Below are 57671 nucleotides of genomic sequence, written 5' to 3'. Positions count from 1 at the left end.
GCTCGCCGACTTCGAGGACGCCTCGGCTCCCACCTGGGAGAACGTGGTCCTCGGCCAGCTCAACCTCATCGACGCCTACGAGCGCCGCATCGACTTCACGGACGAGCGCACCGGCAAGGCCTACGCCCTCAGGCCCGCCGAGGAGCTCGCCACGGTGGTCATGCGCCCGCGCGGCTGGCACCTGGACGAGCGCCACCTCCGCTTCGAGGGCAGCCCCACCTCCGGCTCCCTCGTGGACTTCGGCCTCTACTTCTTCCACAACGCCCGGCGCCTGATCGACCTCGGCAAGGGCCCCTACTTCTACCTCCCGAAGACGGAGTCGCACCTGGAGGCCCGCCTCTGGAACGACATCTTCGTCTTCGCCCAGGACTACGTCGGCATCCCGCAGGGCACCGTCCGCGCGACCGTCCTGATCGAGACCATCACCGCGGCCTACGAGATGGAGGAGATCCTCTTCGAGCTCAAGGACCACGCGGCGGGCCTCAACGCGGGCCGCTGGGACTACCTGTTCTCCATCGTCAAGAACTTCCGCGACGGCGGCGAGAAGTTCGTCCTGCCGGACCGCAACGCGGTGACCATGACGGCGCCCTTCATGCGCGCCTACACCGAACTGCTCGTCCGCACCTGCCACAAGCGCGGCGCGCACGCCATCGGCGGCATGGCGGCCTTCATCCCCTCCCGCAAGGACGCCGAGGCCAACCGGATCGCGTTCGAGAAGGTCCGCGCCGACAAGGACCGCGAGGCGGCCGACGGCTTCGACGGCTCCTGGGTCGCCCACCCCGACCTGGTCCCGATCGCGATGGCCTCCTTCGACGCCGTCCTGGGCGAGAAGCCCCACCAGAAGGACCGCCTCCGCGAGGACGTCGCCGTCGCCCCCGGCGACCTGATCGCGATCGACTCCCTGGACGCCCGGCCCACCTACGAGGGCCTGCGCAACGCCGTCCAGGTCGGCATCCGCTACATCGAGGCCTGGCTGCGCGGCCTGGGCGCCGTCGGCATCTTCGGCCTCATGGAGGACGCCGCCACCGCCGAGATCTCGCGCTCCCAGATCTGGCAGTGGATCAACGCCGGAGTCGTCTTCGAGAACGGCGAGCGCGCCACCGCCGAACTGACCCGCACCTTCGCCGCCGAGGAACTCGCCGCGATCCGCGCCGAGGCCGGCGAGGAGGCCTTCGCGGCCGGGAAGTGGCAGCAGGCGCACGACCTCTTCCTCAAGGTCTCCCTGGACGCCGACTACGCGGACTTCCTGACCCTCCCCGCATACGACCAGCTGGTCGGCTGACACCCCTTCTTCGGCTGAATCGCACAGCAGCCGAAACCCACCCCGGCCCCCGCCGCCCCTCCGGGCAGCGGGGGCCGGGGCGTTCCCGGACGCGCGGCCGTTCACCGAGGGCCCCGATCCGTATACGCACCTGCGAAGCCCCGCGAGCCCCGCCGGACGGCGGGGCCGCGCCCGGACCGGCCCCGGAGAGCCTCCCGGCGCCCGACCGACCGGTCGGGCGTTACGTCATCGTAATCCGACTGTACCTAGCGGTAACAAGTGGGCCCGTGCCACCTTTCCGATGCCACCGGCGCCGGCGGTACCCCCACTTTCCAAGCCACGCACCGAAGTTGTCGGCAACTTCGGCGTGGCCGACCGCAGGAGTTCCGCAGTGATCGGATTCCGCAAGGCCGGCAAGGACCGGGCCGCCCGAGGCCGTGTGCGACGACTGGCCGGAGCCGGGATGGTCGTGCCGCTCGCCGCCGGCGCGCTGCTCGTCGGCGGAGCCGGGCCGGCGGCGGCCGGGCCCGGGACGGGCCCCACCGCCGTCGTCTCGATGGGCGACAGCTACATCTCCGGCGAGGCAGGACGCTGGAAGGGCAACAGCCTGACCAACAGCGGGAGCAGGAACGGCACTGACCGGGCGTGGGTCAGCGGCAGCACCTACGACCCCGCCAAGGTCTACGGCACCACGGCGGGCGGCTGCGACCGCTCGGACTCGGCCGAGGTGCTGAGCGCGGGCGCCGTCGCCGAGACGGCCGTGAACCTGGCCTGCTCCGGGGCGACGTCGGAGAACGTCTTCCGCGCCTCCAACGGGGGCGTGTCCTACAAGGGCGAGGCCCCGCAGGCCGACCAGCTGGCGGCCGTGGCCGCGAGCCGTGACGTGAAGGTCATCGCGCTGTCCGTCGGCGGCAACGACCTGGGCTTCGCCGACATCATCAAGGAGTGCGCGCTCGACTTCGTGCTCTGGAACTCGTACTGCTACGACGACCAGCAGGCGGGCGTCGACGCGAAGATCGACGGGGTGATGGCGAACGTCGGCAAGTCCGTCGACGAGATCCGGGCCGTGATGCGCCAGGCCGGGTACACGGACTCCTCGTACCGCATCGTGCTCCAGTCCTACCCCTCGCCGATCCCCCGGGGCGCCGAGAACCGGTACACCCAGAGCGACTGGAGCCGGCTCAACAGCGGCGGCTGCCCGTTCTGGAACCGCGACTCGGACTGGGCCCGGGACTCCCTGGTGCCGCAGCTGGCGAACCGCCTCAAGCAGGTCGCGGCGGCCAAGGGCACCCAGTTCCTGGACCTGCGCGACATGATGCAGGGGCGCGAGGTCTGCGCCAAGGCCAGCAAGCAGGTCACCTCGACGGTCCCCGCGTCGGCGAAGACCAGCGAGTGGGCCCGCTGGATCGACAACAACGAGACCCAGGGCATCATCCAGGAGTCCATGCACCCGAACTACTTCGGCCAGCTGGCCGTCGGGCGCTGCCTGGCCCTGGCCGTGGCCCAGCCCGCGGACTCGGCCTCCAGCTGCAAGAACACCGCCGGGGGCGACCAGAGCGGGATGTACCTGACGTCCGCTCCGTAAAGCGGTCGGGAACCGAGGGGGCGGGCTGTCATGATCAGACCAGGACCGCCCGCCCCCTCGGGGAAACCCTTACCGCCGAAGGAAGTTGACCGGACATGGCCGTCATCCACCGCACCACCATGAAGCCCGGCAAGCGCGAGCTGCTCACCGGCTGGCTCCCCACCCGGCCCTGGTACGCCGGCGTGTCCGCCGCGCCCGAGCTGGCGGGATCCGGCGGGTTCCGTCTCGACGACCCCGAGGGCGAGGTGGGCATCGAGTTCATGGTGGTCACCGACGTCTCGGACGCGGAGCCCGTCACCTACCTCGTCCCCCTGACCTACCGCGGGGCACCGCTCGAAGGCGCCGAGGAGGGACTCGTCGGCACCTCCGAGCACGGGGTGCTCGGCACCCGCTGGATCTACGACGGGGCCCACGACCCGGTGCTCACCGAGCGGCTGCTCGCCCTGCTGAGGGGCGCCGCCGAGCCGCAGCACCAGAGCGTGACCGGCGCCCCCGACCCGACCGTCGTCCCCGAGGCCGCCGGGGGCGCCCTTCCGGCCGGGGCGGCCGCGGTGGCCGTCGAGGACGGGCCGGAGGGCACCCGCCTCGCGGTGGAGGCCGGCGGGCGCCGCCTCGCCCTGGAGCTGGTCCGCGTCCTGGAGGCCGGCCGGACCGACCCCGGCGCCCTCGGCCGCGTCACCGCCGGCTGGGAGCTGCCGGACGGCACGCGACCGCGCGGGCCCCTCGCCGTCCTGCGCGAGGGCTGATCCGGGCCCGCGGGGAGCCACTCGGGGCCCGCGGGGAGCCCGCTCGGGGCCCTCGGGGACCCCGCCCAGGGCCCGCGAGGAGCCCGCCCCTCGCCGTCCTGCGCGGGGCTGATCCGGGCCCGCGGGGAGCCGCTCGGGGCCCGCGGGGAGCGGCCCGGGGCCCGCGAAGAGCCCGCTCGGGGCCCGCGAGGAGCCCGCTCGGGGCCCTCGGGGACCCCGCCCAGGGCCCGCGAGGAGCCCGCCTGGGGCCCTCGGGGAGACGCTGGGGCCCGCGAGGAGCTCGCCTGGGGCCCGCGCCCTACGCCGCCCGGTCCGGGCCGGTGAGCGCCTCCATCGCCGAGGTGAAGGCCGCCCGGCAGCGCAGCCAGTCCGGGTCCGGGGCCGGGGAGTGCAGGTCGACGAGCTTGGGCAGCAGGTCCGCGGAGAAGGCTCGGGCAGCCTCCGCCGGGAGCAGCGAGGGCAGGTTGTCGATGGCTATCACGTCGACCGGCCGGGAGCCGCCGCGCAGCCTCCGGGCCGGGACCGTCCAGTCGGTGAGGCGGTCGTAGACCGGCAGCAGGTGCAGTTCCGATCCGGTGTCACAGGTGATGTCGGCGATCACCGACAGCCGGCCGGCCCGGCCCTCCAGATCGGCCGGGGTCAGGAAGGGCGGCACGGGCCGGGTGGTGAGCACCGCGTTGACCAGGATGTCGTGGTCCAGCAGTGCGGCCCGGTCCGGTCGGCGGGTCGCCTCCCGACCCCAGCGGGTGACCGCGATCCCGGCGGTGGTGAGGGCGTCGCAGGCGCCGCGCCCGCTGCGGCCGCCCGCGCCGATCACCAGGGCCCGTAACCCGTCGGCCGGCGCGTCCCGCAGGCGGGCGTCCAGCTCCGGGCGGGGTGTCGGGACCAGGGGGGCGGCCAGCCGTCCCCGTGCGTGCAGGGCGGCCAGGGCGGCGCCCGCGTAGCCGGCCCAGTAGCCGAAGGCGGCCAGCCGGCGGCCCTGCGCGTCGGCCAGGTACTCCAGGTCGAGCAGGGTCCCGCCGCCCGCGGCGAACCGCCGCAGCAGCCCGGGGGCCTGGGGCTGGCCCTTGTAGGCGTGCCCGAAGTAGACGTGCCGGTGGTGCAGGGCCTCGGGCGCCTGCGGGAGCTCCTTGAGGCCGAGGACGTACGCCGGCCCGGGGGCGGCCTGCGCCCAGGATCCGGCGGGCGCGGTGCGGCAGCCGGCGGCGGCGTACGCGTCGAGCGGGAAGACGCGGTGGCCGGAGTCCTCCACGGTGATCCGCACGCCCCGGCGGACGAGGAGCCCGGCGTCGTCGGGTGTCAGCGGCGCGCGCCGTTCGGTGGGTCGGGTCTCGCTGCGCATCCACAGCTGCGGGGTTTCGGCCATCGCTGTACCACCTGTCCGGTCAGAGGGGTGGGGCGAGCCAGCGCTCAAGCGATGTCTTTCCGCGTCCTTTACGCCGTACGCCGGATCGGGGCGGCAACTCCGGGCCCCCTGGCACCCCGTGCCCCGCCGGCCCTCCCCGGCCCCAGGCCCGGCCGCCCCCGGCCCCCGGGCGGATCCGGCGCGGCCTCCCGGCGGGGCCTCCCCGGGCGACACGGCCCGGTCCCGTCCGGCCCCGCGAAGGGGTCCCCCGGCCCGGCACGCCCGGCTCGGCCGGCGTCCCGGGCCGGGCCGGGCTCACAGCTCCGGCAGGAGTTCCCGCAGAGGGGTCCGGGTGCCCTCCTCGTAGGCCGTCCGCAGGGCCTCGGGGGTCAGCTTCAGCCGCAGGACCCGTTCCGCCCGCGGGGCGCAGGCGGACGCCGGGCGGTACCCGGAGACCGCGCCGAGCAGCCGGGCGGACAGCTCGTAGCGGCCCAGGTCCGCCTCCAGCTGGGCCAGCAGCTCCACCGAGAGGGCCTGGCCGAGCCGGTCGCCCAGGGCGAACTGGGTCTTCAGCGAGCGCAGCAGCCAGGTGCGGGCCAGCGCGGGGCGGCCGTCGCGGCGCTGGAGGACGGCCTGCGCGTAGCCGGTCCAGGAGCGGGCCCACAGGTCGGGGCCGTCGGGCGCGCCCGCGGCGAAGAGGTGCGCGGCCGGGTCGGCGCGCGCGAGGGCCACCTCCAGCGCGGCTTCCAGCACCTGCCGTCCGGGACCGAACTCGGGTTCCTCCGGGAGCATTTCGAGGGCTTCGCGGTACTCGCCGACGGCCTCGGCCGGCCGGTCCCGCCACAGGGCGACGGTGCCCCGGACGTGCGCGAGGTAGGCCAGGACGGCGTCCTCCCCCTCCTGCACGGCCGTGGTCCAGGCCTCCACCATCAGCGGATCGGCCGCCCGCGCCTGGCCGAAGCTCGCGACCAGCCAGGCCGCCAGCCACAGCGCCCGGGCCGGGCGGGGCGCCGGGTGGAGCGCCAGGGCCCGCTCCAGGTGCCCGCGCCCCTCCTCCGCCAGCCCGCAGGCCGACCAGAGGAACCACAGCGACACGGCGACCTCCAGCGCGGCGGCCGGGCCGGCCGGCGCGTGCGGGTCCAACGCCAGCCGCAGCTCCGGCAGCTCCCGCAGGGCCAGGGCACGGGCCTCCAGCTGCGCCCCCGACCGCCACAGCTGCGCGGCACGTTCGGCGGTGATGCGGCAGCGCTCGTGGTGGCGGCGGACCGCGGTGGCCCCGTCGCCGTGCGGGTCGCCGGCCAGCCGCCGGGCCGCGTAGGCCCGTACGGTCAGCGGCAGCCGGTAGCGGCCGGCGTGCCCGGGCTCCGCCAGCAGGGCGGGGGCCAGCCGCCGCAGGGTCCGGACGGCGTCATCCGGGCCGAGCGCGCCGAACCCGCACACCTCGGCGACGGCGGCCTCGTCGAAGGAGCCCGCGAAGACCGACAGCCGCTCCCACAACAGCCTCTCCCCGGGCGGGGCCAGACGGCACAGGCTCAGCGCGTCGGCGCCGCCGGCCCGGCCCGCACCGCCGGCGAGGAACTCCAGCGGGTCGGCCGTCAGCCGGCGCAGCGCCTCGGCGGGCTCGTGGCGGCGGGTCAGCGCGGCCGCGAGCTCCAGCGCCCCCGGAATCCCGTCCAGCGCCCGGCACAGGGCGGCCACCGCCCCGGCGTTGTGCCCGGTGAGCTCGAAGCGGGAGTCGGCGCCGCGCGCCCGCTCCACGTAGAGCCGTACGGCGGTGGAGCGGGCGACGTCGGCCACCGCGCAGGGTGCGGCGGGGTCCTGCGGTGCGGCGGGGAGCGCCAGCGGGCCGACGGCGAGCAGGGCTTCCCCGGCCACCCCGAGGACCTGCTGCGAAGTGGCCAGAATCCGTACCCCCGGCCAGCGCGCGAGGAGTTCCCCCGCGAGCTCCCCGGCCCGGCCGCCGAGGTACTCGCAGCCGTCCAGGACCAGCAGCGCCTCGCGCCCGGCCAGCCCCGCGCCCAGCTCCCCGGCCGCCCCGCCCCCACGCTCGGACGGCACCCGCGACAGGTCCGCCCACACGACGTCGGCGCCACGGCCGCCGCAGAGCTCGCGGACGGCGCGCACGGCGATCCGGGTCTTGCCCACCCCGGCCGGGCCCGTCAGCGTGACCAGGCGCTCCGTGGCCAGCAGGGCCCGGGTCCGGGCCACTTCGGCGGCCCGCCCGACGAGGCTGGAGAGCTCGACGGGCACCGCTTGACGCACGCTCGAGCCGGGCTCTCCCATACGTCCTCCCGCTGCTGTCCTGGGGCTGCGTCCATCCGTGCCGTCCAGCACCGTTCCGATGCGGCGGTTCGGCGCACGAAGAGAGATGATCAGTCGAAAGTCTGGTCAACCGGTCCGGTGCCGGGAAAACCGCCAGGGGTAAGTATGAACTCGGCCATTTCCTCCATTGACGACACCGACCGGGCACTCGTTCACGCCCTCCAGCTCGCGCCCCGCGCCAGCTGGGAGCGGCTGGCCCCGGTGCTCGGGGCCCGCCCGGAGACCCTGGCGCGCCGCTGGGAGCGGATGACGTCCGCCGGGGAGGCCTGGGTCTCGGGGCTGGGGCTGCGCACGGGGACCCAGGCGCCCTGCATGGCGTGGGTGGAGGTGATGTGCGCGGCGGGCACCTCCCCGGCGGTGGGCGCGGCCCTGGCGGGCGACGCGCACACGATGGGGGTCGAGCACACCACCGGCGGCCGCGACCTGCTGGCCTTCGTGGCCCTGCCGGACCTGCACCTGCTGTTCCGCTACCTGTCCTTCCGGGTGCAGCGGATCCCGGGGGTGACCGGCACCCGCTCCTCGATGGTCACGGTGGTCCACTCGGCCCCCGACCGCTGGCGCATGGACCATCTGTCCCCGGCCCAGGCCGCCCTGCTGACGGGGCGTACGCGGCGGGCGCCGGGGACGCCGGGAGCGGCGGCGCCGCCGGTGGCCCCGGTGTCCGGGGAGGACCGGCCGCTGATGATGGCGCTGGCGGCGGACGGGCGGCGCAGCGTGGCCTCGCTGGCCCGGGAGTCGGGGATGAGCGAGTCGACCGTCCGGCGCCGGCTGAGCCGGCTGGAGGCTGGGCAGAGCCTGCGCTACAGCTGTGCGATGGCGTCGGGGCTGTCCGGCTGGCCGGTGTCGGCGACCCTGTGGGCGGAGGTGCGCGAGCACGAGGTCGCCGACTGCGCGGCGGTGGCCGCGGGGCTGCGCGAGACGCGGACCTGCATGTCGGTGAGCGGCACCTGGAACTTCATGATCAGTGCCCGGCTGCGGACCGTGGAGGGGCTGGCCCGCTACAGCGCCGACCTGTCCCGCCGGCTGCCGGGGCTGCGCATCACCGACACGGCGGTGGCGCTGCACGTGCGCAAGTCGGGGGCGCAGGAGCTGGACCAGACGGGGCGGCGGGTACGGACCGTCCGGCCGGACATCTGGGCGGACCCGGCGCCGGGGGCGGCGGACCGGGCCTGATCCGGGGCGCGGAGAGGTGGACCGGACCCGGGGCGCGGGACCGGGCCCGGCCCGGAGGGCGGTGGGAGCACGGCGACGGCGGCCCTGGACGCACACGCGACGGCGCCCCCGGACGGGCGTGCGCGGCGGGTACGCCACACCCGCAGTGGGTGGCGTACGTTACAGCCGCGCGCCCGTCCGGGGGCGGGTGCGCGCGGGCCCCGGGGTCCGCGGGCCCTTCAGTGCGCGAAGGCCGGTTCGGGGGCGGGATCGGCCGCGGTCTTCCCGGCACCGAGGTGGTTGAAGGCCAGGTTGAGCAGGATCGCGACCACACAGCCGGTGCTGATGCCGGAGTCGAGGACGACGAGGAGGTCCTTCGGGAAGGCATGGTAGAAGTCCGGCGCGGCGATCGGGATCAGGCCGATGCCGACCGAGGCGGCGACGATGAGGGCGTTCTCGCCCTTCTCCATGGCCGCACCCGCCAGCGTCTGGATGCCGCTGGCCGCCACCGAGCCGAAGAGCACGATGCCGGCGCCGCCGAGGACGGGCAGCGGGACGACCCCGATGACGGAGGCGGCCACCGGACACAGGCCCAGCAGGACCAGGATGCCGCCGCCCGCGGCGACGACGAAGCGGCTGCGGACCCTGGTCATCGCGACGAGCCCGATGTTCTGTGCGAAGGCACTGCACATGAACCCGTTGAACAGGGGGCTGAGCGCGCTGCCGAGGGTGTCGGCGCGCAGGCCGCCCTCGATGGTCCTCGCGTCCGCCGGACGGCCCACGATCCGGCCGAGGGCCAGGATGTCGGCGGTGGACTCGGTCATGCAGACCAGCATCACGATGCACATCGAGACGATCGCCGCGACCTGGAACTGAGGGGCGCCGAAGTGGAAGGGGGCCGGGAAGCCGACGAGGTCCGCGTTGCGGACGGCGTCGAAGTTCGCCATGCCCAGGGGTATCGCGACGAGGGTGCCCGCGACCAGGCCGAGGAGGATGGAGATCTGCTGGAGGAACCCGCGCAGGAACTTGCGCATCACCAGGACGATCACCAGGGTGAGGGCCGCCATGCCGATGTTCTTCATGGAGCCGTAGTCGGCGGCCGTGCGGTTGCCGCCCTGGGACCAGTTGAAGGCCACGGGGAGCAGCGAGACGCCGATCAGGGTGATGACCGTGCCGGTGACCACGGGCGGGAAGAACCGGACGAGCCGGCCGAAGTAGGGGGCGGCGAGGAAGCCGACCAGTCCGGCAACGATGATCGCGCCGAAGATGACGGGGATGGCGTCGTGCCCCTGGCTCTTGCCGATGGCGATCATCGGGGTGACTCCGGCGAAGGAGACGCCGTTGACGAAGGGGAGTTTGGCGCCGATCTTCCAGAACCCGAGGGTCTGGAGGAGGGTGGCGAGCCCTGCGGTGAAGAGGGAGGCGCCCATCAGGAAGGTCGTCTCGGTCGCCGAGAGGCCCACGGCGGGGCCGACGATCATGGGCGGGGCCACGACGCCCGCGTACATGGCGGCCACGTGCTGGAGGCCGCTGGTGAACATTCTGAGCGGAGGCAGGGTCTCGTCGACCGGGTGCTTCTCCTCCGGTACTGCGACTGCGTCTTTGCGGAACCTGGGCGCATCGGCCACGGCTTCCTCCGGTCGGTTAAACACGTCGGCAGGGACGTGGGTGTCAGGGAGGTGGTGCGAAAACGGTGCTGGTCGAGCCTGTGTGCAGTTGTAGGTGGAGCTGCTTCTCGTCCCAAGGGGTGCGGAATCGATTCGCCCAAAAACCGTTTCCACGTGGTGGATCCAGCCCGGTCAGGGCTGGGGGTGCCGTGGCGGGGGGCGCGGATGGCGCGCCGTGCCGGAAAGGGGTGTCACGCGTCACCGCCCCCGGGGGCGCCGTCGGATCTCTCCTCGGGCGCTTCCCGGGAACGGCTGCCGCGGACCCCGCTCGGGCCCGCGGCGGCCGGCCGGGGGCCGTCCCCCCCGGCCGGACTCCGTGGGGATCAGCCCTGCGCGGAGATCCGCGCCAGGCGCTGGGCCTCCGCGCGGGTGGACACCGCGATGGCGTCCTCGTCCGCGAAGAGCAGCCGGTTGTTCTCGACGATCTGCTTGCCGTTGACGAACGAGGCGGTGACCGGGGCGGCCGCACCGAAGACGAGCGCGGTGACCGGGTCGGCGATCGAGGAGTGCAGGAAGGTGTTCAGGTTCCACAGGACCAGGTCGGCGCACTTGCCGGCCTCGAGCGAACCGATGTTGTCGGCGCGGCCGAGGACCTGGGCGCCGCCGTAGGTGCCCAGGCGCAGCGTCTGGCGGGCGCCCAGCGCGGCCTCGCGGTGCACCGGGTTGAGACGGTTGATCAGCAGCGCGTTGCGCAGCTCGGTGTGGAGCTCGCCGGACTCGTTGGAGGCGGTGCCGTCCACGCCGAGGCCGACCGGGACGCCGGCGGCCAGCATGTCCGGGACGCGGGCGATGCCGGCGGCCAGACGGGCGTTGGAGGACGGGCAGTGCGCGACACCGGTCCTGGTGCGGGCGAACGCGGCGATGTCGGAGTCGTTCATGTGGACGCTGTGCGCCATCCACACGTCCTCGCCGAGCCAGCCGGTCGACTCGAAGTAGTCGGTCGGGCCCATGCCGAAGAGCTCGTGGCAGAACTTCTCCTCCTCGACGGTCTCCGAGCCGTGCGTGTGCATCCGCACACCGAGGCGGCGGGCCAGCTCGGCGCCCTGCTTCAGCAGCTCGGTGGAGACCGAGAAGGGGGAGCACGGGGCGACGGCGACCTGGGTCATGGCGTCGAAGGAGGCGTCGTGGAACTTCCTGATGGTCGCCTCGGTGTCCGCGAGGGCGCCTTCGAGGGTCTCGACCGCGTGGTCCGGCGGCAGGCCGCCGTCCTTCTCGCTGCGGTCCATGGAGCCGCGGGCGAGGGTGAAGCGGACGCCCATCTCGGAGGCGGCGCGGATGATCGCGCCGGAGAGGTCGCCGGAGTCCTTGGGGTAGACGTAGTGGTGGTCCATCGCGGTGGTGACACCGCCGCGGGCCATCGCGGCCAGGGAGCCCTGCGCCGCCGAGTACGCCATCTGCTCGTCGATGCGCGCCCAGGTCGGGTACAGCGCGACGAGCCAGTTGAAGAGGTTGTGGTCGGTGGCCAGGCCACGCGTGATCCACTGGTAGAAGTGGTGGTGCGTGTTGATCAGACCGGGGGTCACGAGGTGCCCGGTGCCGTCGATGCGGCGGACGACGTTCTCGAGGTTCTCGGGGGCCTTGCCCGCGCCGACGAACTCGATCTTGTTGCCTGCGATGACGACGTGACCCGAGGCGTACTCGGTGTCGTTGGCGTCGACGGTCGCGATCGCACAGTTCTCGATGACGATGCGCTCTACCGCGCCGTCATGCGCTGCCGATGCTGCCATGGGACTTCCTCGTGCTTTCAGTGGCGGTGCGGGCACGGCAGAACCCTGGGGATTTGAGTGCCGGAGCCGGGGGCCTGACAGCTGACAGTACTGTCGCCCCGTGTGATGCGTCCGGGTGCCGATTCAGGAAGCTGTGGATGTGTCGCCCCGGGGCCACTGCGGAGCCCCGGGACGCGCGTGCACTGCTCAGAGGTTGGTCATGTCCACGGGGATGCGGGCGTCAGCGCCGTCGCGGAGGACCGTCGCCTCGATCAGACCGTACGGACGGTCCGCGGCGAAGTAGACCTCGTTGTCGTTCTTGAGGCCGAAGGGCTCCAGGTCGACGAGGAAATGGTGCTTGTTCGGGAGCGAGAAGCGGACCTCGTCGATCTCCGAACGGTGGTTGATGATGCGCGAACCCATCTGGTACAGGGTCTGCTGCAGCGACAGGGAGTAGGTCTCCGCGAAGGCCTGGAGCATGTGCTTCCTGGTCTCGGCGTAGGACTTCTCCCAGTTGGGCATCCGCTGCTCGTCGTCCGACCAGTTGAAGCGCCAGCGGCCCGACACCTGGGTGGCCAGGATGCGGTCGTACGCCTCCTGCAGGGTCGTGTACTTGTCCTTCACGTAGCCCCAGAACTCGGAGTTCGTGGAGTTCATGACGATCAGGTCCTTGAGGCCGGAGACGACCTCCCAGCTCTGCCCGTCGTACGTGATCTGGGTGACGCGGGTCTCCATGCCCTTGCGGACGAAGGAGTGGTTGACCTCGTCGGAACCGATGAACTTGGAGTTGGCGTCCGAGGTGGCGATCCGGTCCCAGGCGTACTCCTCGATCCGGATGCGCGCGCGCTGGATCGGCTCCTGGCTGTTGACGAACCAGCGGGCCAGGTGGATGCCGAACTGCTCGGCGGACTCGATGCCGTACTCCTTGGCGAACGCGTACACCGTGTTCTTGGTGGTGTCCGTCGGGAGGACGTTGGCGTTCGAGCCGGAGTAGTGCACGTCGTCCATGTCGCCGGAGAGGGCGACCGAGACGTTCAGGTCCTTGATGTGGTGCGTGTCGCCGTCCCGCGTGATCTTGACGACGCGGTTCTCTGCTTTGCCGTACTGGTTCTGGCCCAGAATCGTGGCCATGCTAGCTCCCTCGGTAAACGGAGTAGCCGAACGGGTTGAGCAGCAGCGGTACGTGGTAGTGCTCGCCCGGGTCCACCGCGAAGGTGATGGTTACCTCGGGGAAGAACGCACCGCTGTCCCTTACGCGGGGGGCGTCCTGCTGCGCCTCGGCTTGCTTCTTTGAGAAGTACGTCTCGGTCTCGAAGTCGAGACGCACGTGTGTGGTGCCCTCCGGCAGGGCCGGCAGGTCCTTGCAGCGCCCGTCGGCGTCGGTGGCGGAACCGCCCAGGGCCGCCCACTCGCCGTCGAGGCCCGCGCGGGCCGACAGGGAGACGGCGACGCCCTCGGCGGGGCGGCCGATGCTGGTGTCCAGAATGTGCGTGGACACCGACGCGGTGGTCTCGGTGCTCATGTTCACTCTCCTCCTGCGAGCTCGACGAGCCGGGTCAGACGGATCCGGTTGATCTTCACGAGCTCGCCGCGCGCGATCTCCCGCTCCTGCTCCGGCGTGTTCTCGATCCGGAGCCTGACCGCGTCCCGCATGAACTCACCGGTGGCGCCGGTGGCGCAGATGAGGAACACGTGGCCGAACTTGTCCTGGTAGGCCAGGTTGAGTTCGAGGAGCTCGTTCCTGAGCTCCTCCGAGGCACCGGCCATGCCACGCTGCTCGCGGGCGGAGGTCGGGTCTCCCGGCTTCGGCCGGCCGATCGGCGCGTGGCCTCCCATCGCCTCGCCCACGTCGTCCGCGGTGAGCTCCGCCATGGCGGCCTCGTTCGCGGCGTACAGGGAGTCGGCGGCGGCGAAGGGGCGCTGGGCGAGCATCTTGCTCCCCCACGCCGAACTGGCGCACACCTCGTGCAGCTCGGCCGTGGCCTCGCTGTCGTCCAAGGCGTTGAACCGGGTCAGACCCGGGGTCGGGCTCGAAGTCACGGTAGGCCTCCGTGGCCTGTTGTTGCTTTGACGGGCTGCGCATAGCTAACGCCCTCGGCAACACGGCGTCAACACTTTGTTGAAATTTCCCGTATGCAAAAGCCGCCGCCCGGGTGAATGGGGCGGCGGCTCGTGACCGCAGGTGGAGCGTCCCTCACTCCTGGCTGTTCTGCTTGGCCGTCTTGCCGGGGTTTTCCCGGTTCAAATAGTTGTAGACCGTGAAACGGCTGACGCCCAGGGCTCCCGCCACCGTTTCCACGCCGTGGCGCACGGAGAAGGCGCCCCGCGCCTCCAGTATGCGCACCACGTCCTGCTTGGACTTCCGGTCGAGCCGGGCCAGCGGCATGCCGTGGCGTCGCTCCAGCGCCGCAAGGATGTGGTCCAGCGAGTCGGACAGCTGCGGGAGCCGCACGGCCACCACCTGCTCGCCCTCCCACGCCAGCACGACGTCGTCGGGCTCGGCCCGGGCGGGGTCCATCAGCTCGCCGCCCATCGCGTCCACCAGCGGCTTGACCGCGGCGACGAACGGGTGGTCGCGGGGCTCGGTCATGCTCCGCCCTCCCCGATCACGTTGACCTGGAGCGAGACGCGCGTGGCGCCGGCGTCCAGCGCGTCGCGCAGCAGCGCGGCCACCGCGCCCAGCACCCGGTCGGAATCGCCCTCGGCGGTGTTGCCGAAGGGACCCACGTCGACCGCGTCCAGCTGGGCCTCCTGAATGACCTCGCGCGCGGCCACGGCGTGGGCGGGGGCCTCTTCCAGGTCGAAGGGCTCGGTCGTGAACTCCACTCTCAATCGCACACCGCCAAGCTACCCAATGGCCGGGGCGGCGCGACAGCGCCTCCATGCGGGGCGGCGGCCGGGGTGACGGGCGGGCGTGAGATTTCGGGAGTCGGCACTTGACAAGCACGACGCCCGGCTTGCAGTCTTCCATCAAGCAGAAAGTAACTTCCGCAATACGGAAGGAGCGCACACCCCTCATGGGATACACCGACCAGCGCTTCGATGTGAACCTTTCGATCCTCTTCACGGAACTCCCGCTCCTGGAGCGCCCCGCGGCCGCCGCCGCGGCGGGCTTCACCGCGGTCGAGCTGTGGTGGCCCTGGATCGAGACGCCCACCCCCGCCCAGGAGGAGCTGGACGCCCTCAAGAAGGCTCTTGAGGACGCCGGCACCCAGCTGGTGGGCCTGAACTTCTACGCCGGCCGGCTCCCGGGCCCGGACCGCGGCGCGGTCTCGGTGCCCGGCGAGGAGTCGGACCGCTTCAACGCCAACATCAACGTCGCGGCGGACTTCGCCGCCTCGGTCGGCTGCAAGGCGCTCAACGCCCTCTACGGCAACCGCGTCGAGGGCGTGGACCCGGCCGTCCAGGACGAACTGGCCCTGAAGAACCTGGTCGTCGCGGCCCAGGCCGCCGACCGCGTGGGTGCGGTCCTCCTGATCGAGACCCTCAACCAGCCCGAGTCGCCGCTCTACCCGCTGGTGAGCGCCCCGGCCGGCATCGAGGTGGTGGACAAGGTGAACGAGGCCACCGGCCTCGGGAACGCCAAGTTCCTCCTGGACCTGTACCACCTGGCGATGAACGACGAGGACCTCTCCGAGGTCATCGAGAAGTACGCCGCCAAGACCGGGCACGTCCAGATCGCGGACAAGCCCGGACGCGGTGCCCCCGGCACCGGCGAGCTGCCCCTCGAGGACCTCCTCGACCAGCTCGGGAAGGCCGGATACCAGGGCTACGTAGGCCTCGAGTACAAGGCGGCCGACGCCGCCGCGTCCTTCGAGTGGCTGCCGGCCGAGGCCCGCGCCGCCCGGTAGGCGGACAAAGTCCGGGCGATCAGCCAGGCACCCCCCGCACTTTTCGTACGAAGCATGAAGAGAAGGACCTCGTCATGAGCAACCCCGCTGCGCTCCCGAAGATTGCCTGGATCGGACTCGGCATCATGGGCTCCCCCATGTCCGAGAACCTGCTGAAGGCCGGCTACCCGGTCACCGGCTTCACCCTCGAGCAGGACAAGCTGGACCGCCTGGCCGCCGCCGGCGGCACCGCCGCCGGCTCGATCGCCGAGGCCGTCGCGGACGCCGACGTCATCATCACGATGGTGCCCGCCTCCCCGCAGGTCGAGGCCATCAACTACGGCCCGAACGGCATCCTGGAGAACGCCAGGTCCGGTGCGCTGATCGTCGACATGTCGTCGATCACCCCGCAGACCTCCGTCGACCTGGCGAAGAACGCCGCCGAGAAGGGCATCCGCGTCATCGACGCCCCGGTGTCCGGCGGCGAGGCCGGCGCCATCGAGGCCGTCCTGTCGATCATGGTGGGCGGCGAGCAGGCCGACTTCGACGCGGCGCTGCCGATCCTCGAGACCCTCGGCAAGGTCATCGTCCTGTGCGGTCCGCACGGCTCCGGCCAGACGGTGAAGGCCGCCAACCAGCTCATCGTCGCGGTGAACATCCAGGCGTGCGCCGAGGCCGTCGTCTTCCTCGAGAAGTCCGGCGTGAACCTCGAGGCCGCCCTCGACGTCCTCAACGGCGGTCTGGCCGGCTCCACGGTCCTGACCCGCAAGAAGGACAACTTCCTGAACCGCGACTTCAAGCCCGGCTTCCGGATCGACCTGCACCACAAGGACATGGGCATCGTCACCGACGCCGCCCGCAACGTCGGCGCCGCCCTGCCCGTCGGCGCGGTCGTCGCCCAGTTGGTCGCCTCCCTGCGCGCCCAGGGCGACGGCGGCCTGGACCACTCCGCCCTGCTGCGCGCGGTCGAGCGCCTCTCCGGCGCCCGGGTCTGACCCCCCTCGCGGCCCGCCCGCCGGGCCGCCCCCCCTCAAGGGGGCCCGAGTTTCCGGATGGTGCCGGTGCTGACACCTGTCCTGTCGCGCCCAAGCGCCGGCGCCGTCCGGATTTCCTCCCCGCTCTTTCTTTCAACAAACTGTTGACGTCGCGTTCACGCCGAAATTAGGCTGTTCCGCATGACGGAATACGCTTTCCGTCAGCAGTCACCCGTACGGAAGGTCACCATGTCGAAGCGCACGCTGACGACCGAGTCCGGCGCCCCGGTCGCCGACAATCAGAACTCCGCCACCGCCGGCGTCGGTGGCCCCCTCCTGATCCAGGACCAGCAGCTCCTCGAGAAGCTCGCCCGCTTCAACCGTGAGCGCATCCCGGAGCGTGTGGTGCACGCCCGCGGCTCGGCCGCGTACGGCTACTTCGAGGTGACCGACGACGTCACCGCCTACACCTCGGCCAGGTTCCTCTCCGAGGTCGGCAAGAAGACCGAGACCTTCCTGCGGTTCTCCACCGTGGCCGACTCCCTCGGTGGCGCGGACGCCGTCCGCGACCCGCGCGGCTTCGCGCTGAAGTTCTACACCGAGGACGGCAACTACGACCTCGTCGGCAACAACACCCCGGTGTTCTTCATCAAGGACCCGATCAAGTTCCCCGACTTCATCCACTCCCAGAAGCGCGACCCGTTCACGGGCAGGCAGGAGCCGGACAACGTCTGGGACTTCTGGGCGCACGCCCCCGAGGCGACGCACCAGATCACCTGGCTGATGGGCGACCGCGGCATCCCCGCGTCCTACCGCCACATGAACGGCTACGGCTCCCACACCTACCAGTGGACCAACGCCCAGGGCGATACCTTCTTCGTCAAGTACCACTTCAAGACGAACCAGGGCATCCGCTGCCTGTCGGCCGAGCAGGCCGCCGAGCTCGTCGGCAAGGACGCGAACTCGCACCAGACCGACCTGCTCCAGGCCATCGAGCGCGGCGTGAACCCGAGCTGGACCCTCTACGTCCAGATCATGCCGGCCGCCGAGGCCGCGGACTACCGCTTCAACCCGTTCGACCTCACCAAGGTGTGGCCGCACGCCGACTACCCGCTCCAGCGCGTGGGCCGCCTTGTCCTCGACCGCAACCCGGACAACGTCTTCGCCGAGGTCGAGCAGTCCGCGTTCTCCCCGAACAACTTCGTCCCGGGCATCACCGCCTCGCCGGACAAGATGCTCCAGGGCCGCCTCTTCGCCTACGCCGACGCCCAGCGCTACCGCCTCGGTGTGAACCACACCCAGCTGCCGGTCAACGCCCCGAAGGCGACAAAGGCCGACAACTACGGCCGCGATGGCGTCATGGCACTGCGCAACGGCTCGCGCCACGACAAGAACTACGAGCCCAACTCGTACCGGGGTCCGGCCGAGACCGGCATAGCCCTGGGCGCCCCGAAGGCCGTCTCCGGCTACACGGGCACCCACGAGGCCCCCGCCCACACCAAGGACGACGACTTCTTCCAGGCCGGCGAGCTCTACCGCCTGATGTCGGAGGCCGAGAAGCAGCGTCTGGTGGCGAACATCGCGGGCGGCCTGTCCCAGGTCACCCTCGAGGACGTCATCGAGAAGAACCTGGCTCACTTCCACGCCGCGGACGCCGACTACGGCAAGCGCGTCGAGGAGGCCGTGCGCGCCCTGCGCGACGCCTGAGCCCCACAGATGTACCGCGGGCCTGACGGGAGGTCAGGCCTACGGTGCTGAGCCCGCACCGCGGACCCGGATGAGGGGTGGTACGCGGTGGGGGCCGGACGAGGACCGTGGCAGGCGAGCGAGCCAGTGCGGTGGTCATGGGTCCCGAGGCCCGTCTCTTGACCTGAGGGAGACGGCGCCGGAGTTCTCGTCGCCCGCCCGCCACGGTCCCAGCCACTCCTCTCTGCAGGGGCCACGCACGGAGTCCCCTGGAGAGAGGAGAAGAACCGACACCTCCCCCACGTCTCCGCCCGGCGGTGCGAACGTCCTGTCGCGCCAGCCTCGCTCCGTCGGGCGGTAACCACCAGAGCGCCGAGTCACGGACGGTCCCGTGACTCGGCGCTTTGCCGTCGTCTCCCCCTACCGGGCGGGTGCGGTGCGCGGCAGGCGTACGGAGAGCAGCAGGGCGACGGCCAGCAGCCCCGCCGTCGCCAGGGCCGTGCCGCCGAGCGCGGCGCCCGGGCTGCTGCCGTGGTCGGCGAAGGCGGACCAGACGGTGACCAGCAGGGCCACGCCCACGGCGTTGGCCAGCTGCTGCACGGCGTTGAGCACCCCGGAGGCGGAACCCACCTCGGACTCGGCCACCCCCGCGAGGATCACGTCGAACAGCGGCGGGATCACCAGGCCCATCCCGAGCCCCGTGACGAAGGTGCCCGGCAGCAGCCGCCAGCCGTCCACCGCCCCGTCGGCGGTGGCGGCCAGCAGGCCCAGACCGAGGGCGGTCAGGACGATGCCCGCCTGGATCACCACCCGGCCGTGCTTCTGTGCGAGCCCTCCCGCCGGGCCGGCGGCGACCGCGATCCCCAGGGCCAGCGGGGCCACGGAGTACCCGGCCCCGGCCGGCGAGAGACCCAGCGGCCCCTGGAGGAACAGGGACAGGACCAGCATCAGGCCCGTGAAGGCGGCGAAGAAGGCGACGGCGACCGCGATCCCGCCCGTGTAGCCGCGGTCGTCCAGCAGGGCCGGGGCCACCAGGGGCGAGGGGCGTCGCCGCTGGAGCCGGGCGAACAGCCAGAAGCCCAGCGGCCCGGCGGCCATCAGGCCGAGGCTCCAGGCGGGCCAGCCCAGCTCCCGCCCCTGCACGAGGGGGTAGACCAGGGCCCCCGAGGCGGCCCCCGCCAGCAGCATGCCCGGCACGTCGAGCCGCGCGCCCCCGTCGGGCACCGTGCGCGGGATCCAGCGGACCGCCCCGGCCAGGGCCGCCAGGCCCAACGGGACGTTCACCAGGAAGACCAGCCGCCAGCCGCTGCCGAACAGGTCGGCCCCGGTGAGCAGGCCGCCCAGGACGGGGCCGCCGACGGCACAGACCCCCATCACGGGCCCGAACAGGCCGAAGGCCCTGGCCTGTTCGGGGCCCTCGAAGACCTCCTTGACGATGCCGAAGCCCTGCGGCAGCAGCAGTGCGCCGAAGGCCCCCTGGGCGGCGCGGGCCGCGATCAGCCAGGCGGGTCCCGGGGCGGCGGCGCACAGGGCGGAGGCGAGGGTGAATCCGGCGGCGCCCAGCAGGAAGAGCCGGCGCCGGCCGAAGCGGTCCCCGAGCCGTCCGGCGGTGATCAGCAGGACGGCGAAGGGCAGGGTGTACGCGGCCTGGAGCCACTGGGTGGTCGACGGGCCGCCGCCCAGATCGGCGGCGATCGCCGGGGCGGCCACCCCGGTGATCGTCGCGTCGAGCAGGTCCATGACCTCGGCGGCCAGCACCACCGCCAGGGCGTGCCGGCGGTAGGGATACGGGTGGTTCACGACAGGGGTCCCCCAGAAGCATCGTTGCGGCAGCACGGACGGCATGAACACCGGAAGCGTCACGAACGGCAGTCGTCACGAACGGCAGTCGACATTACGAACGCCGTTCGTTACGAACAACGTTCGCTACGAACACTGTTCGTTGTCAAGTGCTAGCCTGTCCCCATGCAGACGCCCCCGCCCCGTCGGAGCACCCGCTCCCGCCCCGCCAAGTCCCCGCTCAGCGAGGCCGCCGTCGTCGAAGCGGGCCTGCGGGTCCTGCGGCGCGAGGGGGTGGACGCCGTCACGATGCGCAAGGTCGCGGCCGAGCTCGACACCGGCCCCGCGTCCCTCTACGTGTACGTCTCCCAGCGCGGCGAACTGCTGCGCCTGATGCACGACGCCGTCATCGCGACCGTGCCGCTCCCGGCGATCGATCCGGGCCGCTGGCGCGAACAGCTCACCGCCCTGATCACGGACGTGGTGCGCGCACTGGGCGCCCACCCCGGCATCGGCCGGGTCTCCCTGGGCGACATCCCCACCACCCCGGCCTGGCTCGGCCTCTTCGACCGCGTCCTCGGACTGCTCCTGGCGGGCGGGATCGAGCGGCAGCGCGCGGCCTGGGGCTGCGACCTCATCGCCCTGCACATCGGGGCGGTCACCTACGAGGTGGACTCCGCCGGCCCGGCCGCCGGCGACGGCGAGGAGGCCCTCCAGGGTGCCCTCGACGCCCGCCACGCCCGGGTCGGGATCGAGGAGCGGCTGGCCGGCCTCGACCCCGCCCGGTACCCGCACCTGGCCGCCAGCACGGTCGAACTGGCCGCCGGACCGGCGTCGGCGCGGCTCGCGCTCGGCATCGACGTACTGATCGGCGGCCTGGCCGGCGGGCCGGCCTGAAACGCGGAGCGGCCCCCGCCCCTCCTGGCGGAGGGACGGGGGCCGGCCGGCAGCTGCGGGGTTGATCAGACCCGGAGGGCCTTGATCGCGGTCGGGGCGTGGCCCGGCTCGGTCGCGAGCTCCTCGAACTCGGTGACGTCGCTCATGTCGACCGTCTTGCTCATCGCGATGTTGGTGACGCGCTCCAGGATGGCCTCGACGACGACCGGGACCTGGAACTCCTGCGCCAGCTTCTTGGCCTCCTCGAAGGCCTCGCCCAGCTTGTCCGGGTCGGTGACGCGGATGGCCTTGACGCCCAGGCCCTCGGCGACCTTGACGTGGTCGACGCCGTAGACGCCGATCTCCGGGGTGTTGATGTTCTCGAACTCGAGGTTGACCTCGAAGTTGATGCCGAGGCCGCCCTGCGCCTGGCGGATGAGGCCCAGGTAGGCGTTGTTCACGAGGACGTGGACGTAGGGGACCTTGTGCTGGGCGGCGACCGCCAGCTCCTCGATCATGAACTGGAAGTCGTAGTCGCCGGAGAGCGCGACGACCGGCGTCTCGGGCTGCGCGGTGGCTGCGCCGATGGCCGCCGGGATGGTCCAGCCGAGCGGGCCGGCCTGGCCGCAGTTGACCCAGTGGCGCGGCTTGTAGACGTGCAGGAACTGCGCGGCCGCGATCTGGGAGAGGCCGATGGTGGTGACATAGCGGGTCTCCGGGCCGAACGCCTTGTTCATCTCCTCGTAGACGCGCTGCGGCTTCATGGGGATGTTCTCGAAGTGCGTACGGCGCTGCAGGGTGGCCTTGCGCTCCTGCGCGGAGGCGGCCCAGGCGGAGAAGTCCGGGAGCCTGCCCTCGGCCTTGAGCTCCCTGGCGACCTCGATGAAGAGCTCCAGGGCGGCCTTGGCGTCGGAGGCGATGCCGAAGTCGGGGGCGAAGATCTTGCCCAGCTGGGTGGGCTCGATGTCGACGTGGACGAACTTGCGGCCCTTGGTGTAGGCGTCGAGGTTGTAGCCGGTGTGGCGGTTGGCCCAGCGGTTGCCGATGCCGATGACGGTGTCCGACTCGAGGAACGTCGCGTTGCCGTAGCGGTGGGCGGTCTGGACGCCGACCATGCCGGCTGCCAGCTCATGGTCGTCCGGGATGGTGCCCCAGCCCATCAGGGTGGAGATGACCGGGATGTTCGTCAGCTCGGCGAACTCGACCAGCAGGTCGCAGGCGTCGGCGTTGACGATGCCGCCGCCGGCGACGATCAGCGGGCGCTCGGCCTCCAGCAGGAAGCCCAGGGCCTTCTCGGCCTGGGCGCGGCTGGCCTGCGGCTTGTAGACCGGCAGCGGGGTGTAGGTCTCGGGGTCGAACTCGATCTCGGTCAGCTGGACGTCGATCGGCAGGTCGATGAGGACCGGGCCCGGACGGCCGGAGCGCATCAGGTGGAAGGCCTGCTGGAAGACGCCGGGGACCTGCGCGGCCTCCAGGACCGTGGTGGCGGCCTTGGTGACGGGCTTGGCGATCGTGGCGATGTCGACGGCCTGGAAGTCCTCCTTGTGGAGCTTCGAGACCGGCGCCTGACCCGTGATGCAGAGGATCGGGACGGAGTCCGCGATGGCGGAGTACAGACCGGTGATCATGTCCGTGCCGGCGGGGCCCGAGGTGCCGATGCAGACGCCGATGTTGCCCGCCTCGGCACGGGTGTAGCCCTCGGCCATGTGCGAGGCGCCCTCGACGTGACGGGCCAGCGTGTGCGCGATCCCGCCCACGTTCTTGAGCTCGCGGTAGAACGGGTTGATCGCGGCACCGGGCACACCGAATGCCTGTTCGACACCCTCGAGCTTGAGGATCTCAACGGCGGCAGCGGCGGCTGTCATTCGAGGCATCAGGTTCTCCTGCGGGTCTGGCGGTCAGACTTTTTCCGGCATCCGGAATTTTTGTTCTGCTATACGAAACAAGCTAAGTGGCGGCTTCCCGCACGTCAAGGCGGTGGGCCACCCCCGAACCCACCAAAAGCCGCATCTCTTTCGGTGAGTTGCACAAATGACCGGGCCCGGAGGGTGAATCGGCGGCAATCGGCGGGCTCGCCCGGCGCGGCGGTCGCCGGTGGTGGAGCATGGACCCACGCACAGCTACGGAGGGGGTCCAGGGCTCATGGCGGAAGCGGTACCGGTGCGCTGCCCGGCGTGCCAGCGCGAGAACGGCTACATCTCCCCGGTCTTCCCGTGCGCCTGCGGGAGCCCGGTCGTCCCGCCGCTCGACCTGACGGCGGCGCCCCTGCCCCTGACCCACCGGACCTGGCAGGACAGCTGGGTGGCGGTGCGGTGCGGGTCCTGCGGGCGGGAGAGCGAGTGGCCGCACCCGGAGGTCGGCTGCGGGTCGTGCGGGACGGTGGCGCTGGTGCCCGTACGGCAGCCGGGACGGCCGGACACCGGGCCGGACGCCGGGGCGCAGGCGGGTGCCGGGGCCGGGCCGGACGCCGGGCCGGACCCGGGGGCGGCGTCGGGTGCGCCGGACGGGGCGGGCGCGGGGGACGGCGGACGCCGCGACGGGCCCCCGGCGGGCCGGGCCCCGGCCGGCGGGTCCGCTGCGGCCGCCGCCGCCCCGGCCCGGGGTCCCGTCTCCCGGCCGCCGTTCCGGCCCGTGACCATCCGTACCGCCCGGGACGCGGTGGCGGCGGCCGCCCTGTACCTGCGCTGGCTCGGCTTCCGCGACGTCCGCCGGCCCGACGGGGTGCCGATCCCCTCGGCGGCGGTGGACCTGCGGGCCCCGGGGGTGGTGGCGCAGGTGGACCCGACCACGGCCCCGGCCGGGCTGCGGGCGGTGGAGTGCGTGTGGCTGAACGGTCTGACGGCCTCGGCGACCGCCGTCTACTTCGCCCTGGCGGGCTATACGGAGGAGGCCCGGGGGCGCGCCGACGACCTGGGGATACCGCTGTTCGTCATGGACCTCACGGGCATGCCGCAGCCGGTCAACGACCCGGCGGACGCACTGGTCGGACGGGGGGCCTAGGCTCGGGGGCTGTTCGCACGTGTTGCCCGATCGTTTCGCCCCTGCCTGCCGAGGAGAGCCCGATGAGCCTGTACGACATCCCGCTGACCACCCTGGACGACGAGCCCACCAGCCTGGCGGCCCACCGGGGCAAGGCCATCCTGCTGGTGAACACCGCCTCGCAGTGCGGGCTCACCCCCCAGTACTCGGGTCTCGCCCGGCTCCAGTTCACGTACGAGGACAAGGGCTTCACCGTCGTCGGTGTGCCCTGCAACCAGTTCGGCGGCCAGGAGCCGGGCACCGCGGAGGACATCCAGACCTTCTGCGCGGCCGGCTTCGGCGTGACCTTCCCGATGCTGGAGAAGACCGAGGTGAACGGCGAGAACCGGCACCCGCTGTACCAGGAGCTGGTGAAGACCCCGGACGCCGACGGTGAGGCGGGGGACATCCAGTGGAACTTCGAGAAGTTCCTGATCTCCCCCGCCGGCGAGGTCGTGGCGCGCTTCCGCCCGCGCACCGAGCCGGAGGCCCCCGAGGTCATCGCCGCCATCGAGGCGCAGCTGCCGGCCTGAGCCGCGGCCGTACGGGTGCCCGGCGGCCCGGGCGCCCGCGGGCCGGCGCGTCAGGGGGGCCGGGCATCAGGGGGCCGGGCGTCAGCGGGCCGGGGCGGACCTCATCCCGCCAGATCCGCCTCGTCGTACTCCTGGGTGGAGCCGGCGGCCGTGAGGTCCCGCAGCTCCACCCGGCGGATCTTCCCTGACACGGTCTTGGGGAGCTCGGCGAACTCGATGCGCCGGATCCGCTTGTACGGGGACAGGACCGCGCGGGAGTGCTCGAACAGCAGCCGGGCGGTCTCCTTCCCGGGCTCCCAGCCGGCGGCGAGGGTGATGTAGGCCTTCGGCACGGCCAGCCGCAGCGCGTCCGGGGCCGGTACGACGGCCGCCTCGGCGACCGCCTCGTGCTCCAGCAGGGCGCTCTCCAGCTCGAACGGGCTGATCTTGTAGTCGGAGGCCTTGAAGACGTCGTCGGCCCGGCCGACGTAGGTGAGGTAGCCGTCGGCGTCGCGCGAGGCGATGTCCCCGGTGCGGTAGAGCCCGTCCGCCATGGCCTCGGCGGTGCGCTCGGGGTCGTCGCGGTAGCCGGTCATCACCCCGGCGGGGGCGCGGCGCAGGTCCACGCACAGCTCCCCCTCGTCGGGGGACTCCTTGCCGGTGACGGGGTCCAGCAGCACGATCCCGTACCCGGGCGCGGGGCGGCCCATGGACCCCGGCTTGACCTCGGCGCCGGGGAAGTTGCCCACCTGGAGGGTGGTCTCGGTCTGCCCGAAACCGTCGCGGATGGTGACGCCCCAGGCCTCCTTGACCCGTTCGATGACCTCGGGGTTCAAGGGCTCGCCGGCCGCCACGGCCTCGCGCGGGGGCCGGCGGAGCGCGGTCAGGTCGGACTGGATCAGCATCCGCCAGACGGTCGGCGGGGCGCAGAAGGTGGTGACGCCGCCGCGGTCCATCTCGGCCATGAGCCGCTGGGCGTCGAAGCGGGTGTAGTTGTGGACGAAGACGGTCGCGCCGGCGTTCCAGGGGGCGAAGAGGTTGGACCAGGCGTGCTTGGCCCAGCCGGGCGAAGCGATGTTGAGGTGGACGTCACCGGGGCGCAGGCCGAGCCAGTACATGGTCGAGAGGTGCCCGATGGGGTACGAGGCGTGGGTGTGCTCGACGAGCTTGGGGCGGGCGGTGGTGCCCGAGGTGAAGTAGAGCATCAGCGGGTCGGAGGCGAGGGTGGTCCCGTCGGGGCGGAACCCGCTGTCGGCCCCGTCCATGTCCGCGAGCCGCAGCCAGCCGGCCGGGACCTCGTCCCCGGCGGCGATCCGCGTGTAGTCGCCCGCCACCTCGTCGAACTTCGGGGTGTCCTCGACGCGCGCGATCACATGGCGGACGTTGCCGCGCTCGATCCGGTCGCGCAGGTCGGCGGGGCCGAGCAGCGGGGTGGCGGGGATGACGACGGCGCGCAGTCTCATGGCGCCGAGCATCACCTCCCACAGTTCGCGCTGGTTGCCGAGCATGACCAGGATCCGGTCGCCGGCGGCGACACCCCGCTCACGCAGCCAGGTGGCGGCGGACCCGGACCGCAGCCGCATCTCGTCGAAGGTGACGGCCTCGGTGGTCCCGTCCTCCTCGACGATCCGCAGCGCGTCGGCGCCGTTGCCCTCCGCGATGCGGTCGAACCAGTCGAACGCCCAGTTGAAGCGCTCGGGGCGGGGCCAGGTGAACCCGTCCCGGGCGGCCTCGTACCGCCCTCGGTGGGCGAGCAGGAAGTCCCGTGCGGCCAGGAAGCTTTCGGTGGCGCTGTTCTCCGTCATGGGAGGCATCGTGCCGCGCCGGACTGGCCCTCCACCAGGGCGGCGTCAGCCTCGGATTGACCCGAAGCGCACCTTCCCGGGGCCCTCGCCCATCGCGGCGAGCATCGCCTCGCCCTCGGCGGCGATCTCCTCCTTGACCGCGCCCGTCACCTCGCGGAACAGCTCCACGGTGACCCCTCCCGCCTCGCCGGCCCACACCCCGCCGAGGAACCCGTCGACCATCAGCACGCACCGGCTCTGGTTCCCGTGCGCGTTCAGCCCCTTGAACTCGGGCGGGACGACGCGGGTCCGGTCGGCGTGCGAGAGGAGCAGGTTGTCGAACTCGGGGAGGAAGCGGGGCGGCGCCGGGGTGCCGGGGTCGGGGCGGGGCGCGTCGGGCAGGTCGAACAGCTCGACCCCGTTCTCGTCGCGGAAGGCCACCAGACGCGGGCGCAGCCGCTCGAAGGCCTCGCGGAGCCGGGTGATCCCGGCCCAGGTCTGCATGTCCTTGACGGAGGCGGGCCCGAAGGCGCCGAGGTACCGCAGCACCACCGCGTCGATCCCCTCCGGCTCCTCCCCCGGGGACTGCCCGACCCACGTCTCCAGGGTGGTCAGCCGGACCTGCCCGCTGCGCCCCCACACCCCGCGCGGGGTCACCTGCACGAGCGGCAGCAGGCAGCGCGCGGCCACGGCCAGCGACTGCGGATCGGCGCCGGGCCACTCCCGCAGCAGCTCCTCGCGGATCTCCCCCATGGTGCGGGGCTCCTCCTCGACGAACGCCCGGGCCCGCTCGGCCAGCACCCCGAGATCGACCCCGGCCAGCCCCTTCCGGAAGTACCCCACCTCCCGGTCCCGCGCCGCCTGCACCAAGGGCCTCACCGTGAGGGCGTCGGACACCGTGTGGGTGTGGATGGTCGACCGCATGGTCACCATCCGCACGACCTCCCGCTCCTCCATCAGCCGCCCGAGTTCCCCCGGCCGGAACCCGGCGAGCCGCGCGTACAGCTGGTAGTAGGGCGGCTTGACGTTCTGCGCCTGCAGCCCGAGCAGGTGCGCGACGGCGCCGTGCGCCGACATCGCGGAGCGGCTCAGCAGCGACTGCCGGGCGAGCGTGGCGCGGTTGAGCGCACGGACACCGAGAACGGAACGCGGAGAAGAGGCCATACCCGCAACCTAGACCCCGTTGCGGACAACCACTGTCCGCAGCCACCGAGCAGCGCCGCGAACCGCCCGATGTCCGGCGGGGTCGCGTCCTCCTCGACGGCCTGCGGACGGAAACGCGCCGGACGGCCACCGCTCCGTCCCGCGCGTGACGCCGTTGCGGCTCGCCACGGCAGCCGCGATCCCGGGCACGGGGTGCCTCCCGGCCGCGGTCGCTCACGGCGGCGGGGCGTCGCCGCCGTTGCGGCCGTCCGCGAGGGGCATGAAGCCGATGCACTCCACGTCGATCTGGTCGGCCAGTTCCACCAGGGCGTCGGCCAGGCCGAGGGTCGTGCCCGGGTCGAGGTCCGTCCCGCCGTCGTACACCGACTCCAGCCAGCCGCCCGCGAGGCGCCGCAGCAGGGCGGTGACCTCGTCGGCGGGGATCAGCAGACCTCCGTCCGCCACCGAGACCAGGGGTACGTACGCGTTCATGGCGCCACCTCCTCCGCTCCGCGCTGCGCCGGACGACGCACGTCAGCTGTCGCGCCCGGCCGCCGCGATGGCCGCGAGTGCCGAACCGGGGTCCTGCTCCACTACGAGGTCGCCCAGGCTGAGGACGCCGACGAGTTCGCCTTCGCCGGTCACCACGGGCAGGCGGCGCAGTGCCTTGCGCCGCATGAGGGCGATGGCCTGGTCGACCCCGTCGTCGGGGCGGACCGTGACCGGGTCGGTGCTGCAGACGGCCTGCACGGTCGTCTCGCCGGGGTCCCGGTTGTCGGCCATGGCGCGGACGACGAGGTCCCGGTCGGTCAGGATGCCGCGAAGCCGACCCTCGTCGACGACGAGGACGTCCCCGATGCCGGCGTCCCGCATCACCCGGGCCGCCTCCGCCAGCGAGGTCGCCTTCTCGACGGTCACCGGATTCCCGGTCATCACCTCACGCACACGACGGGCCATGGTTCCTCCCACTGCCGGACGCGGTCCCACCTGGCGGCTACCCGCCCCGGGCCGGGGCAATCCGCCGCCACCCCGGAGGGGTGGGCCCACGGGCGGGCCCACGGGCGGGGGCGCGGGTCGGCATCTCGGGGGCCTCAGGTGCCTCCGGCGTCTCAGGCGGCGGGCAGGACGGCGTCGAGGCGGCGCAGAGCGGCCCGCCGCTGGACCAGGGCCAGACCGGCCACACCCGCGCCGAGCGCCAGCCAGCCCGTCGGCCCCGCGGCCATCACGGCGCCGGTCAGCAGCAGCGGCCCCAGGGCTTTCTGGGCGGACGGAGAGATGCCGGCCACCCCCAGGTACGAGGCCCTGGCCTGCTGCGGTGCGAGGGAGACGGCCAGCTCCCAGGAGCACACCGAGCGCACCAGCTCGGCGGCGGTGACCAGGACCGCCGCGCCGAGCAGGGTGGCGGAGGCGGCCCAGGGGCCGTGGGCGGGGGTGAGCGCGAGGAGCGCGCAGGCGGCGAGCAGGAACAGCCCGTACCAGGCGACGGCGCCGGCCGCCTGGCGCGGGGTGCCCACCTTCGCGGACACGGTGAGCTGGAGGACGACGACGAGGACGGTGTTGACGGCGAGGAAGACCGGGACGACGGCGTGCGGCGCGTCGGTGTGGTGGACGAGCCACAGGGGCAGGCCGACGTTGAGGAGGGAGTCGTCCAGGTTGAGCGGCATGTCCAGCAGGACGAAGCGGAGGTAGGCCCGGTCCCGCCACGGGCTCCTGCGGCCGGACGGGGTCCCCCCGCCGGAGGCGCTCCCCCCGTGCGGGGTGGCGTCCTCCGCCGGCCGCACGGGGGTGACCAGGCGTCCGCGGCCGTGCGGTTCCCGTGTGCGCCACACGAGTGCGGAGGCCACCAGGAAGGACAGCGCGTTGCCGAGGATGAGGACCTCGTAGGCACCCCGGGTCCCCACGGCGAGGCCGACGGCGGCGATGCCCGCGCCCACGGCGTAGCCCGCGTTGGCGGCGCTGCGCGACAGGGCCTGGTAGGTGGCACGGCGCTCGCCCGCCACCCGGGTGGCGAAGAGCATTTCGAGGGTCTTGGCCGCGCGGTCGCCGAGATGGGTGAGGGCGACGATCGCCAGGAGCAGCTCGAAGCGGGTGACGGCGAGCATCGCGCAGAGGGCGGCCAGCCGCAGCAGGTGACAGGCGATCAGGAGGGGGCGGACCGGGAACCGGTCCGCCAGGTGGCCGGCGACGGGCGAGCCCGCGATGCCCGCGATCGCGCCGACGCCGAGCATGAGGCCGAGGCGTCCGGCGTCGAGGCCGACGACGAAGGTGAAGAAGAGGACGGAGGAGGCGGCCCAGACGCCGGTCCCGGTGCGGTCGAGGAGCTGGGCGAGCAGCATGATCCGCGCGTCGCGACCACCGGGCGGCCGCCGCAGCTGCGCGATCAGGCCGCCCGGTGCCGGGCCGCTCACCGGGTCCGGTTCCGGACCCGCGTCGGCCCCCGGGCTCGCGGCCGGCCCCGTGGCCGGGGTCGGACCCGCGAGCGGCTTCGGGCCCGGTCCCGCGCCCGTGCACGCCCCCGCACGCGCACCCGCTTCGGCCGGGCCCGCGGCCGACCCCGGATTCGCCACCGTGGGCGGGGTCGGACCCGCAGCCGGCCTCAGGCCCGGGTCCGCGCCCGCAGCCACACTGCCCGCACCCGCATCGCCCTCCGGGTCCACAGCCGGGTGCGGGCCCCCGCCCTTCCCGGGGCCCCGGCCGGCGGCCCCGCCGGTGCCGGGGCCCGGAGCGGCTTCCTCGCCGCTGCCGGTGTCCTTCCGCTGCCCTGCCGTGCCGCGCCGCCCCATGCCGGGTCTCCGCCTTCCCCCGTCCGAAAGTATCTCGATGTCGAGATACCAGGCGGTAGCCTGCCCTCCCGACTATCTCGACGTCAAGATATTTCCGGCGGTGCGGAACCCCGGGAGGCCCCTGTCCCGCCCCGGCCCGGAGGGCGGGGGCGGGACAGGGGCCTTCGCCTGGCTAGGGCGTCAGGAGCGTGGCGGCCACCCCTGCCGGGACCGGGGCCAGGCCCGCCGGGCGGGTGGTGAAGGTGCCCCGGCCCTGGGTGCGGCCGCGCAGGCGGGACGCGTAGCCGAAGAGTTCGGCCAGCGGCACCGTCGCCGTGACCACCGCGGTCCCCGCCCGGGTGGCCGAGCCCGTGACCCGGCCGCGCCGGGCGGCGAGGTCGCCGAGGACCGCGCCGACGGACTCGTCCGGGACGGTCACGGTGACCTCCGCGACCGGCTCCAGCAGCTCCAGCGTGCTCGCGCGCAGGGCCTCGCGCAGCGCGAACCGGCCGGCCGCGCGGAAGGCGAGCTCTGAGGAGTCCTTGGAGTGGGTCGCCCCGTCGGTGAGGACCACCCGCAGCCCGGTCACCGGGTGCCCGCCGAGGGGGCCCTCGGCGAGGGCGTCCCGGCAGCCGGCCTCCACGGCCCGCGCGTACTCCTGCGGGACCCGGCCCCCGACGACCGTCGAACGGAACGCGAAGCCGGGCTCCCCCAGCGGTTCGACGTCGATCACCACATGGGCGAACTGCCCCGCCCCGCCGTCCTGTTTGACGTGCCGGTGGACCAGCCCGGTGACCCCGTCCACCACGGTCTCCCGGTAGGAGACCCGGGGGCGGCCCACGACGACCTCCACGCCCTGGTCCCGGCGGATCTTCTCCACCGCGACCTCCAGATGGAGCTCGCCCAGCCCCGACAGCACGGTCTGCCCGGTCTCCGCGTCGGTCCGGACCACCAGCGAGGGGTCCTCCTCGGCGATCCGGGCCAGCGCGGCCGCGAGGCGGCCGGTGTCGGTGCTGCGGCCGGCCTCGACCGCCACGGACACCACCGGGTCGGCCACCGTGGGCGGTTCGAGGAGCAGCGGGGTCCCCGGCGCGCACAGGGTGGTGCCGGCCCGGGCCGCCTTGGGACCGATCACGGCGACGATGTCACCGGCCACCGCCTCCTCCCGCTCCTCGTGCCGGTCGGCCTGCACCCGCAGGATCCGCCCGATCCGCTCCGTCCTGCCCGTACCGGGGTCCAGTACGGTGTCGCCCTTGCGCAGGGTGCCCGCGTAGAGGCGTATGTACGTCAGCCGTCCGGTCGCCGTCGCCGTCACCTTGAAGGCGAGGGCCGCGAGCGGCTGCGCCGGGTCCGCCGGGCGGCCCTGCACCGGCGGCATGTCGGCCGGGGACGGCAGGTACGCCACGACGGCGTCCAGCAGCGGCTCGATCCCGCGGTTGCGGTACGCCGAGCCGCACAGCACCACCACGCCCTCCCCTGCGAGCGTCAGCTCGCGCAGGGCACGGACCAGCGTCGCCCCGGTGAGGGAGCCCGCCGCGCAGAACTCCTCCAGGGCGTCCGCGTGGAGCTCGGCCACCGTCTCCTCCAGCAGCCGGCGCCGCCGCAGGGCCTCCTCCCGCAGCTCCTCGGGGACGGGCGCGGCCGTGTACGAGTCGGCACCCGTCCCCCACAGCAGGGTGCGCATCCGCAGGAGGTCGACGACGCCGGTGAAGGCGTCCTCGCGGCCGACGGGCAGCTGGACGACCAGCGGGACGGTACCGAGCCGGTGCCGGATCGAGGCCACCGCGGTGTCGAGGTCGGCGCCCGCGCGGTCCAGCTTGTTGACGAAAGCGATCCTCGGCACGCCGTGCCGGTCCGCCTGCCGCCACACCGACTCGCTCTGCGGCTCGACGCCCGCGACGGCGTCGAACACCGCGACGGCCCCGTCGAGCACCCGCAGGGAGCGCTCGACCTCGTCGGCGAAGTCGACGTGCCCGGGGGTGTCGATCAGGTTGACCCGGTGCCCGTCCCAGGCGCAGCTGACGGCCGCGGCGAAGATGGTGATGCCGCGGGCCCGCTCCTGGGCGTCGAAGTCGGTGACGGTCGTCCCGTCGTGGACCTCGCCGCTCTTGTGGATGGTGCCGGTGGCGAACAGGATCCGCTCGGTGACGGTGGTCTTGCCGGCGTCGACGTGGGCGAGGATGCCGAGGTTGCGGACGGCGGTGAGGGGGTTGGGGCTGGAGTTGGTGCGGGTACGGGTGCGCATGGCCCGGGGCCTTTCGGTGCCGTGGAGCTGGTGGAGAGGGCAGCGCGATTCCCGTGCGTGGACGACCGGCGATGACGCCCGGTCAAGGGGTTTCGTACGGGGCCCGCTTCAGGGGTCCGCGTACCCACCCGGACACGGGTGGCGGTGACAGCCGCGCAGCTGCTACCGCGCGGTGCGGGACACCGGGATCACGTCGTACCGGGTCCGGGGAACGAGGGCGGCGGCGGTGTGCGTGCGCATGGCCCTGTTCCCCTTCTCTTCGTCCGACGGCGTGAGGCGCGCGGGCCGTTTCGGCGGCGCGCACGGCGAGTGTAGGCAGTGCGCGCCGGGCGGGGCACCGTATTTTCGCGGCCGTCGCCGGACAGGCACGTTGAACTGCCATGCCCGATACGGAGGTTGACTCCCAGGGGTGCCTCAGCCGCCGCCGGGGGACGCCCCGTTCCGCGGACCGGCGGGGTGCGGTGAGGTGATGTCCCACAGGCCGTCGTCCGAGCGGGTCGCCGTCCAGTCGGCCGGCAGGGAGAGGCGTCTGGCGACCTTGACTCCGCTGAACTCGACCCTGTCGCGGAAGGCCGTCCCGTCGAAGGTGAGGGCGGCGCCGAAGGCGGAGGACTCGAAGGAGACCCCGCCCTCGAAGGTGGCGCCGTCGAAGCCGGTGTCGGCCGCGAACTCGGCGCGCACGAAGTGCACCGACCCCTGGAACCACGCACCCTGGAAGCTGCTCCCCCGGTTCTCGACGCCCGTGTCGCGCCATCGGAGACGGCCGGCGAAGGACGCGTGCGCGAAGGACGCCCCGCCCCGGAGGGATGTGCCCTCGAAGCGGACCGGACCGCCGAAGACGGCCTGCTCGAAGGCCGCGGAGTCCTCGAACACCCCTCCGAGGAAGCTCACTCCCCCCTGGAAGGAGGCGGAGGCGAAGGTGGCCGGGCCGCCGAAGCGGGTGTCCTGGAACACCGTGGGCCGATCGAACACCGTGTGGTCGAAGTTCGCCGCCTCCACGAAGCGCGTTCCCCGGGCCGACAGCGGCCCGGTCCATTCCGTGTGCGCGAACGACACCGGCCCGGCGAAGGCGGACCCGTCGAGCACCATGCCGCCGGCGGACGCCACCCGGCGGAAGTCCCCCCTGCCCTCCACCGTCATCCCGTCCAGGGCTGCCGTGTCCACCAGGGTGGCGTACTCGAACGAGACGTCCGCCATGCACCTCGCGCGGGTGAACTCCGACGTCCGGGCGAAAACCGCGCGCCGGAAGTCGGCCGGGCCCTGGAACCTGCTGCCCCCGAACACCGCCGGCTCCGTGAACTCCGCGCCGGCGAAGGACGTCTCCCCGTTGAAGCGGGCGCCGGAGAAACCCGCGGGGCCGGAGAACCTGACGCGCGAGAAGTCGGCGTCACCCAGGAACACGGCGTCCGCGTCCTCCCAGCCGTCCTCGAACCGGGCTCCGGCGAAGGTGACCGCACCCCAGGTCACACGCCCCGTTCCGGGGTCCCGTACCGCGTCGAGGACCCGTCCCAGCAGCCCCGGGGCGAACGGCGTGCCACGGAAGTCGACCGACGAGCCGGGGCCGAGCGTGCCCAGCACCGCCTGCTGCTCCCCGGGCGGCAGGTGGGCCAGGCACCCGTGGCGGCCCGGCGAGCGGATGCCCGGGCAGCCCTGTGATTCGGGTTCCGAGGCGCCGGCGCGGCAGCGCGGCCAGCCGGCTTCGTGGCCGACGGCCTGCTCCGCCTCCGCCAGCAGCTCCGCCAGCCTCACCGGATGGTCCGAACAGACCCATCCCCGCGCCTCGCCTCCCAGCGGAACGAGAGCGCGCAGCGCGGCCGGGCCGACCAGCTCGTCCAGTTCCTCGTACAGCCGCCGGGACAGGACGAGGAGCAGCCGGCTCGTGTGCCCCGGCCCGGCCTCCCTCAGCCGCTCCAGCACCAGGTCGTGCTCGATCAGCGGCTCCGGACCCCCGACCGGATGCCCGGACGCCTTCAGGCCCAGTACCAGGGCGAGCGGGGGCCTCAGGCCCTCCGCGCGCGCGTCGCCGTACCGGACCAGTGCCTCGGGCAGCGCGGCGAGCAGCCGCCCGGCCTGTTCGAGGGCGCCCGGCGGGTCCAGCAGCAGGTGCAGGGTCCTCGACCCCTCCCCTCCGATCAGCGTGCCGGGGACGGCGGAGTCCGCCATCAGCCGCATCAGGAGGTTGCGGATCTCCGCTCCGGCCGAGCTGCCGCGGGGCACGGCCCCCTGGCCCACCCGGACGCTCAGGGTCACCTGCGTGTGCCCGGCGTCCCCGCGGGGCGGGTCGTCCCCCGTCCGGCGGTCCAGCGCCGCGCGGAAGGCGGGCTGTTCCAGGAGGGCGGCGCCCGACAGGAACACCAGGCGGTCGGGCCGGACGGTGTGGACCACGCCCAGCAGCCGGCCCCCGGAGGACACCGGGCCGCCCACGAAGTGGGTCCAGTCCTCCGGCTCGGCCGAGAGCCGGACGATCTCCGCGTTGGGGGCTCCGTCCCAGGCCAGGGTCCCGGTGAGCGCGGTGTGCCGTCCCATTTCCGTGACGCCGTCGACGCGGACCCGTGTGCCCGCTCCGGCCGCGAGCGCACCCCACGCCTGCAGAGCGCATTCCGCCGGGTCCGCCAGGTCCTCCCCGCTCTCCACCAGCAGGACGCGCGGGGTCGCCTCGTCCCACCACACCGGCCGGCAGGGAACCTCCCTGCCGCCGGACCGGACCCAGGCGACGGTCTCCCCGGGCCTCGGGACGTGCCCCACCGTGAGGACCAGGCGGGGCGCCAGCAGGGTCCCCACCTCCTTCGGCTCAGCCAGCGGCTCGAAGCGGACGCGGACCACCCGGTCCCCCGGTCCCCGCTCCTCGCCTGCGGCGGCCTCGCCCGGCCCCCGCTCCGCGAACGGCAGCGCCCCCTCCGGTACCGGCCTGCGGCCCTCCTCCCCCGTCGTGACCCGGGTCGCCGAGAAGTCGGGGCCCGTGCCCCGGTTGCGGGACATGAACTCCCACACCCGGCGGCGCACCAGTTCGCGCACCGCCGCCACGTCCCCGCGCAGCTGGGAGCCCAGCAGCGCCTCCCGTACCCCCGGGAGGAACTCGAACTCGGCCTCGTCCGGGTGCTGTCGCCCCTCCCACGGGGCGAAGAGCCCGCCCAGGGCCACCTCCGCGAGGTGCCCGTGTTCGGAGCCGCGCAGCAGGGAGCGGCGTACGAGGGTCATCACGGGCAGGGTCAGCGGTACGGCGGCCAGGTGCGCGGCGAGCTGCTGGGCGGTCGGGGAGGCGCCGGCCCGGAAGCGCTCCACGAGCTCCAGCGGGTCGGCGGACCGCGGGGGCGCGGTGGCGGGCGGTGCGGCGGCCGCATCCAGGCGCAGGCAGGCGAGGCGGCGCCAGCGCCCGTCGCCGGACACCACCCGGACCAGGCGGGCCAGGCTCCCGGAGGCGAGGCCGACGACCGGGACGACGGGTCCGCCGCCGCGTGCCCGCCGGGCGGCCGGGACCCGCTGCCAGGAGCGGGTGGCGGCGGCGGGCCGCTCGCAGCGGACGGCGAAGGGCACGGGCCGTACGGCGCCGCGGGTCCAGAGCCGTTCGGGCAGGACGTTCAGCACGGCCACGGCGTTGTGGCCGCTCCAGTGACGCAGGACCGCCCGCAGCGGGCCCTCCTGCCAGCCGGCCGCGACGGTGTCGGAGACGACGAGGATCAGCCGCCGCCCGGCGGGGTCGGCGAGTTCCTGGGGGTTGCGGGGCGGGGCGGCGGGGCCCCGGACGAGCTGCGGGGTGCCGCCCCGGCCGGTTCCTGCGAGCTGCCAGGTGCGTACGTCGCGGAAGACCCCGCTGCGGGTGAGGACCCCGCGCAGTTCGGCGACCAGGTCGGCCCACAGCAGCATCGAGGGGTGGGCGTCGACGACCAGGGCCAGGTCCAGCCAGCGGCTCTCGGCGGGGCGCAGGACCGGGGTGGGCACCATGGCCTCGATGCTGCGCTCCACGGTGAGCTGCTCGTCGAGTTCCTCGCCCGGGCCGCCGATGGAGCGGCGCCCGACGGGCCGCAGGGAGCGCATCAGGCCGAGCGGGTCGTCGAGGGAGGCGGTGCGCGGCAGGCGCAGGGGTGTGCCGCGCCGTCCGCCCCCGTCGTCGGCGCGGTCGGCGGACGGACTGCGGCCGGTGGTGGCGGGGAAGAGCTGGGCGGCGCCGGGGCCCGGGTCGGGGGCCGCGCCGGGTGGGGGTGCGGGCGGGGAGGGCGGCGGTGAGGGTTCCGGTCCGGTGTCGGCGGCGCCCGGGGCGGGCGGGCCGGTGCGCACGGCGGCGGGGTCGACGCGCGCGGCCAGCCACAGGATGTCGGCGATCTCCTCCGCCCCGACGGCGGTGCGCGGGGCGGCTCCGTCCTCGGCGCCTTCGGCGAGGGCGGCGAGGAGCTTCTCGATCACGCGGTGGGCCCGGTGAGGTGCTGCATGACGGTGGCGAGGAAGCGGTCGCGGTCGCCGGGCGCGGACCAGGCGCCGGCCAGGCGCAGCTGGATGGCGTTGAGGAGCTGGTCGGTGGCCAGGTCGCCGTCCTCGGCGCGCTCGAGGAAGCTCCGGACGAGGTCCCGGTACTCGGCGCCGCCGGCTCCGGTGATGTCGACGCCGAGCCGTCCGCGCACGATGCGGGCGAGTTTCTCGGGGCCGGGGGCGTCGAGGTGGAGGCGGACGCAGCGGCGCAGGAAGGCGGGCGGGAAGTCGCGTTCGCCGTTGCTGGTGAGGACGACCACAGGGAAGTAACTGCACTGGACGCGGCCCTGGGTGACGGCGACGGCCGCGTCGGGGTCGTCGTCGGTGCCGATGGCGACGGTCGGTTCCTCCTTGGCCAGGCGGGCGAGTTCGGGGATGACGAAGCCGCCGTCCTCGAAGACGGTGAGGAGGTCGCCGGGCAGGTCGATGTCGCTCTTGTCGATCTCGTCGACGAGCAGGACGCGGGGCCTCGGCTGGGGCAGCAGGGCGGTGCCGAGCGGGCCGAGGCGCAAATAACGGGCGATGGAAGGGGCGGAGGGGGCCGGGCCGGCGGGGCGGCGGGCCTGCTCCAGTCCGGCCTCCTGGAGCCGGCCGATGGCGTCGTAGAGGTAGAGGCCGTCGCGCAGGACGGTGCGGCTGGTGATCGGCCAGTGCAGTACGGGGCCCAGGGCGAGGTCGGCGGCGATGCTGTGGGCGAGGGTGGACTTGCCGACGCCGGGCCTGCCGGTGACGAGCAGCGGGCGGCGCAGGTGGAGGGCGGTGTTGACGACGTCCGTCTCGGCTTCGTCGGGGACGTAGTCCGCACCGCGGCGCCGGGTGCGTTCCCATGCCTCCCCCGTGCAGCCGGGCGGCCGGTAGGCCGGGTCGGGGACGCCTCTGAAGTCCCGCCAGGGCGGCGGCGATCCGGCTTCCAGGCGGGCGCGGCGGTCCTCGCCCCGGCCCGCGCCCTGGTACAGCCACCAGTCCTTCGCCACTGCCTCTGCCTCCGTCGTCGCGTGAAGTCGTGCGGTCGGTCTCGGGTCCTGCGGTCGTCCGGATGGTTCGGTCCGTTCGGTCCGTCCGGTCCGTCCGGTCCGTCCGGTCCGTCCGGTCCGTTCGGTCCGTTCGGTCCGTTCGGTTCGTTCGGTTCGCGGTGTGGTCCCGGTCGCCCGGGAGGCCCGGGCTGCCGGGCCGGGTTGGCGGCTCGGGGTTCAGGCCAGGGAGCGGAGGTCGATGGTGTCGTCGGGATCGTCCCACAACAGCACCAGCCGGTCTGCCCCTTCCGCCGCGCCCCCCGCGGCCGCCCGGCGCACTTCGGTCACGCGGGCGGGCAGTCCGAGCGCGGCCGGTGCGCCGGGGAGCGCTTCCGGGGAGAGCCGTGCGGGCAGGCCCCCGGCGGGGGCGCCGCCACCGCGCTGCCAGACGGCGGCGGGCACCCCGCCTTCGAGGAGCGCCTCCAGCAGGACCTCCGTCCGGGCGGCGGAGACGTGCCCGAGGACGCAGGCGGGCGCGGTGCGGGCGCCCAGCTGCACCCCGAGGGCATCGGTGACCTCCTCGTCCTCGACGACGCGCACGGTGTCCGGGTGCCGGCCGCCCTGGGTGTGCATCCAGCGCCACTTGGCACGCCAGGCGGTGCGGGTGTCGTCGCGCTCCTGCGGGCAGCGCACCACCACCTCGTAGAGCATGCCGAGGGGGCGGGTCCGGCCGGCGGGGCCGCGCGGGACGGGCCACTGGTCGAAGTCCGTCTCCAGCATCTCGTACGGCACGTGGAACTCGATCCGTCCGATGGTCTCCTGGGGGTGCGCGGCGTCGTCCCCGTCCGCTCCCGCGGCGGCGAGCCGGGCGAGCCGGCCCACGAGTTCGGCGCGTACGGCGGTCTCGGTGACGGGGCTGCCCTCCGACTCCCAGATGTGGCGGGTGTGTTCGCCGCGCAGCCACATGCGGGCCAGCAGGCCTTCCTCGCCGCCGGGCGGGGACTCCAGCCGGACGTGCAGCGCGGCCCGGCGGGCGGGGCCGGGCGGCGGGCGCAGCACGGGCAGGGCGAGGCGTTCGCGGGTGGCGCGGACCCACTGCGCGAGCCGGGCGGCCCAGGCCGGGTCGCCGAGGCCGCCGGCGGGGCCTCGGGGGCGGGCGGCCCGGTCGGCGAGGTAGTGCACGAAGGGGACGGACAGGGGCATGCCGCCGCGGCCGCCCTGCCGTTCGTCCAGGTCCCCGACGACGTCGAGGAGGCTGTCGGCGGGCAGTCCGTGGTGGACGGGTGCGGCACAGCCGGCCTCCTTGAACGCCCAGGTGTAGGCCTCGTAGGCGCAGTGCGGCAGCCCGCGGCCCTCGAACAGCTCGCCGAGGCCGTCCCAGCCGGTCTGGTCGAGGCGGGCGGCGCGGGGTTCGGGCGGCCCGTACGGGCCGTCGTCGAGGAAGGAGCCGGCGTCCCAGTCGCGGTCGACGAGGAACTGGGGCAGTTGCCAGCCCTCGCCGCGTTCCCGCAGTTCCCGGAAGGTCCGGTGGATCCGGCGGGCGGCCTGCGGCAGGCCGGTGACGCCCTCGCGCACGGACCGGTCGCCGAGTTCGGCGAGGAGGGCCTCGGTGAAGCGGCCGGCGCCGCGCTCGGCGTCGTTCTGCGCGGCCTCGCCCTCGCGGGAGGCGTAGAGCCGGAACTGCCGCCGGCCGGGGACGGTGGCACCGCCGCCGTAGTCGGTGCTGCCGAAGTTCCAGCGGCTGTCGCGGGGCGCGTCGACCCGGCAGGCGTCCACGAGCGCGGCCTGGAGCGGGAACCGGCGGTGCTTGACCAGGTCCGTCTTCCACCAGCGCAGTGCGGAGTCGAGGTTGAGGTGGCGGATCTGGCCGGGGCCGGCGTCGGCGCAGGGCAGCATCAGCTCGCCGCCGCGCCCGAGGTAGCCGTGCCCGGCCCAGAAGATCCACAGCAGGTCGCCGTCGCACTGCGGGAGTTCTTCGAGCAGAGCCGACTTGGCGTTCGCCTCGGTGGCGGGCCGGTACGCGGATCGCAGCGCGGCCAGGCCCGGGGTGGCCGTCCAGTCGAGCCGGCCGGGGTCGTCGAGCGGGGAGAGCAGCAGCCGTACGTTCGCCGCGGGGACCTCGCCGGGGCCGGTGAGCCAGCGGGCGAAGCGCAGGGCGTCGCGGGCGGGGCCGCGCAGGTTCCAGTGGTGGCTGATCCCGTACCGCTCGACCCCGGCGACGAGAGCGAAGGTGCGCCGCGGTGTCAGGGAGGCCGGCAGCACACCGGGCAGGGGTGCGGGGCCGGGCCGGGTGCCGGGGTGGGTCACCCGAGGCCCGCTTCGGCCACCGCCCGTCCGATGTGCTCGTAGAGGGAGGGCTGTTTCCAGTAGGCGCTGTGGGAGGCCGGGAAGGGCTGGCGACTGCGGACCTCGTGGTCGGTGACGCGCGGGTCGCCGGGGAAGACGGGCCCGGCGAGGTAGGAGAGCACGTCCTGGCGGTCGTACACGTTGAGCCAGCGGGGGAAGCCGTACGGGAGGGCGCTGCCGGGCGGGAGGGCGGTGAGTGCGCCGAGTTCGTACAGGTAGGGGGCCTGCGAGCCGACGGTGACCAGCAGTTCGGCGCCGGGCACCGGTCCGCCGGAGGCGGCCTCCAGGGCGAGCAGGTCCACGAGGGCGATCCCGCCGAGGCTGTGGCCGATCAGTACGGTCGGGCCCGGCTCGGCGGTGATCCGCCCGTGCAGGAACGCGCGCAGTTCGGTGCCGCGGGCCTGGTAGCGCAGGATGTCGCCGAGGGCGGGGGTGGCGCCGACGGTGAGGGAACCCCGCCAGGCGTTGAGCAGCGGCTGCGTGGAGACCCGCAGGGCGAGCCGGCCGAGGAGGGCGGCGGCGCGGGCGCCGGGGACCCGGGCGCCGCCGCCCAGACGGGTGGTGAGCAGTTCGACGAGCCGGTCCCGTTCGGCGGCGGTGCAGTCGGCGTCGGCCCCGGCGGTGGCGAGGGCGCCGGCGGTGACGGCCCGGGCGAGGGCGGTGGCCAGTTCGCGGGCCTGCGGTTCGGCGGCGGCGCGGGCTCCGGCGCGGGCGGCCTCGGCGGATCCGGCGGCGGCCTCCAGCGCCGGGCGGAAGCCGGGCGCGAGGCCGGTGCCGTCCAGCAGGGCACGGAGTTCGCCGGACTCGCCGCGGGCGTCGCCGGGGGCTTCGGCCAGGCGGTGCAGCAGGTCGAGGACCCCCGCGCCGGCGGGCTGTACGCCGGGCGGCGCGAAGGGGTCGTCGTACCCGGGGCCGTCCGTGTCCCAGCCGGCCTCCGCCAGCACGCGCAGCTCGCACAGCGGGTCGGCGAGGAGCAGCCCCCACTCGGCGGTCTCGGCATCGGCCGGGTCCGCGGTCCCGCGGTGCAGGCCCGGGACGGAGCGGCCGCCCGAGCCCAGGCCGGCCCCGAACCGGTCGCCCCAGAAGCAGGAGTCGACGGCCGCGCCGGGGAAGCGGGCCGCGAGCCGCTCGCGCACCAGGGCGAAGAGGGTGTCATGCCGGTCGCGCCGTACTCCCGTGCCATGAACGAACAGAAACCGCATGGCCGTACCGCCCCCTCGTCTCCCTGCCTGCCCCGCCCGGCACGATAGCGGCGCACGGGGAACGGGGGGCGGGGAACGCGGAGTTCGGCCGGTGCCGGGCCGGATCGGCGTGCACGGGAGGGGCCGGGCCGTCATCGGCCGGCGTCGGTACGGACCCCGCCCCGCATCGGCACGTGCGTCCGCACCGGATACCGGGGCCGGGCGGGGGACACCGGCGGTACGGGGGCAAAGGAGCGCCACGGGTTCGCCGTCGGTACGGACGCCGGGCAGGACGCCACCGGTACAGGCGCCGGGCGCCGGTCAGCCGGGCGGTTCCGGAGGGACGGCCAGGGGCTTGCCGAGCGGGCCGCGCGGGATCCGGTCGACCAGCCGCACCCGCCGCGGTTCGGCGCCGAGCCCGCGTGCGGCGGCCCGTACGCCCTCGGCCGTCAGGGGACCTCCGCCGGCGACGAGGACGTCGTACGCCTCTGCCTGCTGCGGCCCGGGGACGCGCACGCAGGCGACGTCGGCCCCGGGGAGCGCGGCGCGCAGCCGGGCGGCGATGGCGCCCAGGTCGCGCCGGGCGCCGTTGACCCTGACCAGGTGGGCGCGGCGGCCGCGGCGCAGGAAGAGGCGGTCGCCGAGACGGCGGACGAGGTCGTCCATCTCGTGGTGCTCGGGGCGGCGGCCGTCGGGGAGGGGCGCGAGGCGGGGTCCGGCGACGGTGAGCGGGCCCTCCTCGCCGACGCGCGGCGCGGCGAACGTGACGTCGTCGAGGAGGGTCCACGCCCCGTGCGGGTCCCATCCGCCGCGGTGCGCGACGGCCCCGGTCTCGGTGGAGCCCAGCAGCTCGATCAGGGCGGTGCGCGACGGGTCCTGGAACATCCTCGCCTCGCGCGGGAGTTCGGCGGATCCGTGCAGGAAGACGATGTGCTCGAAGGAAGCGGTCCAGCGGGGGTGGCGGGCCAGGATCCGGAAGGTCCGGGGGATCGCGGCGACGGCGATCCGCCGGGCCGTGACGGGCGGGGGCGGGCAGTCGGAGCCGGGCCAGAACCACACCGGCAGCCCGGTCAGGGCGGGCAGCATCACCGTGACCGAGGCGCCGTAGGCGTGCCGGGGCGGGACGAAGCTGACGACGGCCTCGGGGGCGTGGGGGGCCAGCAGGCGGGCGCTGTGCGCGGCGTCGGCCTGGAGGACTTCGCCGGACAGGACGCACCGGACGGGCTGGCCGGTGACACCGGAGGTGTCGAACGCGTACTCCCCGGAGCGCAGCGTTGCGCGGATCCGGGCGGCCTCGGCCGCGGTGAGCCGGTCCCAGGGCAGGTGCCAGCCGCCGGCGGGCGGGTGTTCGGGCGCGCCGGCCCCGATGCCGGGGCGCTCCCGGAGGGCGTCCAGGGGCAGGGCCGGGTATCCCTGCGCGGGGATCGCCGGGACGGCTGCCGCGCCGCCTTGGCCCTCCGGGCCCTGCGGGCCCTCCCGGCCGCTCACGACGCCTCCTGCGGGACGCCGGCGGGCGGGCCGGCCACGGGCGCCCCGGGCGGGGGCGCCGGCCGGTGGTCGGTGGGGTCGAGGAGCATGCGCGGGTTCCCCCTGTGCGTTCGGGTGCGTCGGGCCGCGACGGCTACCACCCGGCGGCCCCCGGTCGGCTCAACGACGCCGCGCCCCGCCGGAAACGGCTCCCCCGCCGTCTCGCATTCCGGTGCGCGCACACCGCCCGAGACTGCGCCTGGCGCTCCGGCCGGAAAGGTTCACCGCCTCACGACGCCCGGCAGGGCGCCTCGCCGCGTTGTCGGGCCACGCGAGTCCGTCCGTACGAGCCGTGGCCCTCCGCCGTGCGACGCACCGCGCCGGACGCCGCGAACCGGCAAACCTCTCGGGTCAGAGCACGGGACCGGTGCGGCCAACTCCCGTACGTGCCGCCGCAGGACGGCCAGGCAGGCCTCCGCGCCCAGCAGGTCCGGGGTGGAGTACGGCGGCCCCCGCCGGCAGGGCGCTCGCCGCGGTGCGGGCCGGCTCAGCCGCGGGGCAGGACCGTGGAGAGGACCGACGGGAGGGGGTACCAGTCCGAGGAGGCGATCGAGGCGTGGCGGGCGGCCATCAGCGCCACCCGCTCCCGCGCCTGGGCCTCCGTGGGGTGGACCGCGTCGATGGCCGGGGCGACGTTCTGGGCGTCCGTGGCGATCAGAAGGTAGTGGTTGCGGTCGTACCAGGAGGTGTCGATCGAGCCCGAGGCGTAGGCGGCCGCGTCACCGTCGAAGACGACGAACCAGGGGCGCAGGGCCGGGTCCGCGTAGCGGGTGCGGGGGTCGCCCGCCTCGGCGCGGTGGACCGCCGGGAAGGCGGCGGCCGTCGTGAGGTGGTCGCGCAGGTGCTCGGCGTACTCACGGTCCGTCCAGAGCTTGTCCGCGCTGTTGCCCTCCTCGACCGTGCCGGGGATCAGCTCCACGAGGAACGTGCCGGCCATCTGCGCGCGGGTCGGCCAGGCGCCGGCGCGGGCCGCCGAGTCGAGGTCCGGGTGCCCTGCCGCGAGCCGGCCCGGGGTGTAGAGGGCGTCGCCGAGCTTCGAGGTCAGGAGGCTGTCCAGGGCGGCCGGGCCCCGGCCCAGGTTCGCGGCGAAGCCGTCCTTCAGCTCCAGCTTGAGGACGATCGGGCGGTGGTCGGGGTGCGCGTCGTGCCAGCTGCGGATGTCGGAGAGGCAGCCCGCGAGGTTCTGGTTGCGGGCCTTGGTGCGCAGCTGGGCGGGGGTGGTGGCGTTCTCGCAGTTGCTGTCGTTGCCGAAGGGGTTGTCGTGGGAGACGCGCCACGAGCTGCCGAAGAAGTTGGTCCAGACGTCCAGCTCCAGCATGGCCGCGCCGGAGTCCAGGGCGTCCGCGAGGTAGGGGTACTTGGCCTTCTCGTAGGCGTTGTGGACGCCCACGCCGGTCGATGCGGCGTACGGGAGGTCACCGGTCGCCGCCGTGGCGGGGGCGGTGGCCACGGCGAGGGCGGCGAGGGCGGCGGTCAGCAGGGCGACTGCCGTGCGGAGGCGGGTGCGGATGGGCATGGGTGGGCGACTCCCCTGGTTACCGATTGGTAAGGCGGTTGGAGAGTAGGGGAGTTGAATGAAGAGGGGAAGGACCGGGGATGACCGGCCGGCGACGGGGTGTGAGGAGGGGCACATTCCGGCCGGGAACCCCGGGGGACGGCCGGCCGTTCCGGGGGGTTGACGGGTGATCCTCGGCGGTGGGAGTGGCGCGATGACGGGCAGGGCCGTGCGGGTCTGCGTGCTGGCCGGGGTGTGCTGCGCCCTGGTGGTCGCCGGGGTGGCCTTCGGCATGGGGCGGATGGGGACCGTCGCCCGCGGCGACGGCGGCCAGGGCCGGTACGTGCAGGACACCGCGCTCGCCGACCGGTCCGCCGCCGCGGCACTGGAGAAGCTCGTCGAGGGGAATCCGCAGACCGCTCCGCCGGTGCGGGGCTTCGCGGAGGGCACCTGGAAGGCGTCCGAACCGCTGGAGGCCCGGGACGTGCCCGCCGAACCGGCCGTCGGGGCGCTGTTCTCCCCCGGGCTGGACTGGGACGACGACCACCACTGCTCGGGGAGCGTGGTGCACTCCGCCGGCGGCGACCTCGTCGTCACCGCGGCCCACTGCGTGTACGCCGGCGGGTTCCGCAACAACCTGGCCTTCGTGCCCGGGTACGAGGAGGGGAAGGCGCCCTACGGCGTGTGGGTGCCCACCCGGATCGACGTGGACCCGCGGTGGGTGCGCGACTCCGACCCCGATGTCGACGTGGCGTTCATACGGGTGCGCCGGGCCGGTCACCCCGGCCAGCGGCTGGAGGACGTCACGGGGGCCCACCCCGTCCGCTTCGGCCAGCAACTGCCCGTCCCCGCCCGGCTGGTGGGGTACCCGAACGACACCGAGCGGCCCCTGGGCTGTTCCAACACGGCCGTGGCCGACGGGCCGACGCAGCTGCGGTTCGACTGCGCGGACGTGCCCAACGGGACCAGCGGCGGCCCCGTCCTCAGCGCCGGCAACAGTCTGATCGGGGTCATCGGCGGGCGGGACGGCGGCGGGGACGAAACCACCTCGTACAGCAGCTACTTCGGCGACGACGTACGGGCGCTGTACGAGCGGGCCGTGCGCGGATAGACCCCGCCTGCCCCGACGGGGCGCCGGGGCGGGGGGCCCGTGCGGGAGGGTGCGTGGGCGTCGTCCGAGCCGGCTGGGTGATTGTCCGGAGTGTCGTCCATCCGCCGAGTGTGGGGGGACCCGCGACGGCGGGGGCAGGTTCCGTCCGGGGCGGACGGGGGCACGACGGGGGCGGACGGGGGCACGCCGTCGCACGGAGGCCCTCCAGCCGGTGCGACGGCGCACGACGGTCGGCGGCGGGTGCGCCTCCCCGGCGGCCGGGCACGCCTCCCCACCGCCCGAGTACCCCCGCGCGGCGGCCGCGATCGCGGTCCGGCAGGGGCGTCGTTCCTGGTCACCCTGGCACGGGAGCCCGGTCCGGACCCCAGTAAGCTGCGGGTCCGTCCCGTGCGTCCGCCCTCTCCCGTTCCCGAGGTACCGCAGTGAGCTCCGCAGCACCCCCCGCAGCCGTGGCGGTCGTCGGCCTCGGCGCCGACGGCTGGGCCGGGCTCGCCGCCGCCGCCCGGGAGGCCCTGACCGGCGCCGAGGTGCTGATCGGCGGGCCCCGGCAGCTGGACCTGCTCCCGTCCGGCGAGTGCGCCGGTCTGCGGGTCGCCTGGCCGAGCCCCCTGCGCCCCGCCGTGCCGAAGCTGGCGGCCGAGCACGCCGGGCGCCGGATCGCCGTACTGGCCAGCGGGGACCCGATGTTCTACGGGATCGGCCGCGCCCTCTGCGAGGAGCTGGGCCCCGACGCGCTGCGCGTCCACCCGCACCCCTCCTCCGTGTCCTACGCCTGCGCCCGCCTGGGCTGGCCGGTGGAGGACACCGAGGTGGTGACCGTGGTGGGGCGGCCGGTTGCCCGGGTGGCGGCCGCGCTGCACGACGGGCGGCGGCTGCTGGTGCTGAGCGCCGGAGCGGCGACCCCGCACGAGATCGCCGCCCTGCTGCGGGAGCGGGGCTTCGGCCCGAGCCGGATGCGGGTCCTCGAACAGCTGGGCTCCGAGCGCGAGGACGCGTACGGGGGCACCGCGGACGGCTGGGCGCACGAACCCGGCGACGCCCTCAACGTGGTCGCCGTGGAATGCCGCCGGGATCCCGGCTCCCCGGTGCCCCGGCTCGGCGCCACCCCCGGCCTGCCCGACGCCGCGTACGAGCACGACGGCCAGCTCACCAAGCGCCACGTCCGCGCCGCGACCCTGTGCGCCCTCGCTCCCGCCCCCGGCGAACTGCTGTGGGACATCGGCGGCGGCTCCGGATCGATCGGCATCGAGTGGATGCGCACGCACCCCTCCTGCCGGGCCGTGGCCGTCGAGCGCATCCCCGAGCGGGCCGCCCGCATCACCCGCAACGCGGCCGCCCTCGGCGTCCCCGGCCTGCGCGTGGTCGTCGGCGCGGCCCCGGCGGCGCTGGACGGACTGCCCGCCCCCGACGCGGTGTTCATCGGCGGCGGCCTCACCGCCCCGGGCCTGCTCGACGCCGCGTGGTCGGCGCTGGCCCCCGGCGGCCGGCTGGTCGTCAACACCGTGACGCTGGAGTCGGAGGCGGTCCTCGCCGAGCACTACCGGCGCCACGGCGGCGAACTGGTGAAGCTGGCCGTCGCCCACGCCGTGGCGGTCGGCGGGTTCACCGGGTGGCGGCAGGCGATGCCCGTCACCCAGTGGTCCGTGACGAAGACACAAGGAGACTGAGATGACCGTGTACTTCATCGGCGCGGGCCCCGGCGCCGCCGACCTGATCACCGTGCGCGGCGCCCGCACCCTCGCCGCCGCCCCCGTCTGCCTCTACGCGGGCAGCCTCGTCCCGCGCGAACTGCTCGACGACTGCCCCGAGGGGGCCCGGCTGGTCGACACCTCACAGCTGGACCTCGACGAGATCATCGCCGAGTGCGTTCGGGCCCACGGGGCGGGGCAGGACGTGGCGCGGCTGCACTCCGGCGACCCGTCCATCTTCAGCGCGGTCGCCGAGCAGATGCGGCGCCTGGACGCGCACGGCATCCCGTACGAGGTCGTCCCAGGCGTGCCCGCGTTCGCGGCGGCGGCCGCCTCCCTCAAGCGGGAGCTGACCGTCCCGACCGTGGGGCAGACCGTGATCCTGACCCGGATCGCCCAGCAGGCCACGCCGATGCCGCCCGGCGAGGACCTGGCCACGCTCGGCCGCAGCGGCGCGCTGCTGGTGCTGCACCTGGCCACCCGCTACGTGGACCGGGTCGTGGACGAACTCCTGCCGCACTACGGGGCCGAGTGTCCGGTGGCGGTGGTGGCGATGGCCAGCCGCCCCGACGAGCTGATCCTGCGCGGGACGCTCGCCGACATCGCGGGCCGGGTGAAGGAGGCGGGGCTGGTGCGCACCGCGGTCATCGTGGTGGGCCGGACACTGGGCGCGGAGCAGTTCCGCGACAGCCACCTCTACTCCCCCGAGCGCGACCGGCATGTCTGCTGAAGCGGGCGCCGCGGGAGGGCCCGGGCGGCACGTCCTGATCCTGGGCGGCACGACCGAGGCCCGCCGGCTGGCGGAGGCGCTGGCCCGCGGCCCCGTGCACGCCTCCCCGTACCGGGTCACGAACTCCCTCGCCGGCCGGGTCGCCGCGCCCGTGCTGCCGCCGGGCGAGACCCGGATCGGCGGCTTCGGCGGGGCCGCGGGGCTGGCGGACTGGATCGCCGCCCACGGCGTCACGCACGTCGTCGACGCCACGCACCCCTTCGCGGAGCGGATGAGCTTCCACGCGGCCGAGTCGGAGGCGCTCACGGGCGTGCCCGTGCTGGCGCTGCGCCGGCCCGGCTGGACTCCGGGCCCGGGTGACGCCTGGACCTTCGCGGACGACCTCGCCGGGGCGGCTGCCGTCCTGCCCGCGCTGGGCGGACGGGCCTTCCTGACCACCGGCCGCACGGGCCTGCACGTCTTCGCGGACCTCACCGACACCTGGTTCCTGGTGCGTTCGGTGGACCCGCCGCAGGGGCCGGTGCCGCCGCGCCTGGAAACGGTGCTGGCGCGCGGGCCGTTCGATCGGGAGGAGGAGCGGGAGCTGCTGGCCCGCCACCGCATCGACGTGCTCGTCACCAAGGACAGTGGCGGCGGCGCGACGGCCCCCAAGCTCACCGCCGCGCGCGAGGCCGGGATCCCGGTCCTGGTCGTGCGCCGCCCGCCGGTCCCGGAGGGGGTGGCCCGCGCGGAGTCGGTGGAGGAGGCGCTGCGCTGGCTCGGCGGCGAAGGGCCGCACCCTCTAGGCTGAAGGAATGCGGATACGTCACTCCCTCGTCCTCGTCCTGGCCCTCGCCGCCGCGTCGGCGCTCGTCACCGGATGCGGCGGGAGTGCGGCGCCCGAGCCCAAGGGCTGGGAGCCCGACGACGCGCTCCAGCGGGCCGACGAACTGCTGGGGAAAGGCGTCTCGGACGGGGCCCGCGTGACGATGCGGGGGACGGGTTTCCTCAAGGCCGGCATGGAGAAGACCCTGGAGACCGGCGGGGAACGCCCGTACCGCTTCGACATCGCCTGTGACAGCGAGGAGAGTTCACGGGTCACCCTGGTGCTGTCCCGTGAAGGCGGCGCCGGAGACCGGACGTTCGACGTGTCGTGCACCGCCGGCGAGGTCACCCGGCTGAACCTGCCGGCGGGTTCGGCGCTGAACGCGCACATCGACCCCGCCCCGCAGGAGGACTCGCCCCCGGCCGGGGTCGTGTCGTGGCAGCTGGTCGCCGTCGACCCGTCGACGGTCCAGGGCTGCGCGGACGCCCTCGCGGGCTGCCCGGGTTAGCCTTCCGGATCAGGCCGCCCGGCCTGATCCGCAAGACCCGGGCTGAGACGCGGCGGCCCGGCCGGAGGGAACCCCCGGCCGGGCCGCACTCACCCCGTCCGCGGGGTCACGGGTACCGGCGCGGGGTCCACGTCACCCGCGAGCCGTCGGCCCGCTGGGTCACCTGCGTCTGCGAGGAGCCGATCAGCAGGATCGTCCGCATGTCCACCTCGGACGGCTCCAGTTCGCCCAGCGTGACGACGCGCACCGACTGCTCGGGCCCGCCCACGTCCCGGGCCACGACCACCGGGGTCTGCGGCGCGCGCAGCTCCAGCAGCAGCTCCTTCGCCCGGGCCACCTGCCAGGTCCGGCTGCGCGAGCCCGGGTTGTACAGGGCGAGGACCAGGTCGGCGGCGGCCGCCGCCCGCAGCCGCTCCGCGATGACCTCCCACGGCTTGAGCCGGTCGGAGAGCGAGACGGTGGCGTAGTCGTGGCCCAGCGGGGCGCCGGCCGCTGCGGCCGCCGCGTTGGCCGCCGTCACCCCGGGCAGCACCCGTACGGGCACGTCCGCGTACGGGGCCTGCCCGGCCACCTCCAGCACCGCGGTGGCCATGGCGAAGACCCCGGGATCGCCGCCGGAGACCACGGCCACCCGCTTGCCGCGCCGGGCGAGGTCGAGGGCGAACTCGGCGCGCTCGGACTCCACCTTGTTGTCGGAGCCGTGCCGCACCTGGCCGGGCCTGACCGGCACCCGGTCCAGGTACGTGGTGTACCCGACCAGCACCTCGGCATCGGCCAGCGCCCGCTTCGTCTCGGGGGTCAGCCACAGCGGCCCGGCCGGGCCGGTACCGACGACCGCGACCTCGCCGGGCCCGGACGGCACGCTGCCCGGGTTGCCGATCCGGCTGGGCACGACGGCGACGGCGAAGTACGGGACGCTGTCGGGGTCGGTGTCGGCGAGGACCCCGGTCCGCTCGCCCTCCATCGTGGCGCGCTCGACGTAACGGGCCTCGGCGAGCCGTCCGCTGCCCTCCATGGCACGCCGGACGGCGGGGAAGGTGCGGCCGAGCTTCATGACGACCGCCGAGTCGGTGGCGGCGAGTCGGGCGGTGAGCTCCTCCTCGGGCAGGGTGCCGGGCAGGATCGTCAGCACCTCCTCGCCCTCCACGAGCGGGGTGCCGAGGCGGGCGGCGGCGGCGCTGACCGAGGTGACGCCGGGGATGACCTCCGCCTCGTAGCGGTCCGCGAGCCGCTTGTGCATGTGCATGTACGAGCCGTAGAAGAGCGGGTCGCCCTCCGCCAGCACGGCGACGGTCCGGCCCGCGTCCAGGTGCCCGGCCAGGCGGGCGGCGGAGGCCTCGTAGAACTCCTCCATCGCACCCTGGTAGCCGCCCGGGTGGTCGGTGGTCTCGGTGGTGACCGGGTAGACCAGCGGCTCCTCGACGTGGTCGGAGCGCAGGTGCTTCGCGGCGATCGAGCGGGCGATGGAACGGCCGTGGCGGGCGCTGTGGTACGCGACCACGTCCGCCTCGGCGATCACCTCGACGGCCCGCAGGGTCATCAGCGACGGGTCGCCGGGGCCGAGCCCGACCCCGTACAGCTTGCCCTTGGCCCGGTTCTGGTCCTGCCCGCTCATTCTTCCTCGCTCGCGATCGCGTTGACCGCGGCGGCCGCGATGGCGCTGCCGCCGCGCCGGCCGCGCACGATGAGGTGGTCCAGACCCGAGGGGTGGGCGGCGAGGGCGTCCTTGGACTCGGCGGCGCCGATGAAGCCCACGGGCACGCCGATGACGGCGGCGGGGCGCGGGGCGCCCTCCTCGATCATCTCCAGCAGCCGGAACAGCGCGGTCGGGGCGTTGCCGACGGCGATCACGGAGTTCTCCAACAGGCCCCGGTCGCGCCAGACTTCGAGGGCGGCGGCGCTGCGGGTGGTGCCCATCTTCGCGGCGAGCGCGGGCACGGCCGGGTCGGAGAGGGTGCAGATCACCTCGTTGTCGGCGGGCAGCCGCTTGCGGGTGACCCCGCTGGCGACCATCTGCACGTCGCACAGGACCGGCGCGCCGGCGTGCAGCGCGGCGCGGGCCCGCAGGACGACCTCGGGGGTGTAGCCGAGGTCCTGGGGGAGGTCGGTCATGCCACAGGCGTGAATCATGCGCACCGCGACCTGGGCGACCGAGGCGGGCAGCCCGGAGAGGTCCGCCTCGGCGCGGATCGTGGCAAAGGACTGGCGGTAGATCGCGGCGCCGTCCTTCTCGTACTCGAACACGGTGTACTCGCTCATTTCTTCACTGCGGCTTCGGTTGTGGTGGGGGTGGTGCGTGCGGCCGTGAGGGCGGCCGCCAGGTCTGCGTGCGGGAGGGGCCGGCCGTCGAGGGCGTAGCCGTCGGGGGTGGCGACGAGGTCCACCCAGGCCGTACCGCGCGGATGCCCGCACCGGCGGGCGCAGCCCGACCAGTGCACGGGCAGCTCCGCGGCGTTGGCCTGCCCTTGTACGACGGCACGCGCATCGGCGCGTACGTCCGCGAGGGACTTGGCGCAACCGGGCCTGCCCGTGCAGGCGGTGACGGTCCGCCAGGGGCTGTCGGGCCGGACGACGAGGCCGGCCGCCTCGATGCGGGCGACGCCGTCGCCCGCCGCGCGCGGGAGGACGACGCTGCGCCACGGGGTGACGCGCAGCTCCCCCTGCCCGCCGTCGGCGGCCTCGGCGAGGACCCGCCACTGCGCGGAGTCCAGCCGGCCGAGCGGAGGCAGGACGCACAGCCCGCCCGCGCCCGCGCTCCCGGGCCGGGGCGGCTCGGCGTACGGCCACTCCACTTCGGCCACGCGCCCGGCCGCGACCCCCACGTCCGTCAGCCGCAGCGCGAACTCCTCTTCGTCCAGGGTGTGTTCAGGGGGAAGCTCGGCGACCCGCCAGGCCCGGGTCCCGGCCGCCCGGGCCGCGTCGAGGAAGTGCTCGGCGGCGCACAGCGCGGCCCGCGCGGCGTCGACGGCCTCGACCTCGACGGCACCGCCTCCGCTCCCGAGCCGCACGAGGACCCGTCCGTCCGCCTGGCCGAGCAGGGTCACATCGGGGTCGAGCGCGGCCACGTCCCCGCGCCCGTCGTCGACGGCGAACAGGAACCGCCCGGAGAGGTCCGCCGCCCGCGCACTGGCGCACAGCAGCCGGTCGAGTTCCCGGACCCGGTCCACGACTTGGGGCCCGGCCACGGGGGTGGCCACGATGTTGCGCACCCGCTCGTGGCTCGGCGCCGGCAGCAGCCCGGCGCCGTCCAGCAGTTCCGCGAGCCCGGCGCCGCAGCCGTCGGCAAGGCCGCGCAGTTGGACGTTGCCACGGGAGGTGAGTTCCAGGTGCCCGTCGCCGAACCGGTCGGCGGCGTGCCCGAGCGCGAGGGCCTGCCGGGTGGTGAGCAGCCCGCCGGGGATCCGGACGCGCGCGAGGTACCCGTCGTCGGCGGCGTGCAGCCGCAGCGCGCCGGGGCAGGCGTCACCGCGGTCACGTATGACGGGTTCGTCCCGCGATGCGGCGGAAGGTGGCTGGGGCGACATGGCCGCGAGCATACCCACGATTCCCCACCCCCGACCTGTGTCCGTCGCCACCCCGACCAGCCGGATTGGGCCCCACCGGGCAAAAGCCGGCCCCGCCGGCGAGTAAGGCGCGGGGGCACCCCCGGCGGTAGCCGGGGGAGGGTCCGGGGCGGAGCCCCTGGGGGCACCCCCGGCGGTAGCCGGGGCAGGAGCGGAGAAGGGGGGCGGGGACACGCTCCGCGCAACGGCCCCCGCCCCCGGCCTCGTCGTCGGCGAGCAGGACGCGGATCGCCCGGCGTTTGCCGCGGGGCCTCCGGGGCAGAGCCTCCACGGCGAACCGCACGCCACCGCCCCGCACGCCACCGCCCCGCCGGCCACCGCACCGCACCACCGGCAAGCCCCCCACCCCACCTCCCGGCCAGGGAGAAGGCCACCTAAGATGACCTTCCGGCGGACCACTCGGCCCGTCACCGCCGAGGACGGCGACATGGGAGGAAGCCCGGTGAGATTCCGGCGCGGTCCCGCCACTGTGAGCCCCGCGGAGCGATCCGCGGGGTGAGTCAGGAACTCCCGCTGTCCTCACTGCCCGGGGCGCGGAAACCCCGAGGAAGGCCTGCCGCCGCATGATCCTGCTGCTGTCGACGTCCGACACCGATCTGCTCAGCGCCCGCGCCGCGAACACCGCCGGCGGCCCCGTGCCGTACCGGTTCGCGAACCCCTCCCGCCTCCCCCTCGACGACCTCGACGGCCTTCTCGACGGCGTCGGGCTGGTCGTCGTACGCCTCCTCGGCGGCCTGCGCGCCTGGCAGGACGGCCTCGATGTGCTCCTCGCCCCCGGCCAGACCCGCCCGGTGGTGGTCCTGACCGGCGAACAGGCCCCGGACGCCCAGCTGATGGAGGCCTCCACGGTCCCGATCGGCATCGCCGCGGAGGCCCACCGCTATCTCGCGCACGGCGGCCCGGCCAACCTCGACCAGCTGGCGCGCTTCCTCTCCGACACCGTCCTGCTCACCGGCCACGGCTTCGAGCCCCCGGCCGCCTCCCCCACCTGGGGCCCCCTGGAGCGCCCCGCCACGGAGGCCACCGGCCCGCAGGTCGCGGTGCTCTACTACCGCGCCCACCAGATGAGCGGCAACACCGCCTTCGTGCACGCCCTCTGCGACGCCGTCGAGGCCAAGGGCGGCCGCCCCCTGCCCCTCTACGTCTCCTCCCTGCGCACCCCGGAGCCGGAGCTCCTCCAGGCACTGGAGCAGGCCGACGCCATCGTCACCACCGTCCTCGCGGCCGGCGGCACCCGCCCCGCCACCGCCTCGGCGGGCGGGGACGACGAGTCCTGGGACGCGGGCGCCCTGGCCGGGCTCGGCGTGCCGATCCTCCAGGCCCTGTGCCTGACGGGCTCCCGCAGCACCTGGGAGGAGAACGACGAGGGCCTCTCCCCCCTCGACGCCGCCACACAGGTCGCCGTGCCCGAGTTCGACGGCCGCCTGATCACCGTCCCGTTCTCCTTCAAGGAGATCGACGAGGACGGCCTGCCCGCCTACGTGGCCGACGCCGAGCGCGCCTCCCGGGTCGCCGGTATCGCCGTGCGCCACGCCCGCCTGCGCCACATCGAGCGCGCGGACAAGCGGATCGCGCTGGTCCTTTCCGCTTACCCCACCAAGCACTCCCGCATCGGCAACGCGGTCGGCCTCGACACCCCGGCCAGCGCCGTGGAGCTGCTGCGCCGTCTGATCGCCGAGGGCTACGACTTCGGCCCCGCGGAGGAGATCCCGGGTCTGGTCTCCGGCGACGGCGACGAGCTGATCCGCGCCCTGATCGAGGCCGGCGGCCACGACCAGGACTGGCTCACCGAGGAGCAGCTGGCCCGCAACCCCGTCCGCATCCCGGCGGCCGACTACAAGCGCTGGTTCGCCGAGCTCCCCGCCGACCTCCGCGAGAGCGTCGAGGAGCACTGGGGCGAGGCCCCGGGCAACATGTTCGTGGACCGCTCCTCCAACCCCGAGGGCGACATCGTCCTCGCGGCCCTGCGCCGCGGGAACCTCCTCATCCTCATCCAGCCGCCGCGCGGCTTCGGCGAGAACCCGATCGCGATCTACCACGACCCGGACCTGCCGCCCTCGCACCACTACCTGGCCGCGTACCGCTGGATCCAGGCGGCCGCGCAGGACGGCGGCTTCGGCGCCGACGCGATGATCCACCTGGGCAAGCACGGCAACCTGGAGTGGCTGCCCGGCAAGAACGCGGGCCTGTCCGCCTCCTGCTCCCCGGACGCCGCCCTCGGTGACCTGCCCCTGGTCTACCCCTTCCTGGTCAACGACCCGGGCGAGGGCACGCAGGCCAAGCGCCGGGTGCACGCCACCCTGGTCGACCACCTGGTCCCGCCGATGGCGCGCGCCGAGTCGTACGGCGACATCGCCCGCCTGGAGCAGCACCTGGACGAGTACGCGCAGATCAGCGCGATGGACCCGTCCAAGCTCCCGGCGATCCGCGCCCAGATCTGGACCCTGATCCAGGCGGCGAAGCTCGACCACGACCTGGGCCTGGAGGAACGCCCGGACGACGACGGCTTCGACGACTTCCTCCTCCACGTCGACGGCTGGCTGTGCGAGGTCAAGGACGCCCAGATCCGCGACGGCCTGCACGTCCTGGGCGGCGCCCCGACCGGTGAGGCCCGGGTCAACCTGGTCCTCTCCATCCTGCGCGCCCGCCAGATCTGGGGCGGCACCTCCGCCCTGCCCGGCCTGCGCGAGGCCCTCGGCCTCGACGAGTCGGCGGCCACCCGCACCTCGGCCGACGCCGTCGAGGAGACGGCCCGCGCCCTGGTCCAGGCGATGGAGGACGCGGACTGGAACCCGTCGGCGGTCGCCACGGTCGCGGCCGGCCACCCTCAGGCGGTCTCCGACATCCTCACCTTCGCCGCGCACGAGGTCGTCCCCCGCCTGGCCGGCACCACGGACGAGATCGCGCACGTGGTCCGCGCCCTGGACGGCGGCTTCGTCCCGGCCGGCCCGTCCGGCTCCCCCCTGCGTGGCCTGGTCAACGTCCTCCCGACGGGCCGCAACTTCTACTCGGTGGACCCGAAGGCCGTCCCCTCCCGCCTGGCGTGGGAGACGGGCCAGGCCCTGGCCGACTCCCTCCTCACCCGCTACCGCGCGGACCACGACGACGAGTGGCCGGCGTCGGTCGGCCTGTCCCTCTGGGGCACGAGCGCGATGCGCACGGCGGGCGACGACGTCGCCGAGGCCCTGGCCCTCCTCGGCATCCGCCCGGTCTGGGACGAGGCCTCGCGCCGCGTCACGGGCATCGAGGCGATCCCCCTCGCGGAACTGAACCGTCCCCGAATCGACGTCACCCTCCGCATCTCGGGCTTCTTCCGCGACGCGTTCCCGCACGTCATCGGCCTCCTGGACGACGCGGTCCGGCTGGCGGCCTCCCTGGACGAGCCGCACACCGAGAACTTCGTCCGAGCACACGCCCAGGCCGACCTCGCCGCCCACGGCGACGAGCGCAAGGCCACCACCCGCATCTTCGGCTCCCGCCCCGGCACGTACGGCGCGGGCATCCTCCAGCTGATCGACTCCCGCGACTGGCGCACCGACGCCGACCTCGCGGAGGTCTACACCGTCTGGGGCGGCTACGCGTACGGCCGCGGCCTGGAGGGCCGCCCGGCCCGCACCGAGATGGAGACGGCCTACAAGCGCATCACGGTCGCCGCCAAGAACACGGACACCCGCGAGCACGACATCGCGGACTCGGACGACTACTTCCAGTACCACGGCGGCATGGTGGCCACCGTCCGCGCCCTGCGCGGCACGGCCCCCGAGGCCTACATCGGCGACTCCACCCGCCCGGAAACGGTCAAGACCCGCACCCTGGTCGAGGAGACCTCGCGCGTCTTCCGCGCCCGCGTGGTCAACCCCAAGTGGATCGAGGCGATGCGCCGCCACGGCTACAAGGGCGCCTTCGAACTCGCGGCGACGGTCGACTACCTCTTCGGCTACGACGCCACGACGGGCGTGGTCGCGGACTGGATGTACGACAAGCTGACGGAAACCTACGTCCTCGACCCCACCAACCGCGCCTTCCTGGAGGAGGCCAACCCCTGGGCCCTCCACGGCATCGCGGAACGCCTCCTGGAAGCCGAGTCCCGCGGCATGTGGGAGAAGCCGGACCCGCAGATCCTCGAATCCCTCCGCCAGGTCTACCTGGACACGGAGGGCAACCTCGAAGGCGAAGCCGAGTAGGGCACCCGGTTCCACACGGTACGGGCCGGCCTCCCCACCCCCGCGGGGGTGGGGAGGCCGGCCCGTACCCCGTTCGGCCGCTACGCCTTGGCGGTCTGGTTCAGCGCGACGAGCGCCGCCGCCCACCGCGCGAACTTCAGCGTCCCGAAGTCGGCGACGGTCTTCACCCCGAAGGCCTCGTGCAGCAGTTCCCCGTCCTTGTCGGTGACGCCCTTCAGCGCGGCGACGGGCGCGGAGAGGATCTCGGCGAGCGGCTTGTCCTCCCAGGCCTTGTCCAGCACCTTGCTCAGATCGATCGACGACATACGCATTCCCTCCAGAACCGAACACTCCAGACACCGAAAAACCTACACAAACCAGACATCCACCCGAAGCTCCGACACCAGCCCACGACCGCCCCCACAGCACGACCCGAGGCCACGGCATCACGCTAATACGGAGTTTCCATCGAACCCGGAACGGTTCACCAGTACCGCCCGGACCTGGTCGACGGGTGTCTGGCCGGCACCGGCCTGATCACGGACGGCTGACCGACATCACGAATTCAAGTTCAGTACTGAACTTGATTGGGTGATGTCGGAGCCGTTCGCCTGACGGCGGCCGGTCCGCTCCGGTAGCCCTGGACCGGGAGATACGCGCAGGGTGGCGGGTTGACCGACGCCGGGAGGGCCGCGAGGGAGCGGGTCCGGCTGCAGGCCGTGGAATGCTTCGAGGGCGGGCAGA

Annotated in this window: 43 protein-coding genes and 1 riboswitch (1 of these 44 running past the window's edge); of the genes, 16 read left to right on the top strand and 27 right to left on the bottom strand. The window is 74.2% G+C overall.

The window, feature by feature from the left end; all coding sequences use genetic code 11:
* From aceB to ACFY15_RS13545, 3 genes are all read left to right on the top strand, one after another.
* Positions 1-1282 carry the 3' portion of a malate synthase A gene (aceB, locus tag ACFY15_RS13555; RefSeq protein WP_390689360.1) on the top strand. It extends 338 nt beyond the left edge of the window, so 1282 of the gene's 1620 nt are visible here — the last part of the coding sequence; the start codon falls outside the window, past its left edge; it ends in the stop codon at positions 1280-1282.
* Positions 1283-1652: 370 nt separating this feature from the next.
* On the top strand, positions 1653-2846 hold the full coding sequence (locus ACFY15_RS13550) for a GDSL-type esterase/lipase family protein (RefSeq protein ID WP_390825535.1): 1194 nt from the start codon (positions 1653-1655) through the stop codon (positions 2844-2846).
* 95 nt (positions 2847-2941) lie between these two features.
* Positions 2942-3592 (top strand): 1,4-alpha-glucan branching protein, encoded by a 651-nt coding sequence (locus ACFY15_RS13545; protein WP_390689358.1) that lies wholly within the window; start codon positions 2942-2944, stop codon positions 3590-3592.
* Between the two features lie 298 nt (positions 3593-3890).
* On the opposite strand, the gene ACFY15_RS13540 is transcribed toward ACFY15_RS13545, so the two are convergent.
* Complete coding sequence (locus tag ACFY15_RS13540) at positions 3891-4958, bottom strand: saccharopine dehydrogenase (RefSeq protein WP_390689357.1); 1068 nt, start codon at positions 4956-4958, stop codon at positions 3891-3893.
* A gap of 294 nt (positions 4959-5252) precedes the next feature.
* Complete coding sequence (locus ACFY15_RS13535; protein ID WP_390689356.1) at positions 5253-7199, bottom strand: ATP-binding protein; 1947 nt, start codon at positions 7197-7199, stop codon at positions 5253-5255.
* A gap of 165 nt (positions 7200-7364) precedes the next feature.
* On the opposite strand from ACFY15_RS13535, the gene ACFY15_RS13530 reads away from it, so the two are divergent.
* Positions 7365-8432 carry an Lrp/AsnC family transcriptional regulator gene (locus tag ACFY15_RS13530; RefSeq protein WP_390689355.1) on the top strand — a complete coding sequence of 356 codons (1068 nt, stop codon included), beginning with the start codon at positions 7365-7367 and terminating at the stop codon, positions 8430-8432.
* Positions 8433-8650: 218 nt separating this feature from the next.
* Here the strand turns inward: ACFY15_RS13530 and ACFY15_RS13525 are convergent, their stop codons facing one another.
* The 7 genes from ACFY15_RS13525 to ACFY15_RS13495 form a co-directional block, all read right to left on the bottom strand.
* A complete protein-coding gene (locus tag ACFY15_RS13525; protein WP_390689354.1) occupies positions 8651-10039 on the bottom strand; it encodes a nucleobase:cation symporter-2 family protein in 1389 nt (462 codons plus the stop codon).
* Positions 10040-10401: 362 nt separating this feature from the next.
* The gene (locus ACFY15_RS13520; protein ID WP_390689353.1) at positions 10402-11805 is read right to left on the bottom strand and encodes an 8-oxoguanine deaminase; all 1404 of its coding nucleotides are present in this window, start codon (positions 11803-11805) and stop codon (positions 10402-10404) included.
* Positions 11806-11991: 186 nt separating this feature from the next.
* A complete protein-coding gene (gene pucL / locus ACFY15_RS13515; protein WP_390689352.1) occupies positions 11992-12915 on the bottom strand; it encodes a factor-independent urate hydroxylase in 924 nt (307 codons plus the stop codon).
* A gap of 1 nt (position 12916) precedes the next feature.
* Entirely contained in the window at positions 12917-13306 is a 390-nt protein-coding gene (uraH, locus tag ACFY15_RS13510; RefSeq protein ID WP_390689351.1) for a hydroxyisourate hydrolase, read from the bottom strand.
* Positions 13307-13308: 2 nt separating this feature from the next.
* Positions 13309-13824, bottom strand: a complete 516-nt coding sequence (gene uraD, locus ACFY15_RS13505; RefSeq protein WP_390825534.1) for a 2-oxo-4-hydroxy-4-carboxy-5-ureidoimidazoline decarboxylase — start codon at positions 13822-13824, stop codon at positions 13309-13311.
* A 154-nt stretch (positions 13825-13978) separates the two neighbouring features.
* A complete protein-coding gene (locus ACFY15_RS13500; RefSeq protein ID WP_390689349.1) occupies positions 13979-14374 on the bottom strand; it encodes a helix-turn-helix domain-containing protein in 396 nt (131 codons plus the stop codon).
* Positions 14371-14622 (bottom strand): hypothetical protein, encoded by a 252-nt coding sequence (locus ACFY15_RS13495; RefSeq protein WP_390689348.1) that lies wholly within the window; start codon positions 14620-14622, stop codon positions 14371-14373. The genes ACFY15_RS13500 and ACFY15_RS13495 overlap by 4 nt, the downstream gene beginning before the upstream one ends.
* Positions 14623-14801: 179 nt before the next feature.
* On the opposite strand from ACFY15_RS13495, the gene ACFY15_RS13490 reads away from it, so the two are divergent.
* From ACFY15_RS13490 to ACFY15_RS13480, 3 genes are all read left to right on the top strand, one after another.
* On the top strand, positions 14802-15635 hold the full coding sequence (locus ACFY15_RS13490) for a TIM barrel protein (protein ID WP_390689347.1): 834 nt from the start codon (positions 14802-14804) through the stop codon (positions 15633-15635).
* 74 nt (positions 15636-15709) lie between these two features.
* Positions 15710-16609, top strand: coding sequence for a 2-hydroxy-3-oxopropionate reductase (locus tag ACFY15_RS13485; protein WP_390689346.1), 900 nt, complete (start codon positions 15710-15712; stop codon positions 16607-16609).
* 228 nt (positions 16610-16837) lie between these two features.
* A complete protein-coding gene (locus tag ACFY15_RS13480; RefSeq protein WP_390689460.1) occupies positions 16838-18295 on the top strand; it encodes a catalase in 1458 nt (485 codons plus the stop codon).
* A 399-nt stretch (positions 18296-18694) separates the two neighbouring features.
* Here the strand turns inward: ACFY15_RS13480 and ACFY15_RS13475 are convergent, their stop codons facing one another.
* Positions 18695-20074 carry an MFS transporter gene (locus ACFY15_RS13475; protein WP_390689345.1) on the bottom strand — a complete coding sequence of 460 codons (1380 nt, stop codon included), beginning with the start codon at positions 20072-20074 and terminating at the stop codon, positions 18695-18697.
* Between the two features lie 165 nt (positions 20075-20239).
* Here ACFY15_RS13475 and ACFY15_RS13470 point away from each other — a divergent pair, with 165 nt between their 5' ends.
* The gene (locus tag ACFY15_RS13470; RefSeq protein WP_390689344.1) at positions 20240-20950 is read left to right on the top strand and encodes a TetR/AcrR family transcriptional regulator; all 711 of its coding nucleotides are present in this window, start codon (positions 20240-20242) and stop codon (positions 20948-20950) included.
* A 65-nt stretch (positions 20951-21015) separates the two neighbouring features.
* Here ACFY15_RS13470 and gcl read toward each other — a convergent pair whose 3' ends face one another.
* Entirely contained in the window at positions 21016-22803 is a 1788-nt protein-coding gene (gene gcl / locus ACFY15_RS13465; RefSeq protein ID WP_390689343.1) for a glyoxylate carboligase, read from the bottom strand.
* Positions 22804-23071: 268 nt separating this feature from the next.
* Here gcl and ACFY15_RS13460 point away from each other — a divergent pair, with 268 nt between their 5' ends.
* Together ACFY15_RS13460 and ACFY15_RS13455 are read left to right on the top strand one after the other, a co-directional pair.
* The gene (locus tag ACFY15_RS13460; protein ID WP_390689342.1) at positions 23072-23929 is read left to right on the top strand and encodes a hypothetical protein; all 858 of its coding nucleotides are present in this window, start codon (positions 23072-23074) and stop codon (positions 23927-23929) included.
* Between the two features lie 62 nt (positions 23930-23991).
* A complete protein-coding gene (locus ACFY15_RS13455) occupies positions 23992-24480 on the top strand; it encodes a glutathione peroxidase (protein ID WP_390689341.1) in 489 nt (162 codons plus the stop codon).
* A gap of 101 nt (positions 24481-24581) precedes the next feature.
* On the opposite strand, the gene ACFY15_RS13450 is transcribed toward ACFY15_RS13455, so the two are convergent.
* The 12 genes from ACFY15_RS13450 to ACFY15_RS13395 all read right to left on the bottom strand — a co-directional run bounded on the left by ACFY15_RS13450 (position 24582) and on the right by ACFY15_RS13395 (position 44380).
* The gene (locus tag ACFY15_RS13450) at positions 24582-26264 is read right to left on the bottom strand and encodes an AMP-binding protein (RefSeq protein WP_390689340.1); all 1683 of its coding nucleotides are present in this window, start codon (positions 26262-26264) and stop codon (positions 24582-24584) included.
* A gap of 45 nt (positions 26265-26309) precedes the next feature.
* Positions 26310-27407: a winged helix DNA-binding domain-containing protein gene (locus ACFY15_RS13445; RefSeq protein ID WP_390825533.1), complete on the bottom strand. Its 1098-nt coding sequence runs from the start codon at positions 27405-27407 to the stop codon at positions 26310-26312.
* A 213-nt stretch (positions 27408-27620) separates the two neighbouring features.
* The gene (locus ACFY15_RS13440; RefSeq protein ID WP_390689338.1) at positions 27621-27878 is read right to left on the bottom strand and encodes a DUF6213 family protein; all 258 of its coding nucleotides are present in this window, start codon (positions 27876-27878) and stop codon (positions 27621-27623) included.
* A 42-nt stretch (positions 27879-27920) separates the two neighbouring features.
* Positions 27921-28343 (bottom strand): CBS domain-containing protein, encoded by a 423-nt coding sequence (locus tag ACFY15_RS13435; protein WP_390689337.1) that lies wholly within the window; start codon positions 28341-28343, stop codon positions 27921-27923.
* Positions 28344-28495: 152 nt separating this feature from the next.
* The gene (locus ACFY15_RS13430; RefSeq protein ID WP_390825532.1) at positions 28496-29794 is read right to left on the bottom strand and encodes an MFS transporter; all 1299 of its coding nucleotides are present in this window, start codon (positions 29792-29794) and stop codon (positions 28496-28498) included.
* Between the two features lie 547 nt (positions 29795-30341).
* Positions 30342-32393: an elongation factor G gene (gene fusA, locus ACFY15_RS13425; protein ID WP_390689335.1), complete on the bottom strand. Its 2052-nt coding sequence runs from the start codon at positions 32391-32393 to the stop codon at positions 30342-30344.
* A 414-nt stretch (positions 32394-32807) separates the two neighbouring features.
* Positions 32808-36794 (bottom strand): SAV_2336 N-terminal domain-related protein, encoded by a 3987-nt coding sequence (locus ACFY15_RS13420; RefSeq protein ID WP_390689334.1) that lies wholly within the window; start codon positions 36792-36794, stop codon positions 32808-32810.
* Positions 36791-37831, bottom strand: coding sequence for an AAA family ATPase (locus ACFY15_RS13415; RefSeq protein WP_390689333.1), 1041 nt, complete (start codon positions 37829-37831; stop codon positions 36791-36793). Before ACFY15_RS13415 ends, ACFY15_RS13420 begins: the two co-directional genes overlap by 4 nt.
* A 216-nt stretch (positions 37832-38047) precedes the next feature.
* A complete protein-coding gene (locus ACFY15_RS13410) occupies positions 38048-40117 on the bottom strand; it encodes a hypothetical protein (RefSeq protein ID WP_390689332.1) in 2070 nt (689 codons plus the stop codon).
* Entirely contained in the window at positions 40114-41358 is a 1245-nt protein-coding gene (locus ACFY15_RS13405) for a hypothetical protein (RefSeq protein WP_390689331.1), read from the bottom strand. The genes ACFY15_RS13410 and ACFY15_RS13405 overlap by 4 nt, the downstream gene beginning before the upstream one ends.
* 300 nt (positions 41359-41658) lie before the next feature.
* Entirely contained in the window at positions 41659-42825 is a 1167-nt protein-coding gene (locus ACFY15_RS13400) for an AMP-binding protein (RefSeq protein ID WP_390825531.1), read from the bottom strand.
* Positions 42826-43351: 526 nt separating this feature from the next.
* Positions 43352-44380: a phosphatidylinositol-specific phospholipase C domain-containing protein gene (locus tag ACFY15_RS13395; protein ID WP_390689329.1), complete on the bottom strand. Its 1029-nt coding sequence runs from the start codon at positions 44378-44380 to the stop codon at positions 43352-43354.
* A 193-nt stretch (positions 44381-44573) separates the two neighbouring features.
* Between ACFY15_RS13395 and ACFY15_RS13390 the strand changes: the two genes are divergently transcribed.
* The 5 genes from ACFY15_RS13390 to ACFY15_RS13370 all read left to right on the top strand — a co-directional run bounded on the left by ACFY15_RS13390 (position 44574) and on the right by ACFY15_RS13370 (position 49201).
* Complete coding sequence (locus ACFY15_RS13390; RefSeq protein WP_390689328.1) at positions 44574-45470, top strand: trypsin-like serine peptidase; 897 nt, start codon at positions 44574-44576, stop codon at positions 45468-45470.
* Between the two features lie 422 nt (positions 45471-45892).
* Complete coding sequence (cbiE, locus tag ACFY15_RS13385; protein WP_390689327.1) at positions 45893-47137, top strand: precorrin-6y C5,15-methyltransferase (decarboxylating) subunit CbiE; 1245 nt, start codon at positions 45893-45895, stop codon at positions 47135-47137.
* A 1-nt stretch (position 47138) separates the two neighbouring features.
* A complete protein-coding gene (gene cobM / locus ACFY15_RS13380; protein ID WP_390689326.1) occupies positions 47139-47888 on the top strand; it encodes a precorrin-4 C(11)-methyltransferase in 750 nt (249 codons plus the stop codon).
* The gene (locus ACFY15_RS13375; RefSeq protein WP_390825530.1) at positions 47878-48678 is read left to right on the top strand and encodes a cobalt-precorrin-6A reductase; all 801 of its coding nucleotides are present in this window, start codon (positions 47878-47880) and stop codon (positions 48676-48678) included. Before cobM ends, ACFY15_RS13375 begins: the two co-directional genes overlap by 11 nt.
* 4 nt (positions 48679-48682) lie before the next feature.
* Positions 48683-49201 carry a hypothetical protein gene (locus tag ACFY15_RS13370; RefSeq protein WP_390689324.1) on the top strand — a complete coding sequence of 173 codons (519 nt, stop codon included), beginning with the start codon at positions 48683-48685 and terminating at the stop codon, positions 49199-49201.
* Between the two features lie 106 nt (positions 49202-49307).
* On the opposite strand, the gene ACFY15_RS13365 is transcribed toward ACFY15_RS13370, so the two are convergent.
* From ACFY15_RS13365 to ACFY15_RS13355, 3 genes are read right to left on the bottom strand one after another with little or no spacing between them, the layout of a single operon-like run.
* The gene (locus ACFY15_RS13365) at positions 49308-50816 is read right to left on the bottom strand and encodes a precorrin-2 C(20)-methyltransferase (protein WP_390691452.1); all 1509 of its coding nucleotides are present in this window, start codon (positions 50814-50816) and stop codon (positions 49308-49310) included.
* Complete coding sequence (locus tag ACFY15_RS13360; RefSeq protein ID WP_390691453.1) at positions 50813-51460, bottom strand: precorrin-8X methylmutase; 648 nt, start codon at positions 51458-51460, stop codon at positions 50813-50815. Before ACFY15_RS13360 ends, ACFY15_RS13365 begins: the two co-directional genes overlap by 4 nt.
* Entirely contained in the window at positions 51457-52725 is a 1269-nt protein-coding gene (locus tag ACFY15_RS13355) for a cobalamin biosynthesis protein CobG (RefSeq protein WP_390691454.1), read from the bottom strand. Before ACFY15_RS13355 ends, ACFY15_RS13360 begins: the two co-directional genes overlap by 4 nt.
* 412 nt (positions 52726-53137) lie before the next feature.
* Positions 53138-53295: riboswitch (cobalamin riboswitch) on the top strand.
* Positions 53296-53327: 32 nt separating this feature from the next.
* Between ACFY15_RS13355 and cobN the strand changes: the two genes are divergently transcribed.
* Positions 53328-56948, top strand: a complete 3621-nt coding sequence (cobN, locus tag ACFY15_RS13350; protein WP_390691455.1) for a cobaltochelatase subunit CobN — start codon at positions 53328-53330, stop codon at positions 56946-56948.
* A gap of 80 nt (positions 56949-57028) precedes the next feature.
* Here cobN and ACFY15_RS13345 read toward each other — a convergent pair whose 3' ends face one another.
* Positions 57029-57253 carry a hypothetical protein gene (locus ACFY15_RS13345; protein ID WP_390691456.1) on the bottom strand — a complete coding sequence of 75 codons (225 nt, stop codon included), beginning with the start codon at positions 57251-57253 and terminating at the stop codon, positions 57029-57031.
* Between the last annotated feature and the right edge of the window lie 418 nt (positions 57254-57671).

The organism is Streptomyces sp. NPDC001373, assembly GCF_042895815.1.
Lineage (GTDB): Bacteria > Actinomycetota > Actinomycetes > Streptomycetales > Streptomycetaceae > Streptomyces.
The sequence above is the reverse complement of the archived record's forward strand: the minus strand, read 5'-3'. Positions and strand labels throughout refer to the sequence as shown.

Coding starts and splice junctions, on each gene's coding strand:
- ACFY15_RS13485 (WP_390689346.1), top strand. CDS start 15,710: ATGAGCAACCCCGCTGCGCTCCCGAAGATTGCCTGGATCGGACTCGGC.
- ACFY15_RS13355 (WP_390691454.1), bottom strand. CDS start 52,725: ATGTCGCCCCAGCCACCTTCCGCCGCATCGCGGGACGAACCCGTCATA.
- pucL (WP_390689352.1), bottom strand. CDS start 12,915: ATGGCCACGATTCTGGGCCAGAACCAGTACGGCAAAGCAGAGAACCGC.
- ACFY15_RS13545 (WP_390689358.1), top strand. CDS start 2,942: ATGGCCGTCATCCACCGCACCACCATGAAGCCCGGCAAGCGCGAGCTG.
- ACFY15_RS13405 (WP_390689331.1), bottom strand. CDS start 41,358: ATGCGGTTTCTGTTCGTTCATGGCACGGGAGTACGGCGCGACCGGCAT.
- ACFY15_RS13365 (WP_390691452.1), bottom strand. CDS start 50,816: ATGAGCGGGCAGGACCAGAACCGGGCCAAGGGCAAGCTGTACGGGGTC.
- ACFY15_RS13360 (WP_390691453.1), bottom strand. CDS start 51,460: ATGAGCGAGTACACCGTGTTCGAGTACGAGAAGGACGGCGCCGCGATC.
- cobM (WP_390689326.1), top strand. CDS start 47,139: ATGACCGTGTACTTCATCGGCGCGGGCCCCGGCGCCGCCGACCTGATC.
- ACFY15_RS13530 (WP_390689355.1), top strand. CDS start 7,365: ATGAACTCGGCCATTTCCTCCATTGACGACACCGACCGGGCACTCGTT.
- ACFY15_RS13435 (WP_390689337.1), bottom strand. CDS start 28,343: ATGGCCCGTCGTGTGCGTGAGGTGATGACCGGGAATCCGGTGACCGTC.
- ACFY15_RS13520 (WP_390689353.1), bottom strand. CDS start 11,805: ATGGCAGCATCGGCAGCGCATGACGGCGCGGTAGAGCGCATCGTCATC.
- ACFY15_RS13375 (WP_390825530.1), top strand. CDS start 47,878: ATGTCTGCTGAAGCGGGCGCCGCGGGAGGGCCCGGGCGGCACGTCCTG.
- ACFY15_RS13480 (WP_390689460.1), top strand. CDS start 16,838: ATGTCGAAGCGCACGCTGACGACCGAGTCCGGCGCCCCGGTCGCCGAC.
- ACFY15_RS13395 (WP_390689329.1), bottom strand. CDS start 44,380: ATGCCCATCCGCACCCGCCTCCGCACGGCAGTCGCCCTGCTGACCGCC.
- ACFY15_RS13450 (WP_390689340.1), bottom strand. CDS start 26,264: ATGACGGAGAACAGCGCCACCGAAAGCTTCCTGGCCGCACGGGACTTC.
- ACFY15_RS13370 (WP_390689324.1), top strand. CDS start 48,683: ATGCGGATACGTCACTCCCTCGTCCTCGTCCTGGCCCTCGCCGCCGCG.
- ACFY15_RS13490 (WP_390689347.1), top strand. CDS start 14,802: ATGGGATACACCGACCAGCGCTTCGATGTGAACCTTTCGATCCTCTTC.
- ACFY15_RS13500 (WP_390689349.1), bottom strand. CDS start 14,374: ATGACCGAGCCCCGCGACCACCCGTTCGTCGCCGCGGTCAAGCCGCTG.
- ACFY15_RS13445 (WP_390825533.1), bottom strand. CDS start 27,407: ATGGCCTCTTCTCCGCGTTCCGTTCTCGGTGTCCGTGCGCTCAACCGC.
- ACFY15_RS13440 (WP_390689338.1), bottom strand. CDS start 27,878: ATGAACGCGTACGTACCCCTGGTCTCGGTGGCGGACGGAGGTCTGCTG.
- ACFY15_RS13470 (WP_390689344.1), top strand. CDS start 20,240: ATGCAGACGCCCCCGCCCCGTCGGAGCACCCGCTCCCGCCCCGCCAAG.
- ACFY15_RS13460 (WP_390689342.1), top strand. CDS start 23,072: ATGGCGGAAGCGGTACCGGTGCGCTGCCCGGCGTGCCAGCGCGAGAAC.
- cobN (WP_390691455.1), top strand. CDS start 53,328: ATGATCCTGCTGCTGTCGACGTCCGACACCGATCTGCTCAGCGCCCGC.
- ACFY15_RS13540 (WP_390689357.1), bottom strand. CDS start 4,958: ATGGCCGAAACCCCGCAGCTGTGGATGCGCAGCGAGACCCGACCCACC.
- fusA (WP_390689335.1), bottom strand. CDS start 32,393: ATGCGCACCCGTACCCGCACCAACTCCAGCCCCAACCCCCTCACCGCC.
- ACFY15_RS13390 (WP_390689328.1), top strand. CDS start 44,574: ATGACGGGCAGGGCCGTGCGGGTCTGCGTGCTGGCCGGGGTGTGCTGC.
- ACFY15_RS13455 (WP_390689341.1), top strand. CDS start 23,992: ATGAGCCTGTACGACATCCCGCTGACCACCCTGGACGACGAGCCCACC.
- ACFY15_RS13345 (WP_390691456.1), bottom strand. CDS start 57,253: ATGTCGTCGATCGATCTGAGCAAGGTGCTGGACAAGGCCTGGGAGGAC.
- gcl (WP_390689343.1), bottom strand. CDS start 22,803: ATGCCTCGAATGACAGCCGCCGCTGCCGCCGTTGAGATCCTCAAGCTC.
- uraH (WP_390689351.1), bottom strand. CDS start 13,306: ATGAGCACCGAGACCACCGCGTCGGTGTCCACGCACATTCTGGACACC.